Origin of the sequence: Micromonospora sp. NPDC047187, assembly GCF_040643355.1 — a bacterium.
In the GTDB taxonomy this organism is placed as follows: domain Bacteria; phylum Actinomycetota; class Actinomycetes; order Mycobacteriales; family Micromonosporaceae; genus Micromonospora; species Micromonospora salmantinae.
On sequence record NZ_JBEYUF010000011.1, the window covers coordinates 56,556 to 98,940 of the forward strand.

Below are 42,385 nucleotides of genomic sequence, written 5' to 3' on the forward strand. Positions count from 1 at the left end.
CGCCGGTGGCGGGCTGTGGCTGGTGACCCGACACGCCGACCCCGGCGGGTCCTTCGCCGCCCGTTTCGAAACGGTCCGCACGCCCGGTCACGCGATCGTCGTCACCGACCTCGACCGGTTGCTGCGGCAGGAGGCGCCCTTCGCGCGTACCGCGCAGACCCGGCTGCGCCTGGACGCCCGCACCACGGGCGGGCCGGCCTTCGTCGGACTGGCGCCCACCGCCGAGGTGCGTGGCTGGCTGGAGGCGGTGCCGCACGCCACGGTCCGCCGGGTGGCGCTGGCCCGGGGTCCGCTGCCGGTCCGGCTCGATCCGGCCGGACCGGCCGCCGACACCCCGGGCGTCGGGACGACCGACGGGCCGGTCACGCCGCTGGGCCGGCCCTTCTGGGTACGCGAGGGGATCGGCTCGGTGGAGTGGAGCGGGGACGACCTGGCCGGCGAACCCATGAGCCTGGTGGTGATGCGCCCCGACGGCGAGAACGACCTGGACCTGGACCTGCGCGCGGAGTTGCGGGCCGGGTGGACCGCCCCGGCCACCTGGGGTCTGCTGACCGTCGGCGTGCTGCTGGTGGTGTGCGCGGCCCTGCTCCTGCTGCGGCCGCTACGGCCACGCGAGGTGATCTTCGTGGTCGAGCCGGACCAGGTGCCGGTGCTCGCCGGCCGGCTCGGGGTCACCTCGCTGAGTGGCCTGGGCGCTCGCCAGCTCCATCCGACCCCACCGTTGCCGGCACGACAACTCGCCCCGGTCGGCTCCGCAGCCCCGGAACCCGCGCGCTCGGCGATCGGCGCGGCCCGCGCGGCCACCCTCGCCGACCTGGACGAACCGGTCCGGCTGCCCCGCCGGCCGGAGGTGACGCTGAGTCTCGCCTGGCCGCCGGCCGACGTGGACGAGCCCACGGCCCGACCGGTGGCGGCCGCACCGGATGACGGCCCGGTCGGATGACGGCCCGGCCCGTGGCGGTGGGTGAGACGGCGAGTGGCCCTCCGCGCTGCCGACGCGGAGGGCCACCCTCACCGGGGGATCGGTGCTACCCGAGCGGCGCTTGAGGTAGATGAGGACAGATTAGCGCCGAACATGGTTACTCGGGAGGTCTGTCCAATTGGTGCGATTTTCCGCCGCGAGCCCCGAGCGCACCGGCAACGCCACCAACAGCAGCAGGCTGAGCAGCACGTAGGTGTTCTGCACGACGAAGTCCACCGGATCGTGAGTGCGGACCGCTCCCGCGCCCCAGGCCTGGAACGTCACCACGCCGTAGATGGTCACGGCGGTGATGCCCAGCGCGAGCCCGGCCAGCCACCGACGCCGGCGTGCCTCCTCCGGGCGGTCCGCGCTCAACGCCGCGTCGGCGAGCAGCACCACCGCCGGCACGAACCAGTAGATGTGATGGGTCCAGGTGATCGGGCTCGCCAGGGAACCGACCAACCCGGTCAACGTCAGGCCGGTCAGCGGGTCACCGGCCCGCGCCGCGCGGGCGGCCCGCCACAGCCCGTAGCCGGCGACCGCGGCCACCAGCAACAGCCAGAGCAGCCGGTCCGGCTTCTGCGGCTCGGTGAACCGGCTGAGCAGGCCGAACAGCGACTGGTTGCCGACGATGTCGGTGCGTCCCACCCGCTCGGTGGTCCACAGCTCGTGCGTCCAGAAACGCCACGAGTCGCGAGGGGCGATCGCCGCCGCGAGCAGGGTCGCCGCCGCCGCGGTCGCGCTCGCCACCGCCGCCGCCCGCCACCGCCGGGTGGCCAGCAGGTACACGATGAAGATGCCGGGAAAGAGCTTGAGCGCCGTCGCCAGCCCCACGCCCACCCCGGCCCAGCGTCGCGCCTGCGGTACCGCGAACAGCAGATCGGCCAGGATCAGCACGATCAGCAGCATGTTGATCTGGCCGAAGGTGATCGTCTCGCGGATGCTCTCCACCGCCAGCACCAGCAGTACGGCGGCGACCAGGGTGAACGTCCGGGGCAGGTCGTGTCGGGCGATCACCGGCGCCACCAGCCACCGGGTGGTCAGCACCACGGCCAGCAGTGTGAGCGCCGTGAAGATCGCCACGGTGGCGCCGAGCCGCAGCAGACCGAACGGCCACAGCAGCAGCGCGCTGAATGGTGGGTAGGTGAAGTACAACTCGCCCTGCACCCGGTCGGGCTGGACGTAGTCGTAGAGCGGGTGGCCGACGCGCCACCAGTCCATCGCGGACATGTAAATCTTGAGATCGAAGAAGTTGTGCACGAGGCCGGGCAGGTACAGCGCTGGCAGCACAGCGCCGAGGGCCACCACCGCGACCAGACGACGGACCGTACGGCCGCCGGGATCGTCTTCGGTGACGGCGGGCGGTGCGACGGGTTCTGCTGGCACCCCGAAACCCTAGCGGTCCGGTCCGCCGAGAGCGCGCAGCCGCCGGGCGTGGGCTGCGCGTAGGCTGTCCCGGTGGCTGATCTCCTCGTCTGGATCGACTGTGAGATGACTGGGTTGGACCTCGGCAGGGACAAACTGATCGAGGTTGCGGCACTGGTCACCGATCCCGACCTCAACGTGCTGGGTGACGGTGTCGACGTGGTCATCCACGCCGACGAGGCGGCGCTGGAGGGGATGCCGGAGATCGTGCAGACCATGCACGCCAAGTCCGGCCTCACCGAGGAGGTCCGTCGTTCGGCGGTCACCCTCGCCGAGGCCGAAGACCTGGTCCTGGACTACGTCCGCACGTTCGTCAAGGATCCGCGTACCGCTCCGCTCTGCGGCAACTCGATCGCCACCGACCGGAGCTTCATCGCCAGGGACATGCCCCGCCTCGACGCCCACCTGCACTACCGGATGATCGACGTGTCGTCGATCAAGGAACTCTGCCGCCGCTGGTACCCCCGGGTGTACTTCGGCCAGCCGCAGAAGGGTCTCGCGCACCGGGCGCTGGCCGACATCCGGGAGAGCATCCGGGAGTTGGAGTACTACCGGCGCACCGTCTTCGTTCCGCTGCCCGGCCCGGATGTCGAGACCGCCAAGGCCATCGCCGCCGAACTCTGACCGCGCCGCCTCGTCCCGGGGAGCAGGGAACCCGCTGGACGAGGTGCGTCGCGGTGTGGCTATTATTGGTCCGCACCCCGCCCGGAGCGATCGACCGGGCGACGGCGGCATGGTGGCTGTAGCTCAGTTGGCAGAGCACCGGGTTGTGGTCCCGGTTGTCGTGGGTTCAATTCCCATCAGTCACCCAGCGGTTCCACTGCTCAGGCCCCCTCCTCGGAGGGGGCCTGAGTCGTTGTGGGGGCGAAACAGGGGGACCACGCGAAAGCCCCCTCGGAAGAGGGGGCTTTCGTCGGCTGGCTCAGGCGGTCGGCGTGGGGGACGGGGTGACCGTCCCGTCCGGGGTCGGGGTGGTGGCGTCCGGGTCGGCCGGAGGCTCGTACGGAAGGGCGCTGCCCTTGACGTACTCGTCCCAGCTCATGTTCCAGTCGGTCCAGCCGTTGCCGTTCTGGAGCTTGCGCTCGGTGCCCTTGACCGTGATCGGGTCGCCGATCTGGGTGTTCTTGAAGAGCCAGTCGCCGTTGGTCATCGACACGTTGACGCAGCCGTGCGACACGTTCGTGGTGCCCTGCTGCCCCTCGGACCAGGGTGCCGCGTGGATGAACTCCCCGCCCCAGGTGAGGCGCTGCGCGAAGTCGATCTTGGTGCGGTAGCCCTCCTCCGGGCCCAGCTCCTCGAACGTGTCGAAGACCGTCTTGCGCAGCTTCTCGATCACGACCATCGTGCCGCTGGACGACGGTGTGCTCTTCTTGCCCAGGCTGACCGGGATGGTCTTGATCACGGAGCCGTTGCGGGTCACCGTCATCCGCTTGGTCTTGTTGTCCACCGTCATGACCACCGCCGCGCCGATCTTGACGTCCACCGAGAGGTCGGCGCGGCCGTACCAGCCCGCACCCATCGGCAGACCACCGGCCTGCACCCGGTAGGAGACCTTGCTGTTCGACTTCCAGAACTCCTTCGGCCGGTACCGGATCTCGGTGGGGCTGACCCAGTGCCAGATCCCCTCCTGCGCCGGGGTCGAGGTGACTGTCATCCGGCGCTGCACGTCGTCGCGGTAGTCCTCCGGGATGGCGCGGCTGAACTTCACGATCAGCGGCATGCCCACCCCGACCACCTGGTTGTCACCGAGGAAGCTGCTCACCCGTACCTGATTGCCGGGCTTGGCCATCGTGGTGAAGGTGCTCGTCGCGGTGGCCGGGCGTCCGTCGTCGCCCTTGGCGGTCACGGTGGCCGTGTAGCTCGTGCCGTAGGCCAGCGCGCCGGTCGGCAGCCACGACTTGCCGTCCTTGGCGAGGGCGCCCTCGACCGCCTTGCCGGCGGCGTCCTTCAGCTCGACAGCGGTCTCCACGGCGTCCTTCGTGGTGAAGGTGATGCCGGTGGACGCGGGCACGTCCTTGGCGTCGGCCGCCGGCTCACTGATCGTCGCGGCGGCCTTCGGTGCCGGGTTCTCGCCGCCGCCGTGCCACGAGGACGGCTTGCCGCCGTCGCCGTCGGTGCAGGCCGAGGTGAAGGCCAGCGCCACGGCGAGAAGCCCCGCCGCGAACACGCGGCGTCGCCCACCGGGCCTGATCAGCTGGTCCTGGCTAGCTCGCATGAATTCCCTCACAGTTGTGGTCGCTGCCCCATCGTCTCTTACTGACGCGCCAGAGCCGACCCCGGTTGCCGAGGGTGAACCGAAACACGCCATCAATTGTGCCCGAATCCTGCTACTATCCGGCGTTTCGTGAGCCTGGTTCGTCTCCGTGTCGGGAGCGCGGGGGTCGCCGCGCCGTCATCGAGCGGCGGGAGTGCAAGGGTACGCCGGCCCGGCCAACGGCCGAGCCGGCGCAACGAGGCCGACGGCTCAGACCGCCGGGCCGGCCCCACCACTGGGCACCGGCAACGCGCTGCCCTTGATGAACTCCGACCAGCTCAGGCTCCACGCCGTCCAACCGTTACCGGCGGCGATCCTGCGCTCGGTGCCCTTGATCGTGATCGGGTCACCGATCCGGGTCTTGCCGAACAACCACCTGGCGTTCGCCATCGACACGTTCACGCAGCCGTGCGAGACGTTCTGCCGCCCCTGCACGTGCTCCGACCAGGGCGCGGCGTGGATGTACTCACCACCCCAGGTGAGCCGCTGGGCGAACTGGATGTCGGTCACGTAGCGGTTGGCCGGATCCGGGTCGTCGCGGGTGTCGAAGACAGTGGCTTCCTTCTTCTCCATCACCACCATCGTGCCGCTCGACGACGGTGTGCTCTTCTTGCCCAGGCTCACCGGAATGGTGCGTACCGGCGCGCCGTTCTCGTACACCGTCATCTTCTTGTTGGCGTTGTCGACCTTCATCTCGAACGACCGGCCGATCTTGGCGGTGGCCTTGCGGTCGATGTCGCCGTACTTGCCGTTGCTCAGCGGCACCCCCGCCAGCGCGATCCGCACGGTGATGGTGGTGCCCGGCTTCCAGTACTCCGGGGCCCGGTAGTAGGCCTGCGTGCCATTGCTGACCCAGTGCCACGCGCCCGGCTGCGGCGGGTCGGTCCGGACGAACATCCGCTTCTGCACCGCCGCCCGGTCCTTCTTCGGGATACCCGGGTGGAACTCGGTGACCACCGGCATGGCCACCCCGTAACTCTTGTCGTCGAAGAGGTACAGGCCCGAACCGATTGTCGACTTCGGCTTGGCCATCGTGGTGAAGCTGCTGGTGCCCTGGCTGCTCGTGCCGTCCGACGCGCTCGCCGTCACCGTGGCCGTGTAGCGGGTGCCCCATTTCAGCGGAGCGGATGGCACCCAGGACGAACCATCGGTACGCAGCTTGCCCTCGATCGAGCCGCCGCCGTCCGCCGTCAGGGTGACTGCGGACACCTTCCCGCCGTCCGGGAGCTTCGCGCTGATCTCCGTGCTCACCGGCCGATTCTTCGTGCCGTTCGCCGGGCTCAGCGTGAGCGCCGGCCCACTCGGTGTGCTCGGCGTCGAAGGTGCGGCTGAGCCAGGGGTGGCGCTCACGTCCGAGGACGCCCCGCCAACGAATTCCGGCTTCTTCTCGTCGCCGCCGCATCCGGTCAGTGCCAGCGACGCCGCCAGAGTCAGGGCGCCCACCACCGCCCCGGCTCGCGTGAACCGTGCCATGCCCACCTCTGTTCTCGCGTACCTGGCGGACATCGTGCCGCATCACCGCCGCAACCCACGCCCCGATCTTGGTGGCGGTGGCCGGTTTGGGGCTTTTTGCCGGCAAAGCTCGACCGAAGGGGGGACCCGGGGAACCGAATTGGAGCCCGCGTTCCAGGGGTGCTAATGTTCTCTCCGTTGCCGACGAGCGCCGCTAGCTCAACTGGCAGAGCAGCGGACTCTTAATCCGCGGGTTCGGGGTTCGAGTCCCTGGCGGCGCACCAACGATCAAGGCCCTGACCTGGTGGTTCACACTGGGTTAGGGCCTTTTTCGCGTACGTCGATGGTGGGTGGATGCTCGGGAGCCGTTGGACCCGGCGACCCGGCGGCGAGCACGACACCACCGCTGCGCGTACCCATCCGGAGACCCTCCCGGCGCTGCGAGCCGCCGCCGACGACCTGCGCGCCATCGGTGAACGCGGAAACTCGCTGCTCAAGACCACATTCAAGGCACTCCGGAACGTCAGCCTCAACCCATGGCGCATCGGCGAGATCGTGGCAGCCGCCCTCGCCCTGCTGCACTTCGACCATGCCCGAACCACATGATCACCACCCGTGATCAAGTCCTTGCACGGAATGGCTCAGTAGCCTCGGTCTTTCAAAGCTCATCGACACCATTGCATGAAATCCGGCGACTCGGCCGGAATGGTTGCGAAACCGTGGCCTCCACGCCTCCACGCCTTCGCGCCGAGGAACCGGACCTGCGTGCCGCGGGTCGAGGTGGAGTCCGGTCAAAGTGGGCAGAGTTGTGGATGTGCCGACAAATTCAAGGCATTGACAATGATCACGGCTCGCGGCACACTTTTCGCAGCCGCCGGGCGCAGGCGTCGGGTCCTTTATTGCAAGTTTGTTTCCGAGTAGTAAACGTAGATTGGTCCGCGTCCCCACAGCGATGGTGGGGAATGCGTAGATCCTCGTAAGAGTATCTGGACGTTGATGGTTACTTCGCCCTGCCGGGCGTTCTCGCGTGCCTGCGGGCGGATTTCTGCCGCTCGTGCCTCGCGGTCTCGACTCGTCACTGAAGGCCGGGTGTCGTAATCGTGGACGATGCAGTTGACCCCGGCCCAAATCCTGAGTTGGCCTGTTCGTTTCCCTTGGATCGGAGATCTAGTGCGCATCGCCTTCCTCACCACAACTCAGCATGGTCACCTCAACCCGTACATTCCGGTGGTCAATGCGCTCCAAGCCGCCGGCAATGAGGTTGTGCTGCTGTTGTTGTCTGCGGACGGTGGCGCGCTCGGCGAGCAGCGTCGCCAGGCCCTGGGTGCGGCGGAGGTCCACCTGGTCGGCCAGGTCGAGATGGCCCCGTGGAGCGACGATCCGGCAAAGATCGGTCCGATGCTCGAATCGTCACCGGTGGCGGACCAGGTGGCTGATGCGCTGCGGGCGACGGCACCGGACTTCGCGCTGCTCGATTCGCTGCCGGTATTGGCGGCAGCGATGGCCGGGGCGCAGGCATCGGGTGTGCCGTACGGGATGATCTGGGCAAACCTGGGCGGGGTATGCCCGAAGGAGCGTCGCCAAGGTCGCTGGCTGTATGACGAACAGGTTGGCGACTATCTGACCAGGCGCGGGGTGTTGTGGTCGACCCGGACTCATTCGGCGCGTTCGCCGCTTCTCAATCTGATGCCGACGATTCCCTCGCTCGTCGGGGATGAGGCGGTCACCGACGACGGTGTGCAGCTGGTCGGGTTGCCGGGTGCGGCAGGCAAGCGCGGTGACGAGGTCGCCTTTCCCGGCCTGGAGGAGATCGGCCCCGGTCGCCCGCTGGTGTTCGTCTCCTTCGGCACGATCTTCTTCAGGCGGCCCGACCTCCTACGCACGGTGATCATGGGAGCGGTGAAGACCGGTGCGCAGGTGGTCGCCGCGGTGGGAGATCTCGCTGAGGAACTCGCGCTGCCCGCCGACGTGCTTACCGCCCCGTACGTGCCACAACGTGAGGTGCTTGAGCGCGCCGACGTGTTCATCACCCATGGCGGCTACAACTCGGTGGCGGAGTCGATCCGGGCGGCGACACCGATGCTGGTGATCCCGCTAGCTGTGGATCAGCCAATCCAGGCGTACTTCGTGGAAACCGCGGGCTTCGGGACGGCATTGGAGCCGGCCGACGTCTCAGAACAGGCGGTCGCTGACGCTGTCACCGATCTGCTTGATCCCGACCGGAGCTACCGGGCGCGGCTGCGCGCGGCGCAGCCCGAGTGCGGCGATTCCGCCGCGCGCACGGCAGAGATGGTCATCAGCACGGCCGAGAAGCTACAGCGAAAGGGGGAGCAGTGACGATAGAACTGCAGCGGCCGGTGGCCGACCAGATCGTGTTCGATGATCTTGAGAGCTTCTCATTCCGGGTGGACCGCCGGGCCTACACCGACGACGACGTGGCCGCACAGGAGATGACCAAGATCTTCGATCGCTGCTGGTTGTACGTCGGGCACGAATCCGAGGTGCCCGCGCTGGGCTCCTACGTGTCACGTGATGTCGGAGGGCGCCCGGTGGTCATGGCGCGCGGCTCCGACGGGGTGATTCGAGTGTTCGCCAACAGTTGCCCGCACCGCGGGGCTCTGATCTGCTCGCAGTCAGCCGGGCAGGCCAGATCTTTCCGGTGCCCGTACCACGACTGGACATTCTCCAACCAAGGCGACCTGGTCGGAGTTCCGCTTCCGGACGGGTACGGCCCAGGCTTCCGCAAGTCCGACTTCGACCTGGCACGGCACCGTAGCGACAGTTACCGGGGTTTCGTGTTCGCGACCTTCGATCCTGAGCAGCCACGCACCTTGACCGGATATTTGGCGGGCGCGACGGAGTACCTCGATCTGGTCGCCGACCAGTCCGAAGTTGGAATGGAGGTGATCCAAGGTGCGCAATTGCACGGGGCTCGGGCCAACTGGAAGCTCATGATGGAGAACAGTGTCGACATCTACCACTTCCGCGCCCTGCACAAGCGTTACGTGAGCTACATCGAGTCGCTCGGGACAATGGCGCCGCGACGACGTGGCGGGTTCGCCCGCGCTCTCGGCCGGGGGCATGGCGCCAATGAGTTGGTACCGGCGGCAGCTCGACCGCTCGCCTATTGGACGCCGATGTTTCCCCCTGAGGTCAGGTCGCGGATGGAGGCGACGGCCGCACGGTTCGTCGAACGGTTCGGCGCCGAACGCGCCCAACGGATCACCGGCGCCAACAGGGCGTTGATGATCTTCCCCAATCTGATGATCATCGACGCGATCGGGATAACCATCCGCAAGATCGACCCGGTCGGCGCCGGCCAGATGTCGATCACCTCTGTCGCGCTGGCCCCCAAGGACGAGGATCCGGACATACGGGAACTGCGGAAGAGTCACTACCTGACCTTCCTCGGTCCCGCCGGCTTCGCCACCCCCGACGACATCGAGATCATCGAGTCATGTCAACGGGGCTACCTCAATCGCACGCTCCGCTACTCGGACCTGTCACGCGGTATGGCCAAGGAGGTCCCCGAGACCACCGACGAGCTCCCAGCCCGCGAGTTCTGGCGGCAGTGGGACCGGCTGATGTACGACGGCGACGACCACGAGGAAGCTCACCACGTCACTCAGCGGGCCGAGAGGCAAGGGGCGCAACGGCGATGACCACCGACACGATCAACACCGAACTGGTGGTTGACGAGACGGCCCAGATGCGGTTGTGGCACCGGGTGAGCCAGTTCCTCTTCCGTGAGGCGCGGCTGCTCGACGAGTGGCGCCTGCGCGAGTGGTACGACGAGATGTTGACCGACGACATCCGCTACCTGGTGCCGGCCACCGACGTTCGGGGCGAGTCGGCCGATGCGCTCGGGCTCATCGACGACAACGCCGCCCGGCTGCGCCAGCGGATCGAGCAACTCCTCAACGGCGAGGTGTGGTGCGAGAACCCCCTGTCGCGGACAAATCGGATGATCAGCAACGTGGAGGTTCTGGCTGATCGGGGCACGCACCTCGATGTGGCGGCGAATGTCGTCGTGTACCGGTTCGGGCACGGGCGCTCTGACTCTTACGTCGGAAAATGTCGGCTCGAACTCGCCGTCGAGGGCGAGTCGTTCCGGGTCCGGCGACGTCTCGTGGTGCTCGACCACGAGAGTCTTCGCGAACACGGAAAGCTCAGCATCATCCTCTGAGATCTGACAGAGACACGGCCCTGCTCGCAGCTTTGGCGCAGGGGTGGGTCTAGTTCAGGCTGCGCCGCACCTGCCGCGCTGATCGGTGACGTCGGTGGCGGCGCGGGCCGGCTGGTCGCTGCCTTCTCGATGGGTACTGACATCTGCGCCCGCGCTGCTGCTCGTCGTCTCCGTGGCGTCGTAGGAATCCACCACTGTCCGACAGGCCACCTGGCAACACGAAGGAGTGATCGATGAACCAGCCGCTTGCCCGACATGAGCGGGGTGAGGCCATGTTCAAGCACGTCTTCGGCCGCGAACCCCGCCCAGGCTCCTACCCCGATTTCCTGCAGCTCACCATCGACCACTTGTTCGGTGAGATCTGGACCCGCCCGCACCTGAGCGTCGAGGAACGCGAATTGATCGCGCTGACCGCGGTCACCCTGGCCCGGACCGACTGGGAGTTGCGCGGCCACATCGGCGCCGCCCTGCACCTCGGGATGCCACCAGAGAAGATCATCGAGATCATCATCCAGCTCGCCTACTACGGGGGCTGGCCGGTAGCCAACAACGGGCTGCGGATCGCCCAAGAGGTATTCGCCGAGCTCGCCCCTGGCAAGGACACCGACCATGACCAGTGACCCTGCTTCCCTCGACGCCGCAGTCAAGGTCGATCTCTGGCGCCAGCGGTTCTTCGAGGCCCAGGCGGCCGCCGAAGAGTTCATTCTAGGCGTGCACGGCGATGAGGGTGTGTCCGCGTGGATCCAGGCGAACTCCCGCATCACCGCCGACCTCCTGCAGTCGCAGCGGCCCGCCGGAGAGTCTGCCACCGTCCACTTCATGAACCGGCTGCAGCGCCAACTGCTGCTCTACGACTCGGCAGTGACCAGCGAGCCCCAGCCTTCTGGCACCGTCCTGCGCAACGCCGAATGTGGGATCCTGCGGTACCGCAAACAGGCCGCCGCTGCCGGCGTCAAACTGACTTTCGCATCACCATGCCCGTACTGTCAGGAACTCAACACCGCCATCGCCGCCCGTTACGTCGAATCGGACGTCACAGTGTCGTGCGAACAGGCAGGCGACGGATGCACCTGGCGCGCGGAATCCCTTCACGCTTCAGGGGGGCGGCGCGGCCGAGTCACCTGACCGGGGCGGCATCTCAGATTAAAACGACAGCAGCGCCGCCGGTCGTCGGCTGTCGGCCGGCGGTTCGACATCGAATCTTGGAGAACCCGCTGCTCGGCTTCCCACGTTGGGAATCCGGTTTCTGCTCTGGAATGGAGACCGCCGATGAAGGCATCAGTGGTTGTGCCGACATTCAACTCGTCCGTGTTGCTGGACAGATGCCTTCGCACGTTTCGTGCACAAACTCTGACTGTCTCCGATTCCTTCGAAGTGCTCATCGTCGATGATGGATCAACCGACCTGACTGCGGAGACGGCGCAGCGTCACGTGACAGCGGACTCCCGGTTCCGCTACCTGCATCTGCCTCGTTCGGCAACGTCGTCCAGAAGTGCCGCAAGAAATCGTGGTGCAGAAGAGGCGACCGGCGACATCCTGATTTTCGTGGACGGCGATCAACTGGTTCCACCCACCTTCGTCGATTGGCATCTTCGTCACTACCGAGTCATTGGCGCCAAGAAGGCCGTCATCGGCTTCAGAAAGTACCTGCGGACTCCGGAAGCGTTCGACGATCGCTTTATGAGAGACGGCGGTGAGGAATTCCTTGGCGGCATAATCAAGAGCGACATCAGGCTGGACGTGCTGAGTCGCCTGAGTGATATCGGTGTCGGCGATCTGAAGACCTCGTGGCATCTGTTCTTCACCTGCAACGTCTCTGTTCCACGCGTCGACTACAAGCGCGTCGGTGGATTTAACGAGGGATTTCGAGGATGGGGCCTGGAGGATTCCGAGTTGGGGTACAGGCTGGGCCGCTCCGGCACCCAGCTCGTCTTCGACGAAGAAAGCTTCGCCTACCATCAAGGGCCACCGCTGAGCCCCAACATGTCTGTATATGAGGGCTGGCTGAAGAACTTGAGCCTATTCATCGCGCTGCACAAGGAAGTTCCCGAGGTGATCCTGCAGGCCATGCTTGCGCCAATCTTCAACCCTGCGGTCGGCGCCAACTGGATCGATCTTTACGAGCAGTTCGAACTTTGCGCAAGGTCGACCCCAGCGGCCTTTCCTGGTTCACGGGTTGAGGTTAAGGAAGGTGAATTTTCTGTTCCTGTCGCGTAGGCAGGGTTGGGGTACGGGTCCGGGGCGAATCCATCAACGTCTGCGCCTACATGTCCCTACGTCATTCAAGAGTGATGAAGTACAAGTTGGACCCACAGTCGTCGATGTTGCCGGCCCCGGTCAGCGCGTCGCGTGCAGGGCTCTGCCATGCGCCGATAGGGTTCACAGCCGCACGGGAGGCGCCTGGTGGTGACGATGCACGAAAGGTCTGTGTGGGCGGAACTTGTCCACGGCCACAGATCGCGCCTCGGCGGGCGAATGAGAATCTTGCACCTGGTGCCCAAAGCCGGCTCGTCGCTGGTCTCGTCCGCCGTGATGATCCAGATTGCCGCAGGGATCCTGCCGGTCGCGTTCATTCTCGCCACCTCGGCCGTGGTCGCCCGAGTGCCGGACGCGGTAGCCGGCGGGCTCGGCTCAGCGGCCTGGAGCGATCTTCGGACCAGATTGATTCTGGCGGCGGCCGCGTTCTTCGGAGTGCAGTTGCTGCTGCCGGTACAGGAACTGCTCGGCAACCTGATCCGCCGTCGCCTTGACGATCTCGTCCGTGACCGGTTGATGGCGGCCTCCCAGGCGAGCGGTGGCGTGGCCGTCATGGAGGATCCGGAGCTGCTCGATCACGTCGCTGACGCCACGGACCGGCTGCGGACCGAGATGTGGTCGCCGGGTGCCGCGGGTGCCGGTCAGATCGCGCTGATCTCGCGGTACCTGCAGACCGTGCTCGCCGCCGGGGTCACGTCGGTCGCCTTCGTGTGGTGGGCCGGGCCGGCTCTGCTCGTCGCGGCCCTGACGATCCGCTTCGGCTACCGGCTCGGCCTGTCGGTGTTCACCGAGGTCTTTCGGAGCACCGCCCGGCTGCGGCGCCGCGGCGAATATCTCCGTACCATGCTGCTCCAGCCCGCGGCGGCGAAGGAGTTGCGGGTCTTCGGCCTTCTACCTTGGTTGAAGCAGGAGTACACGACGGCCGCCATGGACGCCGTGCTCCCCGTCTGGCGGGCCCGGCGCCGGCTGTTCTACGGCCCCTACATACTCTATGTTCTTGTCGCCTTCGTACTGCTGGGCGTGCTGCTGACGGGAGCGGCTCAGGCAACGGCGGCCGGACTGCTCGGCTTGGGCGGGTTAATACTCGTGTTCCAGGCGTCCCTGGCCGCCATGAGGATCGGCGGGTTCATCGCCGAGTCCGATGTGGCGACCGAGCAGGGCCTCAATGCCTACCGGTCGGTGGAGCGGATCGAGAGGATGAGCGAGGCCGACGCCCGCGCCACCGAGAGCGGCAGGGGCGATCCGGCTGGACTGCCCAGGACGGTGCTGCGATTCGACAAGGTGTCCTTCGCCTACCCGGGCGGGCCGCCGGTGCTGAACGGCCTCGACCTCACCATCGAGGCGGGCCGATCGCTGGCGATCGTCGGCCTCAACGGCGCAGGCAAGACAACCCTCGTGAAACTTCTGGCCCGGCTCTACGAACCGACGGCCGGGGCGATCACCGCTGACGGCGTCGACATTCGGACCTTCCCGGCAACGGCGTGGCAGCGCCGGGTTGCCGCGATCTTCCAGGACTTCACCCACTTCGAGTTGCCGGTGCGCGACAACATCGCTTTCGGCGCGATCGAGATGCTCGCGGAGCCGGAGCGTGCCGACAAGGTGGTCCGGGCTGCCCTGGAAAAGGCCGGCGCGGCGGATTTCGTCAACCATCTCCCCCGCGGCCTGGAGACTCCACTGTCGCGGCGATACGCCGGCGGCGCCGAACTGTCCGGCGGGCAGTGGCAGCGCATCGCCATCGCCCGTGCTCTCGTCGCCGTCGACGGTGGCGCCAGCATTCTCGTCCTCGACGAGCCGACCGCCAACCTGGACGTGCGGTCGGAGGTGGCGTTCTTCGAGCGATTCCTCGACCTGACCCGGGGCGTCACCAGCGTAGTCATCTCGCACCGGTTCTCCACGGTGCGTCGAGCCGACCGGATCGTCGTGCTGGAACACGGTCGCGTCGTCGAGGAGGGCACCCACGAAGAGCTGCTCGCCCTCGACGGTCGCTATGCGGAGCTGTTTCGGCTGCAGGCTGCGCGGTTCACCGAGGAGGAGGTCGAAGGCTGTGAATAGAATACTGCGCAGTGCCGGCGCGACGCTGGCCTCGGCGTGGCGACTCAGCCCGGGAAGGCTGATCACCGCCGCCCTGTTGATGATGCTCGGCGCCGTGAGTGGACCGCTGCTGGCGCTTTTTCTGGGTGTGGCGGTCGACGCGGCCCTCGACCGGCGGACCGATGTCGCGGTCTGGACGGCAGCGGCTGCCGCCGTGAGTGTCCTGCTCAGCCTGACGATGGAGCACTTCGCCCACATCTTCTTCTTCGAGCTCGGTGATCTGCACAGGCAGGACACCGAACGTCAGCTCGGCGACCTGGCGCACGGGCCGGTCGGGCTGGCGCTGCACGAACGGCGGGACGCCGCAGATCGCTTCGAGCTGCTCCGACAGCAGTCGTGGACGCTGGGTCAGAGCGTGCAGACCGTCCTGACGATCGGGGTGCTACTCACCCAGATCACGCTGACCGCCGTGCTCCTCGCCCGCATCGAGCCGTGGCTGCTCCTCCTGCCGATCTTCGGTGTCCCCCCGCTGATCGCCGGGCGGCTGGCCGAGAAGCGGCTGGGACGCGCCGAACTCGTGACCGCCGAGTCGACCCGCATGAGCTGGCACCTGTTCGATTTGGCCCTCAGCTCGATCGCCGCCAAGGAGATTCGGCTCTTCGGGCTCGGCGGAGAGCTCCGCCGCCGCCATGGGGTGGTCCGCCGCGAGGTGGACAGCCGCCTGCGCCGGGCTGAATTTGCCGGCGCGGCCCTGCGGTTCACCGGTCAGCTGATCTTCGCGCTCGGGTACATCGGCTCCATCGTCCTGGTCGTCCGCGCCGCTATCGGCGGCGAGCGCACCGTCGGCGACGTGGTCCTCGCCATCACGCTGGCCGTGCAAACCAACGCGCAGGCTGCCGGCGCTGTCGCGCTTGCCCAGGCGCTGCAACGCAACGCCCGCGCCTTCGGCTGGTTGAGCTGGATCCGCGATGCCACGCCGCCGGAACCCGGCCCGCCGGCTGACCAGACACCGCCCGCCGTCCTCACCGACGGCATCGAGTTGCGTGACGTCGCGTTCCGCTACCCGGGCACCGACACCGACGTGCTGCAGGGCCTCAGCCTGCGCATACCTTCCGGCACGATCGTCGCCATCGTCGGCGACAACGGTTCCGGCAAGTCCACCCTGGTCAAGCTGCTCTGCCAGTTCTACCGGCCGACCGCAGGCGAGATCACCATAGATGGCGTCGACCTGCGGCGGCTCGACCCGCTGGGATGGCGCCAGCGGATCTCCGCCAGCTTCCAGGACTACCTCCGGCTGGAGCTGCGGGCCAGAAGCAGCATCGGCCTCGGTGACCTGCCTCGACTCGACGAACCGGGGGCGGTGGAGCGGGCGATTCGGCGAGCAGACGCCGGGGAGGTGATCGACCGGCTGCCGATCGGCCTGGAGACCTATCTTGGCAAGTCCTACGACAACGGCGCTGAACTGTCGGGCGGGCAGTGGCAGCGCATCGCGTTGAGCCGGTCGATGATGCGCGACGATCCGCTGCTGCTGTTGCTCGACGAGCCCGCCGCCGCCTTGGACCCGCTGACCGAACACGCCTTGTTCGACAGGTACTCCGACGCGGCGCGTGACGTGGGAATCCGTACCGGCGGCGTCACCGTCTTCGTGTCACACCGGCTCTCGACCGTCCGGATGGCGGACTTGATCCTGGTCGTGTCGGACGGGCGGATCGCAGAGTCCGGCAGCCACAACGAACTTCTGGCGCTCAACGGGATGTACGCGGAGTTCTTCAGCCTGCAGGCGGCCGCATATCGCTGATCACCACGGCTTCGCAGATGTCGCCGTACACGGAGAGTGGTCGCACTCTGTCGGGAGGCGAACGCCGCGACGCTCACTTGCAGTGACCCGTCCATGGTGCGGCTGGTCGGCACGTTGGAGGACCGGGTGCGCCGCGACGTGCCGCACTGTGCCTTGTCAGCGCTGGGCATCCGGGTGGTTGTCGCGACGGGTGGTGCCTGGTCGGGCTTGCCGGGTCGTCCCGCAAGCCTGACCCAGGTCACCGGAGCCAGCGGATGCGTTCTTCGACTCCGCGCAGCGCTCGCCGCCATACGGTGCAGGCATTGCTCCCGACAGGGACACCAGTTGGCGACGTGCGCCCCGCCCGGCCGCAGCGTCGCGCCGGCACGTTGGTGTGGCGGCGGGTGTCGGGTCGAACGGGGTGGACCCGGCCGGCCGGGTCCACCCCACGTGTCATGTGCCGGCGGGCCGGCGGCCGGCCCGCCGCTCCACTACTCGGACTTGCCGAACGCGTCGACGTCGGTCAGCTCGGCCGACAGGGCCCAGAGCCGCTCGGCCGCCTCGCGGTCGGCGGGGCCATCGAAGGTCTTGACCACCGCGCACGCCTGGCAGTAGCCGCCGCCCGCATCCGCCAGTCGCGGTGCCGTCGCGGCCCAGACCTGGGTCGCGGCGCCCTGCTCGGGTGCCCGGAACTCGGGCAGCAGTGGGGCGCCGTTCTCGTCGATCCAGCCGGCACCGACCATCTCCTCCTTGGAGAGGTGCCGCTGCAACGGGGTGAGGATGTAGCCGGGGTTCACCGAGAAGGCCCGCACCCCGGCTGCCCGGCCCAGCCTGTCGAGTTCGGCGGCGAAGAGGATGTTGGCCGACTTCGACTGGCTGTATGCCGCCCACTTGTCGTAGCCGTTCTCGAAGTGCACGTCGTCCCAGTTGATGCGCGGGGTCTCCCCGGCGCCCGAGGCGACGACGACGACGCGCGCGCCGCCTTCCGCGGTCAGCGCCGGCCAGAGCCGGTTGACCAGGGCGTAGTGCCCCAGGTGGTTGGTCGCGAACTGGGCCTCCCAGCCCTCGCCCACCCGGGTCAGCGGGGCAGCCATGATGCCCGCGTTGTTGATCAGGATGTCGATGGGGCGGCCCGCGTCGAGGACGCGGTCGGCGAAGCGCTGGACGCTGCCGAGGTCGGCGAGGTCGAGTTCGTCGACCTCCACGCCGGCGATCCCTGCGACCGCCTCCCGCGCGACGTCCGTGCGGCGGGCCGGAACGAGGACCCGGGCGCCGGCGGCCGCGAGGGCGCGGGTGGTCGCCAGGCCCAGGCCGGAGTATCCGCCGGTGACGATGGCGAACCTACCGGAGAGGTCGATGCCGGCGAGTACCTCGGTTGCTGTGCTGTCGATCCCGAAACCCAGGTCGTCAGGCTGATCAGAAAGGGTCATGTTCAACTTTCCGGTCGGGCACCGCTACTGCTGGCGCGTGGGTCAGGCGGGGTTTTCGACGCGGTAGAGCCGCTGCGTCATGCGTGGGAACAGCAGTCCCTGCAGAATGCCGATGCCGGCCGCCACCGCCGAGGTGAGCGTCACCAATAGGTGAAGCACCGTGAATTGTAGTCCAAAAAGGATCCCGTGGTGACGATAGGCGTAGCCGTAGGTGCGCTTGTCGAGCCCGATGCTGATCCCGGTCAGCACCGCGGCGGCGAGGAGAGCCCACGGGCCGAGGACCACCGACGAGACCAGCGCGATCACCGCGGCGAGAAGGAAGGCACTGCCCAGTGCCCGATATCCGGTGCCGGCACCCCCCGGAAGCTTGTTCAGCCGCAGCCAGTTCGGCGCGCCGAGCCGGGTGCGGTTGAACACCTTGGTCAGCATCACCCGCAGCGTGCCGTCGTGGTCGTGCCGTCCCCGGATGGTGGGTACGGCCTTGACCTCGTACCGGGCGTTGAGCCGGAAGCCGTAGTCCTGCTCCTCGGTCCACCGGAGTCGGTCGTTGAACTCGCCGATCTCCAGGAACGTCTCCTTCTTTATCGCGAACAGAGCCGAGTGCAGACCCGGGATGGCGCCCTCGACCTCGCAGAACCAGACGTACTGCTGGATGGCGCGGTAGCGCTTGACCAGGCTGTCGGGAAACATCGGCTCGGCCCGGTACATGCCGCAGATCGCGCCGAGTCGCGGCTCCTCCCGCAGGTGGTCCACCGCCCGCTCGACCGCGTCGGGATCGAGCGCGACGTCCGAGTCGACAAAGAACAGCACCTCACCCTTGGCGTGCCGGGCGCCCAGGTTCCGCGCCGTGGAGACCCCACTGTTGACCGGCACCTGCGACACCGTGACGTCGAGCGCCCGCGCGATCGCCACCGAGTCGTCTGTGCTTGCGTCGTCGGCCACGATCACCTCGACGGCCGGGTACGTCTGGTTCTTCGCCGCTCTGATGCACTCGCCGATGGTGCTGGCGTAGTTGTAGTTCGGAATGATCACGGAGACGAGTGGCTGCTCGTTCATCGGGCTCCAACCTTTCTTTCTTCTCATCGGTGTTGCCGTGCCGCAGTGCGCCCGCGAAGGGTGGTGAAGAGAACCTCGTACGCGTCCAGCGACGCCGCCATCGAGAAACGCGCCCGTGCCGCCCGGGCCTTCTGCTCCTTCCAATGCCGCGGCACCGCCGCCAGTTCGGAGATGGCCCGTTCCAGCGCTTGTGGATCCCGAGGCGGGACCACTCGGCCGAATCCGGTCGCGGCCACGGGGTAACGGTTGCCGGGAAGATCGGTCGTCACCGACGGGATGCCGCTCATCATCGCCTCGGCCAGTACGGTGCCGAACGAACTGGCGACCGCCGGCAGCGCGAACACGTCGACCGAGGCGTAGAAATCGTTGACCTCCCGGCCGCGCAGCTCGCCGAGGATCCGTACCCGGCTGTCCCGGTCGATCTCGGACTGCACCGCCGTGAGATCGCCACCGGTCACCTCGTGGTAGTTGCCCGCGATCAACAGCCGGGCGTCGGGGTCGGCGATCCGCTGGAACGCCCGGACCAGATAGCCGATCCCTTTGTCCGCCACGATCCGGCCCAGGAAGCCGACGTGCAGGCGGCCGGTCTCGCGGTATCGGGGCTCACCGCCCCGCCGGTCCAGGCACGGCGGCGCGATCGGGGTGAAGTTGCGGTTGCGGATGACCGGCCAGAATCGCGAGGCGTGTGCCTGGTCGTGGCTGCTGGCCACCACGGCGGCGGAGCGGCGGATGGCCGCTCGGGAGGCGACGTCCGAGGCGCGTGCGAGGGCCCGGCCCGACCAGCCCGCCGGCTGGTGCGGGTCGCTGTGCAGCATGCTCACCACCGGTACGCGGCGGGCCAGTGGCATCAGCAGGGCCGCCTCCGGCATCGGCAGGTTGAGGTGCAGCAGCGACGAGCTGCGTGCCAGCTGGCCGGCCAGGATCGGGTAGCGAGGGGCGAAGATCGCCTGCCTCGCCCGCATCAGCACCGGGGAGCGGTAGATGTCCACCCCGCCGACAGTGTCCCGCAGCGGCAGTTCGGGATCGTGCTGGGCGGTGACGACGGCGACCCGCCAACCCCGATTGGCCATTCCCTCGGCGATGCTGCGTGCGGTCTGCGTGAATCCACTGACGTACGGCTCGTAGTGGGTGGCCGCTAGCGTCAGATCGTATTTCCTGTCCGGCATGGGTACCGCATTCTCTGAGGTATCGCTACGGCCGATTACCTAATCCCTGAGCACATTAGTGGTTCGCCTGTGACCAGCTTCTTGGCGATTTCTTGGGGGCCGGTGAGTCGGCATTCGTGGGCTCCGGACCCGTCGCCGCCACCGCGGGCAGGGCGGGAGCTGCCGCGGCCGGGTGCCGCCGGATGACCGCCGCGGTCACCAGCAGGCCGACCCCGGCGGTGGCGAGTTCGCTCAGCGTCACCACGACCCGGCTGATCAGCGCCACCACCCCGGCCACCGGAATCGGCAGGATGACACTGAGCGCGGCCGTCACCACCACCTCTCGGACGCCGATGCCGTCAGGGGCGAAGACGGCGATCACCCCGGCGACCGCGCCGAGGCCGAACGCGCCCAGGCAGAGCGGCAGCGCACGCAGCGGCGGCGCCCCCATCGCCACGGCGAGGACCCACAGGTGGGCGCCCCCGATCACCCACGCCAGCAGTTGGGCGACGACCGCCTGCCGGATGCCGGTGCCGCAGATCGCCGTCGGCGGCTCCGGGCGGCGGCGCAGCCGGCCGAGCAGGGACGCCGCCCCGCCCACCAGACCGGGGCGGATCAGGACCGCGGCCACCGGCAGGACGGCCAGCAGGAGCCAGCCGGACGACGCGCCGAAGACCTCCGGCCCGGCGGCCAGCCCCACGGTGGCGCCGGTCAGCAGGCTCACCACCAGGGCCAGCAGCCAGGCCGCGCTCATCCGGCCCGCCGGTACGCCGATGGCCCTGCCCATCTCGACGCTGACCAGGAAACCCATCACCTTGCCGGGCACGTACTTGACAAGCTGTCCGAAGTAGAAGATCCGGGCCGCGTCCACGGCGGAGACCCGCTCGCCGACGCCGGCGAGCATGGCCCGCCAGGAGACCATCGTGGCGACCAGACCGGCGGCATTGGCCAGGACGGCCAGCGCCGCCATCGTCACGACGAAGCCGGGCCGCTGCCCGCGTAGCGTGCCCGCGACCGTGGACCAGTCCTGACCGCGCAGCGCGAGCACGATGAAGACCACGGTCACCGCCAGCAACAAGCCGATGAGCACCCGCCGGGCCGCCGAACGCCAACGCTTCCGGGGCACGGCGGTCACTGTCACGTTGATTCCGGGGAAGGCCTGCGGTGCGTCCAGTTCTTTTGTTGACAAGCGACACCTTCTCCGATCGTGGAAAGGAATCGAGCTGGTGGCTCACGCTAACCGCGAACCGCTTGCTTCTTCCTTGTCCGACGGTTCGCCGGTCATTTCTCCCTCGGGCCCGGCAAAGCGTTCCCGGGCGTACAGCCGCAGCAGTTCACCCATTCGGTAACTGCCCGGCGTCGAGGTCTCCAACAGCTGCGCGTCGACCAGACGCTCCAGGATGCGTTCGGCGTGTGCCTCCGAGCGGGCGAGCACCTGAGCGGCGGTCGACCGGCTGAGCTCCGTCATAGGCGACGTGCCCAGCAGCTTGAATGCCTCGGCGATGGCGCGCTCGGAGCGGTCCGAGCTGCCGGAGAGACGGTCGTAGGAGCCGGCCATGCTGGTCCGCAGGCCGACCCCGTCGAACTCGAGATTGTCCAGCCGGCGGCGCTCGTCGGCGAGCCGGTCGCGCAGCTCGGCGAGCGGCCATCCGGGGCGGGCCACGAGGCGGGCACCGACGATACGTAGCGCCAGCGGCAGGCACTCGCACCACTCGGCGATCGCGGTCGCGGCCTCGGGCTCCGCCGCCACCCGTTCCGCCCCGACCCAGTGGCTCAGCAGCGCGATGGCGTCCGGGACGGTGAGCGGTCCGACGCGTAGCTGGCGCACGTCGCTGAGCCCCGCCAGCGGCTGTCGGCTGGTCACCAGCGTCCCGCAACCGGCGCCGCTGGGCAGCAGCGGGCGCACCTGGGCGGCGTCGACGGCGTTGTCGAGCACCAGTAACAGCCGCCGCCCGGCGACGACAGAGCGGAACAGGGCCGCGGCCTCGTCGACCTGCTCCTGGTCGTAGCTCATGCTGACCCCGAGGGTGCGCAGCAGCCGGGCGAGCGCGTCGACCGGCGTCAGTGGCTTCGCGTCCACGCTGGTGCCGCGCAGCGCGATGTACAACTGGCCGTCCGGGTACCGGCCGCTGAGCTTGTGCGCGGCGTGGATTGCCAGGGTGGACTTCCCCACCCCGGCGGTCCCGTAGATCGACACCACCGGGGCCGAGTCCCCCGTGCTGGCGAGGTTCAGCCAGGTCAGGATCGGCGCGAGGTCGTCGTGCCGGCCGGAGAATCGGGCGATGTCGGCGGGTAGCTGCCGCGGCACGTGCCGGATCGGCGTGGCGACCGGGCCGACGTTGCCCGGGTACGGCTCGTCGAGTTCGCCGCGGAGGATGGCGACGTGAAGCTTGCGCAGCTCGGGGCCGGGCTCGGCGCCGAACTGCTCGACGACCTGCGCGCGGGTGTCGACGTAGTACTGCAACGCCTCGGGGGTACGTCCCATCGCGCAGAGCGCCCGCATCTGCAGCGACACGAGCGGTTCGGCGAGCGGATACGAGCCGAGGATCCGGGCCAGCCGCTCGGCGACCGCCTCCGGGCTGCCGAGCCGTAGCTCCTCGGTGCCCCAGGCGCCGGCCAAGCTGATCAATTGCGATGCCACGCTGCGCCTGACCCGGTTGGCCCAGTCGCTGGCCAGGGTGGTGAGTGGATCCCCCCGCCACAGGTCCATCGCCTCGCGCAGCGCGGCGATCCGCTCTTCGTCGCTGATCCGAGTCGCCGCGCGGCCGGTGTCGATGAGGCTGTTCAACCGGTGCAGGTCCACCTGTTGGCGCTCGACGTTCAGCACGTAGCCGTCCCCGTGGCGACTCAGGCCGATGGGTTTGCCGGAGCCGTCGTCCACCTGCGCCAGGGCCCGGCGGAGCCGGGCGACGTGGGCGTAGAGGGCGCTGCGGGGCGCCTCGGGCGCCGCCGGCCCCCACACCCGTTCGGTCAGGGTGTCGATCGACACGGGTGTGCCGGCGTCCACGGCAAGGGCCGCCAGGACCGCACGACGCTGACGTGGACCCACGTCCAGCGGGCCCCCCGCTGACTCCACCTCGATGGGTCCCAGTAGTCGGATCCTCACATGCTCTCCCCGGTCATCACGTCTGACGACGGCCGGCGTACTAATGGACGCCGGCCGGTGTCCGGTACCTCTGTCGGAAGCGCGCGTCGAGTACGTAGCGCAGGCCACCACTCAACGCGCCCGCGGAAATCGCGAGACTGTACAGAAAACTGAGTAGCGCGCTCGGCGGCACCATCCGCCAGCCCGCGGTGCGTCGGACGTAGTTCAACAGGGGGAGGTCGACGCCGATGAACCACGTCAGGAAGGCGACCGGAACGGCTGCCAGGTAGGGGGAGAGCAGCGCCAGGGGGAGGCTGATGGTGGCCAGGAAGGCGGCCGCGACCTCGGCGGGCCGGTGGGTGGCCTCTCGCTCGGGCTTCAGCTCGCGTTGCTTCAGGACGAGGGGAACCAGTGAGCCGGCCCGCCGGTACAGCTTCCGCAGGATCGAGGACAGCTGGTCGTCGTCGTCGTGGTACCCGACCACGGACAGGGTGCGGATGACCGGGTGGTGCTCCGCGATCCGGAGGCTGAACTCGTGGTCCTCGTTGGCGTACTGGCCGAGCAGCCGCTCGTCGAACGCCCCGATCTCGTCGATGACCCAGCGGGGCACGGCGCCGCTGGCGAAGTGGCCGGTCCGGGCCGGCCCGAGCTTGCGGGTGGCGCGGTAGTGGCCGTAGAGCACCTGCACCCACTCCACCACGCCGTCGTCGATCAGGGGGCGGTCGCCGTAGACGCCCCAGACGGCTCCGTAGGACGGGTTCTCCTCGAAGATCTTCACGGCGTTGGCGACCGCGTCGGGGGCAAGGGCGACATCGGAGTCGAGGAAGAAGAGGATGTCGCCGCTACTCGCGGCGATGCCGCGGTTGCGGGCGGGGCCGGCGCCGACGTTGTCGGTCAGTTCGATGAGTGTGCAACCGAGTTTTCCGACGATCTCCGGCGTCTCGTCGGTGCTGGCGTCGTCGACGACGATGACCTCGACCGACGGGTGGGTCTGGTGCAATGCCGAGAGCACGCTCAGGGCGATGGTCTTTCGGCCGTTGTGGCAGGGGATTACCACTGACACCAGTGGCGTCTTGGCGGGCTTCATTGATGCTCCTCGGGCAGGAATTCGGCTGCGCTGGGAGGTGGACGATCGCACCTACTCGCCGGTTTCTCGTCGTCGAGAAGACCCGTCGACCACCTTAGTGCCTGATCGACACCGGTAGACAGCTATCGATTGATTTCATGCTCGTTAAATGCTCGGGTTGTCCCGCCACCGCATGTTTCGCGCGGATGTGACGCTCATCTCGGTCAGGGTGCCGAGATGACGAACTGCTGGGCCTTGTGGTCGGACAGGCCCTTGGGGAGGGTCAGGTCGTAACTGTGCACCTTGATGTCCGGAGTGGTGAAGAGCCAATCGATACGCCACATTAGTGGCTTGTCGCCCACCGGCCAGGTAGCCGGATAGAGAGACGAGAGTGCCCTGCTCTGGTCGACCAGCCGGTCGGAGACCATGTCGAGGAGATTCATCGACGGTGAGGTGTTGAGGTCGCCGGCCATCACCGCCCGGTTCGGGTTCTTCTCCAGGTCGGCGGCGATGGCCTGGTAGCTGGCCTGCCGGATCTCGAAGTTGAACCGATCGATCTCGAACATGTTCCGGTCGTCGTCGCTACGCAACAACAGGATCCGGACCGGCGGCTGGAAGATGTGCGAGTTGTAGAACGACACGACCTGGCCGTTGACCCGGATGTCGGTACGCAGCGCCTGTGACGTGTAGAACAGCGGTCGGTCGACGAGGGCCGGCGGCACCGGCTTCAGATCGTCCGGCAGGTACGGCTGGGAGTCGAGCCACGCGTGCCCGACCACCGGCAGCCGGGTGAGCGTGACGTTGCGCCCCTCGCGGACGATCGTGTAGCCGGGGAACGCGGCCGTCAACTGCGCCGTCTGGTCGATCTCGTACGCCTGCGCGAAGATGTCGACCAGCGAGTCGTCGACGTTGGCGTACTCGTGCAGCATGTAGACGTCGGCGTCCATCTCCCGCAGGAAGTCGTAGAACTGCCCCGTGGTGGTGCGCTGCTCCCCGCCGTTGCGCCGGTCCTGGTCCCAGTACTCGGTGTTCCAGGTCACCACTTTGACGGCGTCGGCGGGCGCCGGCGGCGGGGTGTAGAGCACCGTCGCGAAGTTGATCCCGCTGTAGCCGAGACCGAGCACCAGTGCGAGCAGTGCCGCCCCGACCAGCCGTCCGCGTATCGGCCGCGCCAGCCAGGCGACGGGCAGCAGCAACACCGGGACCGCCGCCCAGGCGATCGGCGGGAGCAGGTCCACCGGTCCCCATACGTAAGTCCGGGCACTGAGCAGGTGGTGCAGCACGACGACGACCAGCCAACCCACGCAGGCCACGGCCGCGAGACGCACCCCCCAGCGGGCCCTCCGGGACCGGGCAGAAGGATCCGGCGACAACTCCGGATCCTTTTCGTCCATTATTGCGGTCGTTCTCGCCGCCGCTTCCGTCATGGCAACTCCTTTACGTGGCTCCGGTTCCCGCCGAGGTCGGTGCCGGCCGGGAAAAAGGTATCGATCGACACCTTGCTCGAAGCTTGTTCCCGACACCAAGGAGGGGGCAATCGTCGCTCACTAGCGTCACGAGCGCCAATACCGGATTCACCACCGAGGAAGGGGCCGCCGAATGGATCAGGCGCAGCATTTCGACGCTCGCCCGGAGTTGGCGTCGGCGGGCGGGGCGGGGCTGGTCGGTCCGACATGCGACTTGCCCGGCATTTGGCGGGCCGGCCCGACTGGTCGGTAACTGTGGCCGGTGGACGGTCAGTCGGTATATATCCGATAACGGCGAATGCCGGAAACGTGGCCGCCTTGCAGTCGTGACACTGCCGTCGAGAGCGCGGCATCTTTTCGAAACGGGAGGTGGAAGTGCACGTTGTGGTGACCGGAGCCGCCGGCATGTTGGGCACCGCGCTGTTGGCGCGCCCCTGGCCGGGAGTGACATGGACCGGAGTGGACATCCGTCCACTCGCGCCTCGGGTGCGAGAGCGGGCGACCTTCGTCCGCGCCGACGTCCGGGACGTCGAAGCGATGACCCGCGCCTTCCGCTCCGCCGACGTGGTCATCCATTCCGCCGCCGCGTTGCCCAGCCACCGGGCGGCGGAGATCCGATCGGTGGACGTGGACGGCACCGGTTCGGCGCTGGCCGCGGCGCGGCGGGCCGGTGTGGACCGGTTCGTGCACATCTCGTCCACCGCCGTCTACGGACTGCCCCGGGACTGCCCCACGCCGGAGGACTACCCGTGTGAACCGGTGGACCCCTACTCGGCCGCGAAGCTCGGCGCCGAGACCGCCGTGCTCCGGCAACGCTCACGGGGCCTCTGCGCCCCGATCCTGCGGCCCAAGACCTTCCTCGGCGAGGAGCGGCTCGGTCTCTTCGCCATGCTCTTCGAGTGGGCCGAGGAGGGCCGGCACTTCCCGCTGATCGGCGGCGGCGAGGTCGCCACCCAGATGCTCGACGTCGAGGACCTCTGCGCGGCGATTCAGCTGATCTGCGAGGCGCCCGACGACAGGGCCAACGACACGTTCAACATCGGCGCGCGCGAGTTCCGCACGCTACGGGAGGACTTCCAGGCGGTCCTGGACGCCGCCGGCCACGGCAGGCGGGTCCTGGCCATGCCGGTGGGGCCCGCCGTCGCCGCGCTGCGCGTGCTCGCCGCGACGCGCCTCTCTCCGGTCTACAAACGACTCGTACACAAGCTCACCCGAGACTCGTACGTCTCGATCGACCGGGCGACCCAGCGGCTCGGGTTCAATCCGCGGTTCAGCAACGAACAGGCGTTGTTGAAGACGTACTCGTGGTGGCGGGCGAACGCCGCCGGGGCGCGACGCAGCGCCGGACGTACCCACCGCGACCCCTGGAAGCAGGGCGCCCTTCGCCTGGCGAAGGCGCTGTTCTGACACTCCACGGAGCAAGGAGAGGTCCGCCATGAATCACGCCCTGGAAGTCCCGAACCCCACCTCGTCGGACCTGCCCCTGGTCTCCGTCGACCCGGCCGTCGCCGTGCAGGCGCTGAAACCGCTGGCCCGCGTCACCGGACTGTTCGTCCTGCTGCGGTCCCGTCAGTGGGTCAAGGGCGGCCTGGTGCTGGCGGCGCCGCTGGTGGCGGCCCCCGGCGCCGCGGTGACCCATATCGTGCCGCTGCTCGGCACGCTGCTGAGCTTCCTGGCCGCCGCCTCGGCCGTGTACGTCTTCAACGACCTGAGAGACCGGGAGCGCGACCGGCTACACCCGGTCAAACGAAACCGTCCGCTGGCGAGTGGGCGGGTGAGTACGACCGCCGCGGTCATCCTCCTCGTCGGCCTGCTCGCCGGCACCGCCGCCCTGGCCACCCTGCTACCCGCCCTGACCGGCGTCGTCGTCGCCGGCTATCTCGCCCTCAACCTCTGGTACTGCCTGGCGCTCAAGCACCAGCCCCTGGTCGACGTGTCGGTCGTCTCCATCGGCTTCGTCCTGCGGGTGCTGGCCGGCACCGTCGCCGTCGGCGCGGCCGTTCATCCGGCGCTGCTGATCGGGGTCTACTGCGCGTGCCTCGCGCTCTCCCTCGGCAAGCGACGCCACGAACTCGCCGCCCTGTCGGCCGCGGGCGGCGAGGCCGGCGATCACCGGCCGGCGCTGCGCGCGTACTCGGTCCACTTCCTGGACCAGGTCGTGGTGGTGAACCTGGTGGCGGCGCTGATCGGCTACGTCGGCTTCGTCTGGACCCAGACACCGCCGTACGGGCCGGTCACCGCGGGGCTGACCTTTCCGTTCGCCGCGTTCGCGGTACACCGCTACCTGCAGATGATCACTATGGGTGGATCCGGTGGTGATCCGGTCGAGGACCTCGTCCGGGACCGCGCGATGCTGGTCAATCTCGGCCTCTGGGCCGCGGTGCTGGCGCAGGCGATGGTGGCCAGCGCCTGGCCCGTCTGGTAACCGATCGACACCCCTTGGAGATGCGCGTGAGCAGCAAAGACTCCTACGAATACGACCTCTGCGTCGCGGTCAACTACTACTCGCCCTACGTCAGCGGGCTGACCGAGGTGGCCCGGGTGCTCGCCGAGGGCCTCGCCGGGCGGGGCTGGCGGGTGGCGGTGGTCGCCGTCCGGCACGATCCGGCGCTTCCGCTGAGGGAGATCCGCAACGGCGTCGACGTCTACCGCAGCCCGGTGGTCGCCTCGGTCGGCCGTGGCCCGGTCAGTCCCGGCTTCCCGTCGCTGGTGCGCCGGGTCGCCCGGCGTTCGCGGGTGGTCAACCTGCACCTGCCGATGCTGGAGGGAGCGCTGATCACCGCCCTGCCGCTGCGGGTGCCGGTGGTGACGACGTACCACATCGACCTCTGGCTGCCGCCCACCCTGGTGACCCGGGCGGCGATGGCCGCGGTACGGGTGTCGTCGCGGGTCACGCTGCGCCGCTCGGACGCCGTCGTCGTCAACAGCGACGACCAGGCGCAGTACTCGGAGCTCTGGTCGATCCTGCGGTCCAGCCAGCGGTCCGCGATCCCGGCGCCCTGCCTCGACCGGCGCGGCGGGGAGGCCGCATACCGGGAGACCGGCGGCCCGCATATCGGCTTCCTCGGCCGGATCGTGCCGGACAAGGGTCTGGACTACCTGGTCGCCGCGTTCGCCGAGATCCCGGATCGTGAGGCGCGGCTGCTGATCGGCGGCGACTATCTGACCGTCGAGGGCGGTAGCGTGATCGCCCGGATCCGGGCGGCCGCCGAACGGGATCCCCGGATCCGGATCCTCGGGCTGCTCCGCGGGCGGCAGATCAGTGATTTCTACGCGTCCATCGACGCCTTCGCCCTGCCCTCAGTCGCCGAGTCCTTCGGTATCGCGCAGGCTGAGGCGATGATGTGCGGTATCCCGTCGGTCACCACCGACCTGCCCGGCGGCCGGTATCCGGTCCTGGCAACCGGGATGGGGAGGGTCGTCCAGCCGCGGGACCCGGCCGGACTGCGCGTGGCCCTGCTGGACGTGCTCGGCTGGGCCGCCGACACCCGACGCGAGGGTGCCAAGCGGGCCCTTGAGGAGTTCAGTGTGGACGGATGTCTGGACCGGTACGCGGCGCTGTTCCGGGTCCACGGGGCGCGAGCCGGCGCATTGATGTGAGTGCTCATCCGGTCAGTAGGATGGCGGCAACGTTCCGTCACGGAGGTGCAGATGCATAGCAGGGATTTCGGTCGTCTCGGCACTGTCAGCGCGCTCACCCTGGGCGGTGGCGGGATCGGCGGTGTCTGGGGGGCGACCGACCGCGCCGAGGCGGTGGCGACCGTGCGGGCGGCGGTCGACGGTGGCATCACGATGCTCGACCTGGCCCCGACCTACGGTGACGGCTACGCGGCCGAGAACGTCGCCGGTGCCGCCCTGCGCGCCATTCCGGCCTCGGACGTCCTCGTCACCAGTAAGATCGAATTGCCCGAGCAGGATGGTGGTGATCTCCCGGAGAAGATGATCCGCAGCCTGCACGCCACCCTGAAGCGTCTCGGCCGCGAGCAACTGGATCTCTTCCTGCTCCACTCCCAACTACACCCGCGCGGCTGGACCGGTCCCACTCCCCGGACTCTCGGCTGGGACCTGTACCGCGACCAGGTGGTGCCGACCTTCGAACGGCTGCGGGACGAGGGCAAGATCCGGGCCTGGGGGTTGACCGGTGTAGGCCACCCGCAGACCGTGATCGACGCCATGCACCAGCAACCGCGCCCGGATGCGGTCCAGGCGGTGGTGAACGCCCTTGACCTCAGTGGCGACATGTGGCTGCTCGGCGCGTCGGCCGCGCCTCGGAATGACGAGATCCGCCGAGCCGCGGTCGACGACGGCGTCTGCGTGATCGCGATCCGTGCCGTGGCGGCGGGAGCGCTCACTGGGGAGATCGACCGGTCCGTGGCGGACGACGCCCCGGTCGCGGTCGACTTCGCCCGGGCGGAGCGGTTCCGCGCGCTCGCCGCCGAGTTCGGCGAGTCGCCCGCCTCGTTGGCCCACCGGTCCGCGCTGAGCGTCCCGGGCGTGGCGACCGTGGTGCTCGGCGTGAAGAACCGCACCGAGTTGGCCGAGTGCCTCGCCGCCGAGGCCCGTGGGCCGCTGACCGAGGTCGAACGGAAGGCGCTCCTCGACCTGCGGAGCTGAGCGGACGGTGGGCCGGAGCGACGCGTGATGCTCCCGAGGCGGCCCCCGGCCCGCCATCGTGCCGAGCCGGGAAACATATCGGACCGATGCACGTCGGGGGTAGCCCCGGTCGTCGAGGGGTGGGGGCGAACCAGTACGGTCCTCCCGTTGCCGACGAGCGCCGCTAGCTCAACTGGCAGAGCAGCGGACTCTTAATCCGCGGGTTCGGGGTTCGAGTCCCTGGCGGCGCACCAGCGATACCCAGGGGACATAGCTGACTAGCTATGTCCCCTGCGGTCATGCGTGGGGCGCGGTGAGGATCCCCTGCTGCCCCACGTCATCCGGATCGAATCCCAGCTCAGACCTGCGGAAGGCCGCCGGTCTGGGGGTCGGCGGGTGCGGCGTCGAGGACGAGCAGGCTCACGGGTGCGGCGAGTAGGCCGCCGGAGATGCCGGTGGCCAGGCCCCGGCCGGAGGCATGGGCGGCCGGGGCCGGCCCGCAGCAGCTGTCGGCGTTGGCGGACTCGTCCGGGTTGCTGTTGCACACCCCGGTCTCGGGTAGGTCGAGTTGGACGTCGCGGGCGGCGGCCCAGTCGCCGGCGAGGGCGGCGACGACGGAGCGGACCTGCTCGTAGCCGGTGGCCATGAGGAAGGTCGGCGCTCGCCCGTAGGACTTCATCCCGACGGCGTAGTAGCCCGACTCGGGGTGGGTGAGCTCGGTGACGCCGTGCGGGGGCACGGTGCCGCAGGAGTGCTCGTTGGGGTCGATCAGCGGGGCCAGGGCGCGGGTGGCGCCCATGACCGGGTCAAGGTCGAGGCGCAGTTCGGCGGCGATGGAGTGGTCGGGGCGGAAGCCGGTGGCCGCGACGATGCGGTCCACTGTGGTCTGCTCTTCGCCGCCGTCGGCGTGGCGAACGACCACGTTGACCCGACCGTCGGTGGGGGTGAGGGCGTGCACGGCGAACCCGGTGAGCAGGCGGATCTGGCCGGCGTCGACGTGCGCGCGTAGCCGGGAGCCGAGCGCGCCGCGGGCGGGCAGGGCGTCGGCGTCGCCGCCGCCGTAGGTGCGTGCCGGTGAGCTGGTGCGGATCGCCCAGGTCACCTCGGTGCCCGGGGCGGATTCGGCCAACTCGGCGAGGGAGAGCAGGGTGTTGGCGGCGGAGTGGCCGGCGCCGACGACGAGGGTGTGCCGGCCGGCGAAGCGGTCCCGGTCGACGCCCAGGACGTCGGGCAGGGCGTGCTCGAGGTGCGCCGCGACGGCGGTCTCACCTCGGGCGGGCAGTCCGGAGGAGCCGAGGACGTTCGGGGTGCCCCAGGTGCCGGAGGCGTCGATGACCGTGCGGGCGAGCACCTCCTGGCCGTCGGTGAGGCGGATCAGGAACGGCGTGCTGTCGCGGCCGGCGGTGCGTAGGCGGTCGAGGCCGAGGCGGCTGATCGCCTCGACGCGGGCGCCGTAGCGCAGGTGCGGCTTGAGCTGCGGCACCACCGCCAGGGGTTGGAGGTAGTCGTCGGCCAACTCGGCGCCGGTGGGCAGGGCCTCCAGGTCGGGGGCGACCCACCCGGCCTCGTCGAGCAGGCGGCGGGCGGCGGGGTCGATGTTGTACCGCCAGGGAGAGAAGACCCGGACGTGGCCCCACTGCCGCACCGCGGCGGCGGGGGTGTCACCGGCTTCCAGGACCAGGAACGGTAGGTCACGCTCGTGCAGGTGCGCGGCGGCGGCCAAGCCGACCGGTCCGGCGCCGATCACCACGACGGGCAGATCGTTCAGGGTGCTCATCAGCTATCTCCTCTGTGTCGAGAATTGTCGAATCAAGCAGGTGGACAGCGGCCGTGCGTCGGGGCCGAGGGTTGGTCAGGTGATGACGGGGCTGCGGCGCTCCAGCAGGATCACGTCGCGCCACCGGCCGTGGTGGCGGGCGACCCGCTCGCGTACGCCGATGACCCGGAAACCGGCGCGCTGATGCAGGCGGAGGCTGGCGGTGTTCTCGCCGAAGACACCCGACTGGATGGTCCAGACGCCGGCTGCTTCGGTGGAGGCGATCAGGGCGTCCAGCAGGAGGCGGGCGACGCCGCGGCCTCGGGCGGCGGGGTCGACGTAGACGGAGTGCTCGACCACGCCGGCGTAGACCGCGCGGGTTGAGGTGGGCGAGACGGCGACCCACCCGATCACCGTGCGGTCGACGGCGACGAGGCGGTGCTCGGGCAGTTTGCCGGCGTCAAACTGCGCCCAGGTCGGTGCCGTGGTCTCGAAGCTGGCGTCGCCGCCGTCGAGGCCGGCCTGGTAGATGGCGAGCACCCGGGCGGCGTCGTCGGCCGTCATGGGGCGAACGGTGATGTCGACCATCAGCACGCTCCGTTCGGGTGGGGGGCGGGTCGGCCCATGACGACGTCGGCGGCGGAGGGGAGGCAGTCGACGCAGGCGTCGTTGGTCCGGTAGTGCCGGGCGGTGCCGACCGCCTCGACGAGGACGAACCGCACGTCGGTGAGGATCTTCAGATGTTGGGAGACGGTGGACTGGGCCAGGCCGACGGCGGCGACGATCTCGCCGACGCTCATCGGTCGGGCGTGACGGGCGAGGTACTCGACGATCTGAACCCGGGTCGGGTCCGCGAGGGCCCGGAACCACGACGCGTACTGCTGCGCGGTGCTCCGGTCGAGCAACTCGTCCACGACTTCACCTCTTCTATCGTTCATCGCCGATCGGCGATGAAACTGTAGCGGGTGCGGAGGCGGCCAGGCCGACGGTGGCGACAACGAGGCGGGCGATCGCGTCGAGGGTGTGCGGGTTGACGCGGTCCGGGGTGTCGGCGGGGCTGTGGTAGCCGGCCATGCCGGCGCCGATGCCCACCGCCGCGAGCCCCGCGGCGGCGTAGCGGCGGTTGTCGGAGGCGACCGGCCCGGCGGCGAGCGGAAGGCCGGTGTGCCGCCCGGCCTGATCGAGCAGCGCGAGCAGCGCGTGGGCCGGCCCGCCAGCCTCGACCGCGGCGGCCCGGTCGAGCAGCCCGGCACCGTCGACGTTGATGACCAGCGGCCGAATGTCGCCCGCCTGCAACTGCTGGCTGTGGTGGGCCGAGCCCAGCGCACCAACCTCCTCGGCGTCGAGCAACGCGACCGCCACCGCGACCCCCGCAGGGCGGGCGGCGGCAAGGATTCGGGCGGCTTCCAGCACCACCGCGACGCCGCTGGCGTTGTCCGACGCGCCGGGTTGACGCAGGCCGGGATGGTCGCCGACGCCGTCGTAGTGCGCGGTCAGCAACACCTCGGTCCCGCCCGGCGCTACCGCCGGGAACCTCGCGTGGATGTTGGCGCCGGTAACGTCGCGGCGGCGCAGCGGGGTGTTCGCGCTCCACCAACCCGCACCGGTGGCGGCGGCCAGGACGGAGCGGTGGGTGCCCGCGTCGAGGGTCAGCATGGGCAACGGGCCCGGGTCCGGGCCGGCGAGGACGGTGTACTGCCAGCCGCCGACGTCGACAGCCCGGCTCACCAGCAGACCCGCGGCGCCCGAGGCGTCGCGGGCGGCGTCGAGAGGGTTCCCGCCCGCGGGCACCACCAGCCACCGGCCGGTCGGGTCCCCGCTGCCGGTCACACCCAACGGGCCACGCCTGACCTCAGAGGTGTCGGCCGAGGCGGAGTGGACCGCGACCTCGCGGCCGAACGTCAGCCGCGTCGAGGTGTCGCCGTCGCCCCAGACGACGGTCGGCGCCGCGTACAGCTCGGGCACGTTGCGGACCCGGAAGTCGTCGGTGTCGACCGCCGCGCCGAGGTCGGCGAGGTGCGCGACGAGCCAGGCGCGGGCGGCGGCGCCGCCGGCCGTGCCGACCCGCCGGCCGGTGAATTCAGCCGAGGCGAGAGCGGAGATCGTGGCGGCCATCCGCTCGGCCGAGACCAGGCGAAGTGTCGCGTCGAGGTGGGCGACCGATCCCGATCCGGCGGTCATCCGCAGCACCCCTGACCCATCGTGACGGCTTCGGTCTTCGCCTCGGTGCCGCAGCAGGAGCCGGCCGCTTCGGCGGCCTGCTGGCTGCCGCAGCACGGTCCCGCCGTCGGCGATTGCCCGGCGGGCGGGAGGACCGAGCCGACCGCCTGCGCGGGGCTGCCGCAGCAGGAAGCGGAACCGGTCACGGCCAGGGCAGCCCCCGGATCACCGGCGAACCCGCCTCCCGTCGCGGGGTTGGTCTGGGTGTTCTCGCTCATCACACAACCTTTCGATCAGGGGTTATCGGACGCCGATCAGGGCAGGGGCGGTGTCACGGACCTGGTCGTAGCGCCGCTGCGCCCGCTGTGCCGCGGTGGACACCCGGGCGCAGGAGTCACAGAACCGCGCTGCCGCCTGAGCCTGCGCTGAACGCCGTGTCGTGCCGAACATGACGACCCCCTTCCCCGCGACGTCTGTCTTGACGTTCGTCGAATCAGAGAGTTGCACGCTGCTTAGACACCTGTCAACCTAGAGGCATGTCAAAGCAAGCCGGGCTGCTTCCCGTCATCGACCTCACCGCCGACACGCCGTGCTGCCCGCCGCTGGCGCAGAGCCCGGTGCCGGCGCAGACCGCCGCGGTGCTCGCGCCGGCGTTCAAGGCGCTCGGCGACCCGGTGCGGCTGCGGCTGATGTCGATGATCGCCTCGGCGAAGAGCGGGGAGGCGTGCGTCTGTGACCTGACCCCGGCGTTCGACCTGACCGGGCCGACGATCTCGCACCACCTCAAGACGCTGCGCGAGGCCGGCCTCGTCGACGCCGAACGCCGCGGCACCTGGGTGTACTACCGGGCCCGGCCGGCCATCCTGCGCCAGCTCGCCGGGCTGCTCAGCGTCGAACCGGCCGCCGTGGCCTGAGGTCTGGCCGTCGACCCGGGTCGGCCAGGGTGGTTGCGACGTGGGTGGCTCAGGCAGCGCTGGCCGAACCGCAGTCCTACCTCAAGACCTGCCGCTGCACCGACCCCCGCCCCGAGGGGGCTGCGGACCTCCCCGCGCCGCCACCCAACCGTCGTTTGACACTCCCACGATCGCTCAGTAATCATTGAGTCAATGATGACTGAGCTTGCTTCCTTGCGGGGGCGCGCCCGGATCCACGCCGCGCTGGGCGACCCGGCGCGCCTGGCGATCGTGGACGCGCTCACCCTCGGCGACGCCTCGCCCGGAGAAATCGCCCACGACCTGCAGATACCGACGAACCTCGTCGCCCACCACGTCAAAGTCCTCACCGACGCGGGCCTCGTCGTGCGTGGCCGCTCCGAGGGTGACCGGCGCCGCACCTACCTGCGGCTGCGTCCCGAAGCCCTCACCGCACTGCGCCCCACGCCCCTGACCGGCGTGGGACGGGTGGTGTTCGTGTGCACCCGCAACTCCGCCCGCTCGCAACTGGCCGCCGCTCTCTGGTCCGAGCGCACCCACACCCCGGCCGCGTCCGCGGGGACACAGCCCGCCGAGCGGGTCCACCCCCGTGCCGTCGCCGTCGCCCACCGGCACGGTCTGGCCCTCGACCCGAGCAGCACCAACCGTGTCGCGGACATCGTGCGCGACGACGACCTGGTCATCGCCGTCTGCGACAACGCCCACGAGGAACTCACCGCCCCAGCCCAGCCCCGGCTGCACTGGTCGGTGCCCGACCCCGTCCGCCTGGACACCGACGACGCCTTCGAGGCGGCGTTCGCCGACCTCGCAGCCCGCGTCGACCGGGTCGCCCCCGTCATCACCCCCGCCATGAGCTCGCGAGGACCCCATGACTGACACTCACGCCCATCCGCAGCTGTCCATCGACCAACAGCTCGCCCTGCGCACCGCCGCCACCCGCCTCGCCGAGGAGTTCACCGGCGTCTACGGCACCGAGACCATCGAGCGGTTCCTGCACACCAGCTACGACCAGTTCGCCACCGCCGGCAGCATCCCCCACTACCTGCCGCTGCTCGCCGAACGCTTCGCCCGCCAGCGCCTGCAGGCCCTCGCCCGCGTCGAGGGCCACCACCGCGACGGCCGCCCCGTCGCCCTGTTCCTGTGCACCCACAACGCCGGCCGCTCGCAGATGGCGTTGGGGTTCTTCACCCACCTCGCCGGCGACCAGGCGGTCGCGTGGTCCGGCGGCAGCGAACCCGGCGCCGAGGTCAACCCCGCCGCCATCGCCGCGATGGCCGAGCGCGGCATCGACATCGCCGCGGAGTTCCCCAAGCCGTGGACCGACGAGGTCATCCGCGCCGCCGACGTCGTCATCACCATGGGCTGCGGCGACGCCTGCCCGGTCTTCCCCGGCACCCGCTACGAGAACTGGGACCTCGACGACCCCGCCGGGCGCGACCTCGCCGACGTCCGGCCGATCCGCGACGACATCGAACGCCGCGTCCGGCGCCTCCTCGACGACCTCCACGTCGCCCACCCGGCATGACAGACCCGATCCACACCACCAGCGACCGAGAACCGACGGGAGTGCCCGTGAGCACCCGCACCGCCCCTGACATCGACTCCGGCGAGAACGCCGTCGTCGGCCGCCTCTCCCGACTCGACCAGTTCCTCCCCGTGTGGATCGGGCTGGCGATGGTCGCCGGCCTGCTCCTCGGTCGGCTGATCCCCGGGTTGAACAGCGCCCTGGACGCGGTGCAGATCGGCGGGATCTCGCTACCGATCGCGGCCGGTCTGCTGATCATGATGTACCCGGTGCTGGCGAAGGTCCGCTACGACCGGCTCGACACCGTCACCGGCGACCGCCGGCTGCTTATCTCCTCGCTGGTCCTCAACTGGGTCGTCGGCCCCGCCGTGATGTTCGCCCTGGCCTGGCTGTTCCTGGCCGACCAACCCGCGTACCGCACCGGCCTGATCATCGTCGGCCTGGCCCGTTGCATCGCCATGGTCATCATCTGGAACGACCTCGCCTGCGGTGACCGGGAAGCCGCCGCCGTCCTGGTCGCGCTCAACTCGGTCTTCCAGGTCATCGCCTTCGGCCTGCTCGGCTGGTTCTACCTCGCCGTGCTTCCCCAGTGGCTGGGGCTCTCCGGCGCCGAGTTGACGGTTTCGGCCTGGGACATCGCCGCTAACGTGCTCATCTTCCTCGGCATCCCACTGCTCGCCGGCTACCTCACCCGCCGCGTCGGCGAACGCGCCAAGGGCCGCACCTGGTACGAGGCCCGCTTCCTGCCCCGCATCGGCCCGGCCGCCCTCTACGGGCTGCTGTTCACGATCGTGATCCTGTTCGCCCTGCAAGGCGACGCCATCACCAGCCGACCCCTGGACGTCGTCCGCATCGCCCTGCCCCTGCTGGTGTACTTCGCACTCATGTGGGCCGGCTCCTACGCCCTCGGCCGGGCCATCGGCCTCGGCTACCAGCGCACCACCACGCTGGCGTTCACCGCCGCCGGCAACAACTTCGAACTCGCCATCGCCGTCGCGATCGGCACCTTCGGCGTCACCTCCGGCCAAGCCCTCGCCGGCGTCGTCGGCCCCCTGATCGAAGTGCCCGTCCTCGTCGGCCTCGTCTACGTCTCGCTGTGGGCACGCCGCCGCTTCTTCACGTCTACGCCTTCCGCCACGACAGCCGCCTAACCGGTAAGGGAAACACCGTGAGTGACAAGCCCAGCGTCCTGTTCGTCTGCGTCCACAACGCCGGCCGCTCCCAGATGGCCGCCGGCTGGCTGCGCCACCTCGCCGGCGACACCGTCGAAGTCCGCTCCGCCGGCTCCGCCCCCGCCGACACCGTCAACCCCGCCGCCGTGCAGGCCATGCGCGAGGTCGGCATCGACATCACCGACCAGACCCCGAAACTTCTGGAGTACGAGACCGCGGAGTCCTCCGACGTCATAGTCACCATGGGCTGCGGGGACGCCTGCCCGGTCTTCCCCGGCAAGCGCTACGAGGACTGGAAACTCGACGACCCCGCCGGCAGGGGCGTCGACGCCGTCCGCCCGATCCGCGACGACATCCGGGGGCGGGTGGAGAAGCTCCTCATCGAGCTGCGCCCAAGCGCCTGACGCCGCCCTCGTCGCCGCCCGCCGGGCCACCCACGACCCAGGCCACGACACACGGGCCGCGGTTTTCCTCCCGGGTTACCCGGCGAGTCGGGCGCTGATGTCGGCGACCGTGGCCTTGGCCGTGCGCCCCGCGTCCACCAGCGTCGCTGACGCCGACCCGGTGAGGTGGGCGGCTCGGATGAGCCGCTGATCGTGCAGGCGGCCATGTTGGGGTGCTGCCACCCCGCCACGCTACGGCGCGGTGCCAGGCGTGCGCCTCGACGAGGCGCCTGAGCGTGCAGGGTCGGCTCCGTGACGATCAGGAGCCGCCTGCCGAACGCGGCGCGTACATGATCAGGGCGACGCCGATCAGGCAGATGCCGGCGCCGATGACGTCCCACCGGTCGGGTCGGAACTTGTCGACGATCACCCCCCAGGCGAGGGATCCGGCCACGAACACGCCGCCGTAGGCGGCGAGGATGCGTCCGAAGTTCGGGTCGGGCTGGAAGGTGGCGACGAATCCGTACGCGCCGAGGGCGATGACGCCGGCGGCGATCCACCACAGGCCGCGGTGCTCGCGCCAGCCCTGCCAGATCAGCCACGCCCCGCCGATCTCGAACAGGGCGGCGACGATGAACAGCAGGATCGAGCGGACGACGGTCATCCGTGGACCGTACCGATGTGCCCGCGGACCCCGATCATGCCGGTGACCCGGTCGAACAGGCACCTCCTGGAGCGATGGTGGGGAAGGGGATGGGACAGCACGGCTGGCCGGCGCACTCGACGAGGTCGTCGCAGCCGGCCTTCACTGCGGCGCGCAGTGTGCCGGCGATGACCTGCAAATCAGCGATCTTCGCCTCGACCTCGGCGAGCTTCGCTTGGGCGCGGACCCGCAGGCCGGCATCGGTGTGGCGGCCGTGACGGTGCCGGCCCGCGTCGAGCAGCTCGGCGACCTCGTCGAGGGTGAACCCGAGCCGCTGCGCCGCCTTGATCACCCTCAGCACGGTGACCGCTTCGGCTGGGTAGAGGCGGTGCCCGCCCAGGCTTCGGTCCGGTTCGGCGAGCAGTCCGCGACGTTCGTAGTAGCGCAGTGTCTGCGGGTGCACCCCGGCTGCGGCGGCGACCTGGCCGCTGCGCAATCCGCTCACGCCGTCATCCCGGCGGCGGCTCGCAGCGCGAGCGCGTCGAGGACGTCGACGTGTTCGGCCGGCACCCGCACGTCGAGACGCAGCGTGCCGGTGTCGGCGGCGAGGGTGAACGAGAAGAACGAGCAGCAGGAGCTCTCCCGGCCGATCAGGTCCCGTGTGGTGGCCTCGGCGGTCGGGTCGAGACGCCACCGCATCTCGGTGGGGGACAGCCGCTGCTGCGCCAACAGGGCGGTGGCGAACAGGTAGTCGAATTCGGCCAGCCGCAGCGGCCGTTGCCCGCTCGGCAGGGTGCACGACTCGGGCACCCACGGCTGGGAGTCAGTGGTCATACCAACGACGGTAAGCGTGTACCTGAGTACCGGATGCAAGCCCAACGCTCAGCAAGCTTGTCGAACGGTCACCGCCGTTCGGGTGCCACCCATGCGGGGCCGTTCAGACAGTTGGGCCTTGGTGGTGGTCGAGTTCGGCGCGGAGCGTGTCGGCGAAGCCTTCGGCCATGGCGAGTTGGTCGCGCAGGGCGGTGACGCGGGTGGTGGCGGCGGTGTGGAACATGGCGAGCCGGTCGAGCAGGGCTGCGCGGTCGGCGCCGGTGGCGGTGTCGAGGGCGTCGAGGACGGTGAGGAGGTCCCGCATCTCGTCGAGGGTGAAGCCGAGGGGTTTCATGCGCTTGACGACGGCGAGGCGGTCGAGGTCGGGCTCGGTGTAGAGGCGGAAGCCGCCCTCGCTGCGGGCGGAGGGCACGATCAGGCCGGCTTCCTCGTAGTGGCGGATGGTGCGGATGCTCAGCCCGACCCGTTCGGCGGCCTCGCCGATCTGCATGAGCCGGCCGGTGGCCGAGCCGGAGCCGTGCTGCTCCGGCCCGGTCTCCCGGGTGGTGGTGGCCATATCAGTGGCCGACGCCGAGCTGGCCGGCGAGGGTGTCGTGGATGCGGGCACTGGGCTTGTTCAGTTCGATGATCTCGACGGTCTTGCCGCGGGTGGCGTACTTCTGCGTGATGGCGTCGAGGGCGGCGACGGATGAGGCGTCCCAGACGTGGGCGTAAGTCATGTCGATGACCACCGTCTCGGGGTCGTTCGCGTAGTCGAACTGGCCCACCAGGTCGTTGCTGGAGGCGAAGAACAACTCGCCGCGCACCGAGTAGATCCGTGTGGTGCCGTCCGGGTCCAGGACGCTGGTGACCTCGACCAGGTGGGCCACCCGCCGGGCGAAGATCACCATGGCGGTGAGGACGCCGACCACGACGCCGATGGCGAGGTTGTGGGTGGCCAGGGTGGTGGCGACGGTGGCGACCATGACGGTGGTCTCGCCGTACGGCATCCGCTTCAGCGTGGCCGGGGCGACGGAGTGCCAGTCGAAGGTCGACACCGCCACGATGATCATCACGGCGACCAGGGCAGCCATCGGAATCACCGCCACGACGTCGCCGAGCGCGACGACCAGGACCAGCAGGAACACGCCGGCCAGGAACGTCGACAGCCGGGTACGGGCGCCGGATGCCTTCACGTTGATCATCGTTTGGCCGATCATGGCGCAGCCACCCATGCCGCCGAAGAAACCGGTGACGATGTTGGCCACGCCCTGGCCCCAGGACTCGCGCGTCTTGCTGGACGGGGTGTCGGTGATGTCGTCGACCAGCTTGGCGGTCATCAGCGACTCCATCAGCCCGACCAGCGCGATCCCCAGGGCGTAGGGGGCTACGAGGGTGAGGGTGTTCATGGTCCAGGGGATCTGCGGAAGGCCGAGGGTGGGCAGGCTGTCCGGCAGGGCGCCCTCGTCGCCGACGGTCGGCACCGCCACGCTGGCGAAGACGGTGACCAGCGTCAGGACCACGATGGCGACCAGCGGTGCCGGGATGGCGCGGGTGAGCCGGGGGAGCCCCACCATGATCGCCAGGGCGACGGCGACGAGCGGGTAGACCAGCCACGGCACGCCGAGCAGGTGCGGGACCTGGGCGGCGAAGATGAGGATGGCCAGGGCGTTGACGAAACCCACCATGACGCTGCGCGGGATGAACCGCATCAGCTTCGCCACGCCGAGCACGGCGAGCAGGATCTGGATCGCGCCGCCGAGGATCACCGCCGCGATCAGGTAGTCCAGCCCGTGTTCCTTCGCCAGCGGCCCGACGACGAGGGCGATGGCTCCGGTCGCGGCGGAGATCATCGCCGGACGCCCACCGCAGATCGCGATGGTGACTGCCATCGTGAACGAGGCGAACAGCCCCACGCGGGGGTCGACACCGGCGAGGATCGAGAACGAGATCGCCTCCGGGATCAACGCCAGGGCGACGACCAGACCGGCGAGGACCTCGGTGCGGAACACCTTCGGCGACAACCAGGACGGACGGGACAGACGCGGCCGGTTGACCGCGGACAGCACAGAAGACATACAGCCATTTCCACTCGGGCGTCCCGTGGACGCGCTCAGCTCCGCCCTGGATCGGGGCAGCTACCCGACGATCAGCGACAGCCGGTCGAGCGGCCTCAGGGCGCCATTGCCCGGACACGTCACGGTCGCCGGGGGAGCCATCCGGCCTCGCCCTGATAGCCGACAGCGAACCTACCCTTCCGTCAGAGGAGAGTTCACCGAAGGTGGTGATCATCACTCGGCCGTTGCGGGTACTTCCCCGTTCGCGCCCGGACGGCCAGCGCCAGAGCTAGCGGGCGGCCCTGTCACCGGTGGGTCGCGAGTGCCGGAAGGCGCTCAGCAGGGCCGAGGCCACCGCAGCCACCAGCAGGACCATCACCACGTTGAACAGCACCGTGTCGCCGGTGGAGCGGGGCGGGAAGATGTCCTTGGCGAGCCAGCCGACGCCCGTCCCCAGCCCCAGGCAGACGTGCATCATGGCCCGCAGGCGCGGCTGGGGCTGAGGGCGGCCGAAGATCCGGGGCGCCGTCGTGCCGCCACGGCTCTTGTGGAACAGCACAGTGGCGAAAGCCACGTTGGCTGCGGCGGCGATGACCGCCAAGACCACGTCCACGGATCCCATGACCCGAACGCTATCTGAACCTGACACCAGGCGTTGCCGGCGCCCGCAGACGGCGGCACCCCCCCCGGGTGCGTTGGCGGGGGTGAGGCGGGGGGGGTTGCGCAGGCCCCGAAGGGGGTGGGGGTTCCACCGCACCCCC

The 42,385-nt window shown here is 69.4% G+C and carries 41 protein-coding genes, 3 tRNA genes and 2 pseudogenes; 23 read left to right on the top strand and 23 right to left on the bottom strand.

Translation table 11 applies throughout. The features are described from left to right. Nucleotides 1–481: 481 nt before the first annotated feature. Nucleotides 482–694: pseudogene (locus ABZ794_RS18985) on the top strand (hypothetical protein); the annotation flags it as partial. A 369-nt stretch (nucleotides 695–1,063) separates the two neighbouring features. Here the strand turns inward: ABZ794_RS18985 and ABZ794_RS18990 are convergent. Continuing rightward, on the bottom strand, nucleotides 1,064–2,347 hold the full coding sequence (locus tag ABZ794_RS18990) for a glycosyltransferase 87 family protein (RefSeq protein WP_357516679.1): 1,284 nt from the start codon (nucleotides 2,345–2,347) through the stop codon (nucleotides 1,064–1,066). Nucleotides 2,348–2,419: 72 nt separating this feature from the next. Here ABZ794_RS18990 and orn point away from each other — a divergent pair, with 72 nt between their 5' ends. Beyond that, the gene (gene orn / locus ABZ794_RS18995) at nucleotides 2,420–3,010 is read left to right on the top strand and encodes an oligoribonuclease (RefSeq protein ID WP_210780988.1); all 591 of its coding nucleotides are present in this window, start codon (nucleotides 2,420–2,422) and stop codon (nucleotides 3,008–3,010) included. Between the two features lie 112 nt (nucleotides 3,011–3,122). Further along, a tRNA-His gene (locus ABZ794_RS19000) sits at nucleotides 3,123–3,195 on the top strand. 113 nt (nucleotides 3,196–3,308) lie between these two features. Here the strand turns inward: ABZ794_RS19000 and ABZ794_RS19005 are convergent. Both ABZ794_RS19005 and ABZ794_RS19010 read right to left on the bottom strand, forming a co-directional pair. After that, nucleotides 3,309–4,601 (bottom strand): Ig-like domain-containing protein, encoded by a 1,293-nt coding sequence (locus ABZ794_RS19005; protein ID WP_238691199.1) that lies wholly within the window; start codon nucleotides 4,599–4,601, stop codon nucleotides 3,309–3,311. Between the two features lie 249 nt (nucleotides 4,602–4,850). Then, nucleotides 4,851–6,113: an Ig-like domain-containing protein gene (locus ABZ794_RS19010; RefSeq protein ID WP_210780990.1), complete on the bottom strand. Its 1,263-nt coding sequence runs from the start codon at nucleotides 6,111–6,113 to the stop codon at nucleotides 4,851–4,853. Between the two features lie 187 nt (nucleotides 6,114–6,300). On the opposite strand from ABZ794_RS19010, the gene ABZ794_RS19015 reads away from it, so the two are divergent. From ABZ794_RS19015 to ABZ794_RS19060, 10 genes and pseudogenes are all read left to right on the top strand, one after another. Then, nucleotides 6,301–6,376: transfer RNA gene (locus ABZ794_RS19015), tRNA-Lys, on the top strand. A 175-nt stretch (nucleotides 6,377–6,551) separates the two neighbouring features. Continuing rightward, nucleotides 6,552–6,698 (top strand): annotated as a pseudogene (locus tag ABZ794_RS19020) (IS5/IS1182 family transposase); the annotation flags it as partial. A gap of 564 nt (nucleotides 6,699–7,262) precedes the next feature. Next, nucleotides 7,263–8,429 carry a glycosyltransferase gene (locus ABZ794_RS19025; protein ID WP_238691200.1) on the top strand — a complete coding sequence of 389 codons (1,167 nt, stop codon included), beginning with the start codon at nucleotides 7,263–7,265 and terminating at the stop codon, nucleotides 8,427–8,429. Nucleotides 8,430–8,449: 20 nt separating this feature from the next. Then, the gene (locus ABZ794_RS19030; RefSeq protein WP_210780992.1) at nucleotides 8,450–9,754 is read left to right on the top strand and encodes an aromatic ring-hydroxylating dioxygenase subunit alpha; all 1,305 of its coding nucleotides are present in this window, start codon (nucleotides 8,450–8,452) and stop codon (nucleotides 9,752–9,754) included. After that, a complete protein-coding gene (locus ABZ794_RS19035) occupies nucleotides 9,751–10,278 on the top strand; it encodes an aromatic-ring-hydroxylating dioxygenase subunit beta (RefSeq protein WP_210780993.1) in 528 nt (175 codons plus the stop codon). The genes ABZ794_RS19030 and ABZ794_RS19035 overlap by 4 nt, the downstream gene beginning before the upstream one ends. A 233-nt stretch (nucleotides 10,279–10,511) precedes the next feature. Next, the gene (locus tag ABZ794_RS19040; protein ID WP_210780994.1) at nucleotides 10,512–10,898 is read left to right on the top strand and encodes a carboxymuconolactone decarboxylase family protein; all 387 of its coding nucleotides are present in this window, start codon (nucleotides 10,512–10,514) and stop codon (nucleotides 10,896–10,898) included. Continuing rightward, a complete protein-coding gene (locus tag ABZ794_RS19045; protein WP_238691201.1) occupies nucleotides 10,888–11,403 on the top strand; it encodes a hypothetical protein in 516 nt (171 codons plus the stop codon). Before ABZ794_RS19040 ends, ABZ794_RS19045 begins: the two co-directional genes overlap by 11 nt. A gap of 144 nt (nucleotides 11,404–11,547) precedes the next feature. After that, on the top strand, nucleotides 11,548–12,495 hold the full coding sequence (locus ABZ794_RS19050; protein WP_210780995.1) for a glycosyltransferase: 948 nt from the start codon (nucleotides 11,548–11,550) through the stop codon (nucleotides 12,493–12,495). Nucleotides 12,496–12,753: 258 nt separating this feature from the next. Continuing rightward, nucleotides 12,754–14,586 carry an ABC transporter ATP-binding protein gene (locus ABZ794_RS19055; RefSeq protein WP_357516684.1) on the top strand — a complete coding sequence of 611 codons (1,833 nt, stop codon included), beginning with the start codon at nucleotides 12,754–12,756 and terminating at the stop codon, nucleotides 14,584–14,586. Further along, entirely contained in the window at nucleotides 14,522–16,363 is a 1,842-nt protein-coding gene (locus tag ABZ794_RS19060; RefSeq protein ID WP_357516686.1) for an ABC transporter ATP-binding protein, read from the top strand. The genes ABZ794_RS19055 and ABZ794_RS19060 overlap by 65 nt, the downstream gene beginning before the upstream one ends. A gap of 470 nt (nucleotides 16,364–16,833) precedes the next feature. Here ABZ794_RS19060 and ABZ794_RS19065 read toward each other — a convergent pair whose 3' ends face one another. From ABZ794_RS19065 to ABZ794_RS19095, 7 genes are all read right to left on the bottom strand, one after another. Continuing rightward, a complete protein-coding gene (locus ABZ794_RS19065) occupies nucleotides 16,834–17,772 on the bottom strand; it encodes an oxidoreductase (protein WP_357516688.1) in 939 nt (312 codons plus the stop codon). Between the two features lie 42 nt (nucleotides 17,773–17,814). Further along, complete coding sequence (locus ABZ794_RS19070; protein ID WP_210780999.1) at nucleotides 17,815–18,828, bottom strand: glycosyltransferase family 2 protein; 1,014 nt, start codon at nucleotides 18,826–18,828, stop codon at nucleotides 17,815–17,817. Between the two features lie 23 nt (nucleotides 18,829–18,851). After that, nucleotides 18,852–19,994 (bottom strand): glycosyltransferase family 4 protein, encoded by a 1,143-nt coding sequence (locus ABZ794_RS19075; RefSeq protein WP_210781000.1) that lies wholly within the window; start codon nucleotides 19,992–19,994, stop codon nucleotides 18,852–18,854. 55 nt (nucleotides 19,995–20,049) lie between these two features. Then, nucleotides 20,050–21,162, bottom strand: coding sequence for a lysylphosphatidylglycerol synthase domain-containing protein (locus tag ABZ794_RS19080; RefSeq protein WP_210781001.1), 1,113 nt, complete (start codon nucleotides 21,160–21,162; stop codon nucleotides 20,050–20,052). Between the two features lie 42 nt (nucleotides 21,163–21,204). Beyond that, on the bottom strand, nucleotides 21,205–23,022 hold the full coding sequence (locus ABZ794_RS19085; protein WP_357516692.1) for a BTAD domain-containing putative transcriptional regulator: 1,818 nt from the start codon (nucleotides 23,020–23,022) through the stop codon (nucleotides 21,205–21,207). A 97-nt stretch (nucleotides 23,023–23,119) separates the two neighbouring features. Next, nucleotides 23,120–24,145, bottom strand: coding sequence for a glycosyltransferase family 2 protein (locus ABZ794_RS19090; RefSeq protein ID WP_210781003.1), 1,026 nt, complete (start codon nucleotides 24,143–24,145; stop codon nucleotides 23,120–23,122). A 203-nt stretch (nucleotides 24,146–24,348) separates the two neighbouring features. Continuing rightward, a complete protein-coding gene (locus tag ABZ794_RS19095) occupies nucleotides 24,349–25,452 on the bottom strand; it encodes an endonuclease/exonuclease/phosphatase family protein (protein ID WP_357516694.1) in 1,104 nt (367 codons plus the stop codon). A gap of 507 nt (nucleotides 25,453–25,959) precedes the next feature. On the opposite strand from ABZ794_RS19095, the gene ABZ794_RS19100 reads away from it, so the two are divergent. The 5 genes from ABZ794_RS19100 (at nucleotide 25,960) to ABZ794_RS19120 (ending at nucleotide 30,437) form a co-directional block, all read left to right on the top strand. Then, complete coding sequence (locus ABZ794_RS19100) at nucleotides 25,960–26,997, top strand: NAD-dependent epimerase/dehydratase family protein (RefSeq protein ID WP_238691207.1); 1,038 nt, start codon at nucleotides 25,960–25,962, stop codon at nucleotides 26,995–26,997. A 28-nt stretch (nucleotides 26,998–27,025) separates the two neighbouring features. Further along, nucleotides 27,026–28,015 carry a UbiA prenyltransferase family protein gene (locus tag ABZ794_RS19105; RefSeq protein ID WP_210781005.1) on the top strand — a complete coding sequence of 330 codons (990 nt, stop codon included), beginning with the start codon at nucleotides 27,026–27,028 and terminating at the stop codon, nucleotides 28,013–28,015. A 20-nt stretch (nucleotides 28,016–28,035) separates the two neighbouring features. Further along, complete coding sequence (locus ABZ794_RS19110) at nucleotides 28,036–29,190, top strand: glycosyltransferase family 4 protein (protein WP_238691209.1); 1,155 nt, start codon at nucleotides 28,036–28,038, stop codon at nucleotides 29,188–29,190. A 51-nt stretch (nucleotides 29,191–29,241) separates the two neighbouring features. Further along, nucleotides 29,242–30,204: an aldo/keto reductase gene (locus tag ABZ794_RS19115; RefSeq protein WP_210781007.1), complete on the top strand. Its 963-nt coding sequence runs from the start codon at nucleotides 29,242–29,244 to the stop codon at nucleotides 30,202–30,204. A 157-nt stretch (nucleotides 30,205–30,361) separates the two neighbouring features. Continuing rightward, a tRNA-Lys gene (locus ABZ794_RS19120) sits at nucleotides 30,362–30,437 on the top strand. A 104-nt stretch (nucleotides 30,438–30,541) separates the two neighbouring features. On the opposite strand, the gene ABZ794_RS19125 is transcribed toward ABZ794_RS19120, so the two are convergent. From ABZ794_RS19125 to ABZ794_RS19150, 6 genes are all read right to left on the bottom strand, one after another. Further along, complete coding sequence (locus ABZ794_RS19125; RefSeq protein ID WP_357516698.1) at nucleotides 30,542–31,960, bottom strand: NAD(P)-binding domain-containing protein; 1,419 nt, start codon at nucleotides 31,958–31,960, stop codon at nucleotides 30,542–30,544. 75 nt (nucleotides 31,961–32,035) lie between these two features. Then, nucleotides 32,036–32,527 carry a GNAT family N-acetyltransferase gene (locus ABZ794_RS19130; RefSeq protein ID WP_210781009.1) on the bottom strand — a complete coding sequence of 164 codons (492 nt, stop codon included), beginning with the start codon at nucleotides 32,525–32,527 and terminating at the stop codon, nucleotides 32,036–32,038. Further along, the gene (locus ABZ794_RS19135) at nucleotides 32,527–32,877 is read right to left on the bottom strand and encodes a metalloregulator ArsR/SmtB family transcription factor (RefSeq protein ID WP_210781010.1); all 351 of its coding nucleotides are present in this window, start codon (nucleotides 32,875–32,877) and stop codon (nucleotides 32,527–32,529) included. The genes ABZ794_RS19130 and ABZ794_RS19135 overlap by 1 nt, the downstream gene beginning before the upstream one ends. After that, nucleotides 32,867–34,120 carry a M28 family peptidase gene (locus ABZ794_RS19140; RefSeq protein ID WP_357516700.1) on the bottom strand — a complete coding sequence of 418 codons (1,254 nt, stop codon included), beginning with the start codon at nucleotides 34,118–34,120 and terminating at the stop codon, nucleotides 32,867–32,869. Before ABZ794_RS19140 ends, ABZ794_RS19135 begins: the two co-directional genes overlap by 11 nt. Beyond that, nucleotides 34,117–34,377, bottom strand: coding sequence for a hypothetical protein (locus ABZ794_RS19145; protein WP_357516702.1), 261 nt, complete (start codon nucleotides 34,375–34,377; stop codon nucleotides 34,117–34,119). The genes ABZ794_RS19140 and ABZ794_RS19145 overlap by 4 nt, the downstream gene beginning before the upstream one ends. Before the next feature lie 22 nt (nucleotides 34,378–34,399). After that, on the bottom strand, nucleotides 34,400–34,549 hold the full coding sequence (locus ABZ794_RS19150) for a hypothetical protein (protein ID WP_210781013.1): 150 nt from the start codon (nucleotides 34,547–34,549) through the stop codon (nucleotides 34,400–34,402). A gap of 86 nt (nucleotides 34,550–34,635) precedes the next feature. On the opposite strand from ABZ794_RS19150, the gene ABZ794_RS19155 reads away from it, so the two are divergent. From ABZ794_RS19155 to ABZ794_RS19175, 5 genes are all read left to right on the top strand, one after another. Then, on the top strand, nucleotides 34,636–35,013 hold the full coding sequence (locus ABZ794_RS19155) for a metalloregulator ArsR/SmtB family transcription factor (protein WP_210781014.1): 378 nt from the start codon (nucleotides 34,636–34,638) through the stop codon (nucleotides 35,011–35,013). Nucleotides 35,014–35,205: 192 nt separating this feature from the next. Beyond that, nucleotides 35,206–35,907: a helix-turn-helix domain-containing protein gene (locus ABZ794_RS19160; protein ID WP_357516705.1), complete on the top strand. Its 702-nt coding sequence runs from the start codon at nucleotides 35,206–35,208 to the stop codon at nucleotides 35,905–35,907. Further along, the gene (locus ABZ794_RS19165; protein ID WP_210781016.1) at nucleotides 35,900–36,556 is read left to right on the top strand and encodes an arsenate reductase ArsC; all 657 of its coding nucleotides are present in this window, start codon (nucleotides 35,900–35,902) and stop codon (nucleotides 36,554–36,556) included. Before ABZ794_RS19160 ends, ABZ794_RS19165 begins: the two co-directional genes overlap by 8 nt. A 47-nt stretch (nucleotides 36,557–36,603) precedes the next feature. Next, nucleotides 36,604–37,707: an ACR3 family arsenite efflux transporter gene (gene arsB / locus ABZ794_RS19170; RefSeq protein WP_308194411.1), complete on the top strand. Its 1,104-nt coding sequence runs from the start codon at nucleotides 36,604–36,606 to the stop codon at nucleotides 37,705–37,707. Nucleotides 37,708–37,724: 17 nt separating this feature from the next. Next, nucleotides 37,725–38,132 carry an arsenate reductase ArsC gene (locus ABZ794_RS19175; protein ID WP_238691213.1) on the top strand — a complete coding sequence of 136 codons (408 nt, stop codon included), beginning with the start codon at nucleotides 37,725–37,727 and terminating at the stop codon, nucleotides 38,130–38,132. A 75-nt stretch (nucleotides 38,133–38,207) separates the two neighbouring features. Here the strand turns inward: ABZ794_RS19175 and ABZ794_RS19180 are convergent, their stop codons facing one another. The 7 genes from ABZ794_RS19180 to ABZ794_RS19210 form a co-directional block, all read right to left on the bottom strand. Then, nucleotides 38,208–38,354 carry a hypothetical protein gene (locus tag ABZ794_RS19180; RefSeq protein ID WP_357516708.1) on the bottom strand — a complete coding sequence of 49 codons (147 nt, stop codon included), beginning with the start codon at nucleotides 38,352–38,354 and terminating at the stop codon, nucleotides 38,208–38,210. Between the two features lie 76 nt (nucleotides 38,355–38,430). Continuing rightward, nucleotides 38,431–38,775 (bottom strand): YnfA family protein, encoded by a 345-nt coding sequence (locus ABZ794_RS19185; protein WP_210781018.1) that lies wholly within the window; start codon nucleotides 38,773–38,775, stop codon nucleotides 38,431–38,433. Nucleotides 38,776–38,809: 34 nt separating this feature from the next. After that, nucleotides 38,810–39,259: a MerR family transcriptional regulator gene (locus tag ABZ794_RS19190; protein ID WP_210781019.1), complete on the bottom strand. Its 450-nt coding sequence runs from the start codon at nucleotides 39,257–39,259 to the stop codon at nucleotides 38,810–38,812. Next, nucleotides 39,256–39,588 carry a hypothetical protein gene (locus tag ABZ794_RS19195; protein WP_210781020.1) on the bottom strand — a complete coding sequence of 111 codons (333 nt, stop codon included), beginning with the start codon at nucleotides 39,586–39,588 and terminating at the stop codon, nucleotides 39,256–39,258. The genes ABZ794_RS19190 and ABZ794_RS19195 overlap by 4 nt, the downstream gene beginning before the upstream one ends. A gap of 103 nt (nucleotides 39,589–39,691) precedes the next feature. Continuing rightward, the gene (locus tag ABZ794_RS19200) at nucleotides 39,692–40,078 is read right to left on the bottom strand and encodes a MerR family transcriptional regulator (protein WP_238691342.1); all 387 of its coding nucleotides are present in this window, start codon (nucleotides 40,076–40,078) and stop codon (nucleotides 39,692–39,694) included. Between the two features lie 67 nt (nucleotides 40,079–40,145). Further along, complete coding sequence (locus tag ABZ794_RS19205) at nucleotides 40,146–41,645, bottom strand: SulP family inorganic anion transporter (protein WP_210781022.1); 1,500 nt, start codon at nucleotides 41,643–41,645, stop codon at nucleotides 40,146–40,148. A gap of 268 nt (nucleotides 41,646–41,913) precedes the next feature. Beyond that, a complete protein-coding gene (locus ABZ794_RS19210) occupies nucleotides 41,914–42,246 on the bottom strand; it encodes a hypothetical protein (RefSeq protein ID WP_210781023.1) in 333 nt (110 codons plus the stop codon). Nucleotides 42,247–42,385 lie beyond the last annotated feature (139 nt).

Excerpts from the sequence above, each read along its gene's own strand:
- ABZ794_RS19005 (WP_238691199.1), bottom strand. The coding sequence starts at position 4,601 with ATGCGAGCTAGCCAGGACCAGCTGATCAGGCCCGGTGGGCGACGCCGC.
- ABZ794_RS19010 (WP_210780990.1), bottom strand. The coding sequence starts at position 6,113 with ATGGCACGGTTCACGCGAGCCGGGGCGGTGGTGGGCGCCCTGACTCTG.
- ABZ794_RS19035 (WP_210780993.1), top strand. The coding sequence starts at position 9,751 with ATGACCACCGACACGATCAACACCGAACTGGTGGTTGACGAGACGGCC.
- ABZ794_RS19040 (WP_210780994.1), top strand. The coding sequence starts at position 10,512 with ATGAACCAGCCGCTTGCCCGACATGAGCGGGGTGAGGCCATGTTCAAG.
- ABZ794_RS19045 (WP_238691201.1), top strand. The coding sequence starts at position 10,888 with ATGACCAGTGACCCTGCTTCCCTCGACGCCGCAGTCAAGGTCGATCTC.
- ABZ794_RS19050 (WP_210780995.1), top strand. The coding sequence starts at position 11,548 with ATGAAGGCATCAGTGGTTGTGCCGACATTCAACTCGTCCGTGTTGCTG.
- ABZ794_RS19055 (WP_357516684.1), top strand. The coding sequence starts at position 12,754 with ATGAGAATCTTGCACCTGGTGCCCAAAGCCGGCTCGTCGCTGGTCTCG.
- ABZ794_RS19060 (WP_357516686.1), top strand. The coding sequence starts at position 14,522 with ATGCGGAGCTGTTTCGGCTGCAGGCTGCGCGGTTCACCGAGGAGGAGG.
- ABZ794_RS19065 (WP_357516688.1), bottom strand. The coding sequence starts at position 17,772 with ATGACCCTTTCTGATCAGCCTGACGACCTGGGTTTCGGGATCGACAGC.
- ABZ794_RS19070 (WP_210780999.1), bottom strand. The coding sequence starts at position 18,828 with ATGAACGAGCAGCCACTCGTCTCCGTGATCATTCCGAACTACAACTAC.
- ABZ794_RS19075 (WP_210781000.1), bottom strand. The coding sequence starts at position 19,994 with ATGCCGGACAGGAAATACGATCTGACGCTAGCGGCCACCCACTACGAG.
- ABZ794_RS19090 (WP_210781003.1), bottom strand. The coding sequence starts at position 24,145 with ATGAAGCCCGCCAAGACGCCACTGGTGTCAGTGGTAATCCCCTGCCAC.
- ABZ794_RS19105 (WP_210781005.1), top strand. The coding sequence starts at position 27,026 with ATGAATCACGCCCTGGAAGTCCCGAACCCCACCTCGTCGGACCTGCCC.
- ABZ794_RS19110 (WP_238691209.1), top strand. The coding sequence starts at position 28,036 with ATGCGCGTGAGCAGCAAAGACTCCTACGAATACGACCTCTGCGTCGCG.
- ABZ794_RS19115 (WP_210781007.1), top strand. The coding sequence starts at position 29,242 with ATGCATAGCAGGGATTTCGGTCGTCTCGGCACTGTCAGCGCGCTCACC.
- ABZ794_RS19125 (WP_357516698.1), bottom strand. The coding sequence starts at position 31,960 with ATGAGCACCCTGAACGATCTGCCCGTCGTGGTGATCGGCGCCGGACCG.
- ABZ794_RS19130 (WP_210781009.1), bottom strand. The coding sequence starts at position 32,527 with ATGGTCGACATCACCGTTCGCCCCATGACGGCCGACGACGCCGCCCGG.
- ABZ794_RS19135 (WP_210781010.1), bottom strand. The coding sequence starts at position 32,877 with ATGAACGATAGAAGAGGTGAAGTCGTGGACGAGTTGCTCGACCGGAGC.
- ABZ794_RS19140 (WP_357516700.1), bottom strand. The coding sequence starts at position 34,120 with ATGACCGCCGGATCGGGATCGGTCGCCCACCTCGACGCGACACTTCGC.
- ABZ794_RS19145 (WP_357516702.1), bottom strand. The coding sequence starts at position 34,377 with ATGAGCGAGAACACCCAGACCAACCCCGCGACGGGAGGCGGGTTCGCC.
- ABZ794_RS19150 (WP_210781013.1), bottom strand. The coding sequence starts at position 34,549 with ATGTTCGGCACGACACGGCGTTCAGCGCAGGCTCAGGCGGCAGCGCGG.
- ABZ794_RS19155 (WP_210781014.1), top strand. The coding sequence starts at position 34,636 with ATGTCAAAGCAAGCCGGGCTGCTTCCCGTCATCGACCTCACCGCCGAC.
- ABZ794_RS19160 (WP_357516705.1), top strand. The coding sequence starts at position 35,206 with ATGATGACTGAGCTTGCTTCCTTGCGGGGGCGCGCCCGGATCCACGCC.
- ABZ794_RS19165 (WP_210781016.1), top strand. The coding sequence starts at position 35,900 with ATGACTGACACTCACGCCCATCCGCAGCTGTCCATCGACCAACAGCTC.
- ABZ794_RS19185 (WP_210781018.1), bottom strand. The coding sequence starts at position 38,775 with ATGACCGTCGTCCGCTCGATCCTGCTGTTCATCGTCGCCGCCCTGTTC.
- ABZ794_RS19195 (WP_210781020.1), bottom strand. The coding sequence starts at position 39,588 with ATGACCACTGACTCCCAGCCGTGGGTGCCCGAGTCGTGCACCCTGCCG.
- ABZ794_RS19200 (WP_238691342.1), bottom strand. The coding sequence starts at position 40,078 with ATGCAGATCGGCGAGGCCGCCGAACGGGTCGGGCTGAGCATCCGCACC.
- ABZ794_RS19205 (WP_210781022.1), bottom strand. The coding sequence starts at position 41,645 with ATGTCTTCTGTGCTGTCCGCGGTCAACCGGCCGCGTCTGTCCCGTCCG.
- ABZ794_RS19210 (WP_210781023.1), bottom strand. The coding sequence starts at position 42,246 with ATGGGATCCGTGGACGTGGTCTTGGCGGTCATCGCCGCCGCAGCCAAC.